We start from the raw sequence: 57,671 nt of genomic DNA, 5'->3' as shown, positions 1-57,671 counted from the left end.
GAAGAAGTGAACCAGGTCAGATCCCTTACCGCCCTGTGCTCCGTAACCCGGTACCAGGATAAATGCGTGTGGCATGATATCACGAAGTACCTTACCCATCTCGGGATAGGTAGCGCCTACAACAGCGCCGACGTTACTGTAGGTTCCGTCCATGGAATCCTGTCCCCATTTTTCTACAAGCTCACCGACTGTCTCGTAGAGAGGCTTGCCATCAGCTATCTTATCCTGAAGCTCACCACTGCTGGGGTTTGAAGTCTTAACAAGTACGAATATTCCCTTGTCAAATTCATTACATACATTTATGAAGGGATTAACTCCATCTGATCCAAGGTAAGGATTAACTGTTGCGAAGTCTGCATCAAAGCCCCTCACCATAGTATCTCCGACCTTAGATGCACCAAGGTGTGCAAGTGCATAGGATTCTGATGTTGATCCTATGTCTCCCCTCTTAACATCCGCTATGACAAGGAGTCCCTTCTTATGACAATAATCAATAGTATTTTTATATGCCACAAGTCCCGGAAGGCCGTACTGCTCGTACATCGCAACCTGGGGCTTAACTGCAGGAACAAGGTCACAGATGTTATCAACTATTTCCTTGTTGAATTCGAAAAAGCTCGCCGCTACAGCATCAGCTGTCTGCCCATATTCTGAAAAGGCTTTATCAAGGATCCTTTTCGGAATGAAATCGGTCTTGGGATCAAGACCTACAACAATAGGTGCCTCTGTCTTTTTGATTCCGTCAATCAGTTGTTTTATCATGGGATTCTCCTTGTATGATTGTTCTTTTTACACTCCACGATAGTATACTTGATTTTCGGAAAAATTACATCATTTTTTCTCGTCAAAAAATACATCAATACTATTTATAAGCTTTGCCTTTGGCATGGTTTTAAGCAGATATTTGGCAGGTCTTAGTGCAGCCACGGAAACAACGCTTTCCTTATCGCTCTTTGATGTGAGGAACATAACAGGAAGATCCTTTAATTTATCGTCCTTCCTTATTTCCACAAGAACCTGCGGTCCATCCATCTGCGGCATCATATAATCAAGAAGCACCAGGTCAACGGAATTAGTCTGTAAAAAGTTCATGGCTATTTTTCCTGAGCTTGCCATATAAACTCTGTACTTCACAGAGAGCCATGTCTTGATCATCCTGAGCATCGTTCCGTCATCATCCACAACCAGTATCTTCTTTTTCTGTTCCTCTCCCATGGCGTTGCTCTTAACAACCATGTCCAGCTGCTCCGCAAGCTGATTCACATCGAGAGGACGAAGGAAGCTCTCGGTAACCTTTATCTTTGAGATAACCTTTGATGCGTATTCGAGCTCATCGGTATTGCCCACTTCATATAAGAAGAAATGATCCGTATCGATTGCTTCATTCAGATATCCAAGAGGATCGATTCCGTTTTTAAGCGGGTCGCTCCTGTCGATATCCCCCAGATACACAACGTACAGCTCGGGTTTATCCTCAACCTCCATGATGTCTTTACTTGTGAATTCACATTTAACAACCTCATATCCTGCATTCTCAAGTCCCCTTGCTATTGCACTGACCATGAAGCTTCTTTGTGATCCTATAAGCAAAACCCGTTTTTCCATAGTCTGCCCCTTTACTTCAAAATGTCTAACAATCCATCCCTGTCAACTGCTGCCAGAAGTTTCTTAATCTCCTTATAGGTACCCTTGAAATCATCCGGCATACGATAATCATCCATCATTGATACCACATCATCAGCACTGTCAAAATAGGAGCCTTCGACAAATTCCCTAAGACTCGTAAGCGCACCTTTAAGTTCCTCCGGTTCGATGAGAGGCTTGTTCATATCCTCCTCGGAATCACCGGATGCCTCCTCAATAAGAGGTGCAAGATATTCCATATATTGCCTGTAATTCTCTAGCAGCTCGGGCGTGCGTCTTTCAATTTCGTCCACGTCACTGTTAAGTCCGCACTTCTCAAGAAAGGCTGCAAAATTGGATAGTTCCGATGCTCCTATAACTCTGGCAGAGCTCTTAAGTCCATGAACGTAGGTGGTATAGTTCTCATAATCTCCGGCCTTCCAGGCATCCTCAATGGACTGGGCGTTTGACTCTATTGAAAGAGCAAAATTGGTTGCTACATTTTTAAGTGCAGCAGGACCTCCGCAGTTCTTTGCACCTTCATCAGGATCTATTCCCGTGAGATTGGACATTATTCCAATGGCCTCGAGATCCTCTGCTCCGATTCCATCGGTTTCAATCACGGAATCAAAGCCATCATCTCCGGGTCGAAGGACTATGTCATCAGGAAGCGCCTTTAAAATGGCATCCTCAAGCTTTGCAGAATCTATAGGCTTTGGAAGATAACCTGCAAAGCCTTCCTTCAAATACATCTCTCTTGCGCCGCTTATAACATTGGCGGTGAGAGCATATACGGGCACGTCCTTGTTAAGGTTCTCATCCATTTCCTTCATGGCGTGAAGTGTCTCAACTCCATCCATCTTAGGCATTCTGTGATCCAGGAAAATGATGTTGTACTTGTTAGCACATACCTTTTCCAGTGCTTCAAGTCCGCTCTCTGCGGTATCAACCTTAACCTGTGTTGCCTTCAAAAGTCCCTGTATTACAGTAAGGTTAGCAACAGTATCATCAACTACCAGCACATTGGCCTCAGGAGCATGGAAGGATTCATGGTATGTCTCCTGTCCAAGAAGTGACTCCTCATAGGTTGATGCGAAATCACCGATGGGATTCCTGCTTATAACCTTTTGCTTTATGGAAAATGAAAACTCGCTGCCCTTTCCATATTCACTGCTGACAAGAAGTCTTGAACCCATAAGTGCCAGGAGCTGCTTGACGATATTCATTCCAAGACCCGTGCCTTCAACGGTACGGTTCCTGTCTTCCTCTATACGCTCGAAGGGTGCAAAGAGTCTGTCCATATCCTCCTTGCGGATTCCAATACCGGTATCCTTAATGTTGAAACGCAAAAGAATAATGTCCTTATCATCAGTCTCCTTATGGTCGATGGTTATGGTGACACTTCCTTCGTTAGTGTACTTAATGGCATTGGTTATGACATTCATCGCACACTGCTTTATACGAATCTCATCACCCATGAGCATGCAGGGGATATCGGTTGAGATATTGGTCTTAAGCTCAAGGTTCTTACCCTTCATACGCATGTGTGCTGTATTTATCAGATCGTTTATCATGGAGCTTAGATCATACTCAACCGGAATGATCTCGGTTTTTCCTGCCTCAATCCTTGAAAAATCAAGAATATCATTAACAAGTCCAAGGAGCATTTTTCCTGAACTGTTAACATTGGATGCGTACTTGATGATCTCGGGATCCTTACTCTCTCTTAAAATCATCTCATTGAAGCCCAGCATGGCATTTATAGGGGTCCTGATCTCATGTGACATACTTGAGAGGAAATTGTTCTTCGCCTCATTAGCGGACTGCTGGAATCTAAGTGCATCAGCAAGTGACTTCTGAGCCTGTATCATCTTTATATAGCCCACCATGTTCTCTGCTGTTTTTGCAAAATTCGAATACATATACTCGATCTCATCATCCGTATGAATATCGAGCTCCCGGAGCTTTTGAAGGTTCTCATCCAGTCCCTTTGCTCCCATGTCATAAAATGCCTGCATAGAATCCGCCAGTCGCATTATTGGCCGGGCTATTCTGTACTGGGCAAACTGATTGGTCAGCACACTAAGTGGTATGACAACAACCAGAATCAGTAGTATAAGCTTCGTATCAAAAATAAGTGTATCGCTGTTCAGCTCTAAAAGAAGATATCCAGTGGATTGTGCAGCCTCTATTTCACTGACCTGCTGCTCCAGTGCGATTATGTTTGTAATCTTCCTCCAGTCAGTATTCTTTTTAATAACCTCAACCTCAATATTCACCTCGTCCTGAAGACTGTTTTTCATATTCGGAATAAGGGTATTGGCAAATATCGCAGCTGCCAGTCCAAGTGCTATTGCCTGCACGAAAATGATAAAGGACACAGTCTGACTGAGCTTACTTTTTCTGTAATCAGCCATTTTTCTTGTGAGCTCATCCACATCATCCCTGTAATAAACTCCGCTAAAAAACAGTGCCTTTGCCTTATTCGGGCACTTGGCATACACAATATAAATAATAGCAACTGCCAAAAAAGCCTCAGGCAGCTCATTTATGAAATAGAAAAAAGAGCGCCCGGGCGCAAACTCCATGAAACCTCTACCTGCGAGGATTCCAAGGCAGCCGCCCCATACACTCCCATAAAACAACATAAAATACAGCATTGCTATCAGGGCGGTTTTTTTCCTTTTGAAAAACTCACTCATAGTAAAGTGGTGAGTTGAAGCAGCCCCGAGAATATAGATTCCTGTCACAAAAGCAAGTTCTTTGTTGACAGAGGTTTTAACCGCAAAAAGGATAAAGCACGAAAGAATTGAAGGCAGGACGCCCTCAAAGGCAGTCAAAACTATCAGGGGTGAAAACTTAAAAAGATAAACAGATGCGAACTGTAATTGATTAAGATCATCCCCGCTATCAATATGCAAATTGTTGATGATTGTAATCCATGTGGTAAGCACAAACATTACAATCAATACCAAGTATCTGATGTAGAACAGTTTATCGCGTTTACGGTTCATGGCAGCATCCTCATATTTACTGCTCTTCGTACATTAGTCCCATTCCTTTACCTTCAGTCTTTGCCTTGCAAAGCGCTGTATCGGCTTTCCTGTAAAGATCGTGATATCCTCTGCCCTGGTCAGGATGTATTACATATCCGGCAGATACTGTAAACTGAATTCTGTCTCTGTGATACGCCACCTCAAAGGTATTGTCACATAACTCGGAAACCCGCTTCTTAAGATTGCCGATCTCAATATTTTCCACAAATATCAGGAACTCATCCTGATCGATGTGACATACTATTCCATCCCTTCCGAAGATATCATCGAGCCTTGCAGATATTCTCCGTAAGACTTCGTCCCCCGCAAAGGATCCGTACTTGTCATTTATTACCTTAAAGTCATCGATGTCCGCCATGATAAGAGCAGACTTGCCATTCTGATGCCTGTAGAGTCTGTTTCTGATAAGCGGCACCGCAGTGTGTCTGTTGTAAAGACCGGTGAGAGAGTCCCTCTCTGCCATCTGTCTCACAAGATCCTTGGATCTCTTGTATTCATCGATATCAAAGGACAGGAAATAAGCGATTATATCCCCATTGTCCTCCATTATCTGATAAATGGTGTGGGTCCATCTGGGTGCCATTTTTATATCAACTATCCTGTGGAATTCAAAATCATCAAAGGTTATTCCACTGTGATAAGCAAGAATAAGTCTATCCTTACTGAAAAAATCGTTTGCTATGCTCTGCTCATCAACAATGACTGACTTTTTGACTATCTCATCAATCATAGCCTGATAAGACTCAGACTTGTGATAGGACTTGTCCAGAATCTTGCGCTTACTGCTAAGGTGAACACGAAGGAGCTTATCCTTACTCAGATTAGCGACAATGAAAAATGAGTGCTTCTGGAACTGGGAATAGGAATTATATTCAAGAAGCGATACAAATCCCCTTGCTGCAAGAGTCATGTATACAGGAGATTCCGACATAAAAAGCTCGTCATCCTCAAAGCCCGTGCGATCCTCTTCCTCTTCTTCCTCCGGAGCATCCTTTTTAAGCTCGATAACACTTCTTCCAAGCCCCAAAGCCTCGTCATCGGCCTCCTCAGCTCTCTGAGCCGGAGTTTCCTTATACTTATTCCTATCCTCATCCAGATAGTCTATGCATTCCAGTTTGGTCATAGGTCTTCCGAAGAAATAGCCCTGAGCCTTCTCACATCCCACGCGCTTAAGGAAATCCCATGCCTCTAAGGTCTCAACGCCCTCTGCAAGAGTCTGAATTCCAATCTCCTCTGCCATGTTGATAACATTTTCCCAAATAGCTGTCTCTCTGGGATTAGATCCAAAATTCTGAAGAAACTTCATGTCAAATTTGAGCACGTCAAACTCATAATCCTTTAGCAGATTAAGGGATGAATATCCGCTTCCGAAATCGTCCATCCAAACCTGGTATCCGCCCCTTCTGAATTTATCTATTGTTCCCCTTAGTACATCCTGGCTGTCATCCAGGGCACTCTCAGTAACCTCAATATGAATGAGGCTCTTGGGAATATTGCACTGATGAACCGCATCATTAACAACGTGGTACATATCTCTCTGATGAAAATCTGTACGTGATAAGTTGATTGAAACAGGGTGAGGTTTTAATCCCTGATCCATGAAATCTCTGATATCCTCGCACACCTGCCTCACCACATAGGCATCAAGCTTGTAGATAAGATGTGCGTCCTCCAGGATTGGTATGAAAACACCGGGCATAAGGAATCCGTGAACCGGATCAACCCAGCGGGCCAGTGCTTCAAAGCCGCAGACTCTGCCTGTAATAACCCTTACAACAGGCTGATAATAAACCTGAATATATCCCTTAAGGACAGCTTCGCTGATATTGTGAATTATATAATGAGCAAGATCAAGTTGAGTCCCCAGCTCATTATCGTAGTATCTGAAGATATGGTCATAATTTTTCTTAATACTGTTGCAGGCAATCCTGGCCCTGTCACAGGCTATACTGATGTCGGTATCCTCCGAGTCAATCTCGTAGATACCTGCATGCAGCTCAATACCCGCATCCGGATTATAGCTGTGGATACGCCTTCCAAGATCATCTATTCTGGCCTCGATACTGTTATAATATGCCAGCGCAACAAAATGGTCATCAGAAAAGCGCGACACCATAAGCTCCGGAAATATCTTCTCAATATGCTTGGCCATATTCTGCAGGAATCGGTCTCCAGCCTCAAAGCCATACCTTGCATTGTAGTTCTTGAAATTTTGCACATCAAAATAGATGATGACGAATTCTTTTTCCTTCTTATTCCGATCATCCATCAGCTTCTGTGCATTTTTTCTGAAAGCATACAGATTTGGCAGACCTGTTAACTGATCAATCTCTTCATTTCTTAGCATAATCCCCTCACAGTAAAGCTTCGAAAACGAAACTATTGCACTACCCTTAATGCATAATATTGATTGCTCTTATTTATTATCACAGGTGCACTGCTAAACACTTCATCCCCGATATAGCACCTGTCCCTTTGTTCATCACATTCGAATGTTCTTTGGTCAGGATCGTTTTTAGTAACTTCCTCGATTGCCTGACTTAATGTCTCATCCGGACTACATAAATAAATCTTCATAGCATCCTCCCATATAGTCTTATTCTACAACGAAAACAATAAGGAATGAGCATTTTTATTGTTTTTTAAGACTATCTACAGTATTACTTTACAAACTTAACAAAATCAATCAAAATAGGAAAGGTTGGCGCGAAAAGCTCTCTTTTTATCAGCGTCTTCAAGAAAAAATTTTAAAATCGGAGTGCACTATTATGAATTTAAAAAGTAAGATAAATGACTATTTTAAACAGCCCTACTTCAAGAAAAAATTCGGCATCATGTTACTCGGTGTTGTTCTCATGGGATTTTTCTTATCCTTCCTCATTGAGGTAAGTCTCGGAACAGATCCCTGCTCCTTTATGAACCTTACTATTTCAGGACGCCTTGGAATTCTGTTTGGCACCTGGCAGGTTATACTCAATTCAGTCCTTTTCATATTTGTAATTCTCCTTGACCGTCATCAGATAGGTCCCGGCACAATTGCAAACATGGTCTTAATCGGATATATTTCAGATTTTTGCAGATGGGTATGGAAAAAGACCATCCCTGATTTTATCTTTCAGGAATGGCCCTACAGAGCTATCGTCTTTATTTTGGCACTTCTTTGTTTTATAGTTGCCGCTTCATTTTACATGAATGCTGACATGGGCGTTGCACCCTATGATGCAATCCCCAATATCATAAGCAACCGCGTTCTTAAATCAGTGCCCTTCAAATTTGTCCGTATCGGATTCGACGGCACGGTTTTACTCATTGGTTTCCTTCTCGGAGGTCGTGTCGAGATCTGCACCATCCTTATGGTCTTCCTTCTCGGCCCTACTATCACCGCTGTCGGCGGATTTCTCAACAGAAGAGTCTTCCGATTCGGAGTTTAAAGTCTTATCAATCAAATCCTCAGAGGTTATAAGTCTTATATCCTCTGGGGTAGGATTTTCGATCTTAGCAATTCTTCTGGCCTGATTGGTTACTATCTCTTCAAACAGGTTTCTGACTTCTCTTGCATTCGCGAAGTTTTCAAGACGAGCAAGCTTTCTCTGACTAATGAGTTCTCTGACGTGTTTCTTTGCATCTTCGTCTAATTCATATTCATATTTTTTAAGATTCATGTTGAAGATTTCTTCAAGCTCATCCACAGAATAATCCGGGAATTCGATGTACTTGTTGAAGCGGGACTTGAGTCCGGGATTGGAGTTAATGAACTTTTCCATGGGATCTGTGTAGCCTGCAACGATTACAACAAGGTCATCTCTGTGATCCTCCATTGCCTTGAGGATCGTGTCGATTGCCTCCTGACCGAAGGCGTCATTTTCCTGAGAAAGGGCGTAAGCCTCATCTATGAAAAGAACACCGCCAAGAGCCTGGTTGATCTTATCCTGGGTCTTAAGAGCTGTCTGACCAACGTAGCCGGCAACAAGTCCTGAACGGTCAACCTCAACGAGCTGTCCCTTAGAAAGGACACCTATCTGCTTGTAGATTCTTGAAATGATGCGGGCAACTGTTGTCTTACCTGTTCCGGGATTACCTGTAAATACAAGGTGAAGTGAAACGGGAACAGACTTCATCCCCTCATCTTTTCTGAGCTTCTGAACCTTTGCAAAATCTGTCAGCTCCTTGACATCATGTTTTATTGATGTAAGCCCTATAAGAGCATTTAAATCCTCCATGGGATCTGTCTCGGGCTCCCCAGGCTTTTCCTCCTGCTTGGGTGCAGGTGCTGAGTTTGCTGTAGCTGTAGGCATTGGAGGTGTAGGCTTGTTGATATTATTGAAAAGTGCCTTAGCCTCATTTAATGCCTCATCTGCACTGTGATAGCCTTTACCAGCATTTACATTTTCGTCTGCCTTATTCTCTATCTGAGGAGTGTCGTTATCCTGACCTAAGCTGATCTTGTTATCCATCTTGGGGCCGGTAATGTCTTTTCCTTCTTTTATCTTCTCAAAGTCCTCATTAACCTGCTTTTTGATCTCGTTTTCCTTCTTCGGATCATCGAATACCGGAGGCTTGCCGTCTCCGCCTGAACCCGGTCCGAAAAAGTCATTAAATACACTATCGATATATTTATTGTAATTACTGTCTGACATTTCTTAAAAACTCCTCTGATTTTCTCTATTATATAAATGCCTCAAGCAGAATCCTGCCTGAGGCTATTCATTACTGATACCACTCTGATACGTCGCAGCGGTTAGCTACACCATATCCTGTCGCATTGGATGTATACTGCCAAGCAAATTTTGATCCGCCATATCCGCAGAATCCTCTGTAATCTGCAACCCATACTGAGAAGGGAAGCTGACTCATATCCACTCTGTTTTGCAGCCAGTTGGTTGATCCATATACACCTGACTGAATTCCTCTTGCATTAAGCTGAGCACATGCAGCTCTTACTGCAGCTGTTCTCTGTTCCCTGTTGAGGTTATCAGATCTTCCGCCGTTGCCGCTACTCTCAGTATCGATAAATACAGGCATTGCGATGTTCATTCCCGCAAGCTCGTTTGCGATCCAGTTACCCTCTTCAGCACCCTCTGCCGCATTTACAGCTGTAGTAAAGAAGTATACTGAGAAAGGAATTCCATGCTGCTGGCAATTGTAAACATTACTTCTGAACTTGATATCCTCCTGGAGACTACCCTGTGAATAACCTCTGTAGCCTACACGGATGATAACACCGTCACAGCTGTTCTTAAGCTGCTGCCAGTTATTAACTGTGTTGTGACTTGAGATATCTACAAGCTTACCGGTTCTGTATGTAAGTGATGTCTGTGTTGTTCCACCGCCATTATCCTTAGGCGCGTTAGGATTCTTAACCTTAACGGTACACTTGGCAACCTTATTTGTAGAACCTGCCTTACAGAAAATGGAGCATTCACCATAACCCTGGATTGTAACAACACCTCTGTTACTTACTGTAGCAACACCGGTATTGGTTGAGCCCCAAAGAACAGGCTCTGCACTGTACTTCTTAGGTTTAATCGTTGATGACAATGTGAAGGTCTTACCTATTGTCTTGTAATTCTTCTTAGCAGCACTTAGCTTGATGCTCTTTACCTTAACGGTCTTGGCAACCGTAAGATGAATCACATACTTAACATTATCCTTCCTGTTGATAACTGTGATATCGCACTTACCGGCCTTAACCGTTGTTACTATACCCTTTGCAGACACCTTAGCGATCTTCTTATTAGATGTCCTGAACTTGAAATTCGCCTTATTCTTGGTGGTGTCAATCTCTTCACCATACCTGTCAACTCCGATGATGAACTTCATACCTGTCATTACACGCAGGTTCTCAGACTGTATCTCTTCAGTCTCTTCTGTTGTTGCTCCCGTAGAAGCAGCTGCTGAAGACGGTGTCGTCTTCTCCTCAGGCTTCTCTATCTCAATCTCCTTGGTATAGATACCTGAATACTTAAGTGCAGCAGCACTTGCATTAATCGCAGGCGCAGCCATAGCTATTACTGCAGCGGAAAATAATCCCGCTATCAATCTCTTTTTAATTCTCATGGAAAATTTACCCCCGAGTTAAAACAAAACTTTATGTCATTATCAAGTATAGCACAACCATACATACCATGCCATAAATAATCCCCAGGTGGGCAATTATTACGAATCGCAGGCCAAAACTTCACACTGCCCTAAGGGGCCCACACCCATTTTGTGCATCACGCCTCAAAGCATTTAATGCCCTCGCTGTGACATAAACACTTCTATGCTGCACAACTCACTTCTGAGCCAGGAATTATACCTTAATGCTCATTTTACGAGTGGATGTGAGCGTCTGTTTTTCTTAAGCTGGTTAGTCACTTTGCCGCATGCCGTGAAAATGTCCGAAGCAGGACGTTCAAAAAACTTCATTGTCATGGTCACACGGTGCGCCAGCGCACCTGCAACAAATAAAACGCGTGTCCCCAAGCTCTCTTCGAGAGTTTGGGAGCACGCATTTTTTTGTTGTGGCCAGCTTGCCTTCAGGCAAGCAGTGACCATGACTTTTATTTATGTATACTACGTCCTGCAAGTTCTTTTCTAAGGCATGCTTATAAAGCAAAGTGACACCAGCTTTAAAAAACAAGCGAACATGAAAGAACTCGTAAAATGAGCTTAAGGTTAATTCAAAGGCTCAGAAGCTCAGACATGTTGCAGTATAGTGCGTATGTCACAGCGAGGGTATTAAATTTCGGCGCAGAATTTTGCACAAAATGGGTGTGGGCCCCTCTGGGCAGCGTGAAGTTTTGTCCACACAAAAAAAATTGCGCCACAGCGTATGCTGTGGCGCGGTAGTCGGTTATCCGAAAATTCCAAGGAATTTCTTTACTTTGATTGATAGTATGTTGGATTCCTGTGAGTAAACTCTGCCAGATCCTTTTCCCTGGTACGATTTAATCTTGTAGTAGTAGGTCTGTTTGTTGCCTACGGTGATATCCCAGTAGTTACCGGAATTTACGGAAGCGATCTCGGTGTACTTGCCGTCCTTGGAAGTGCTGCGGAGGATTACGTAGCCATCTGCAGCGGAGTCCTTAGTCCACTTTACGTTGACACCAAGAAGTGTCTGGCTGACTGAGTTGAGCTGAGGCTTCTTTAACTTTTCTCTTCCAACTGTTACGGTGTCCTCAAGAACTGTTTCCTCAACAACCTGAGTGTCATCGCTGTTGATTCCATAAACTTCAGTTTTAATTACTGTGTCCTGACCGTCGAGGTTCTTCTTAACATCAAATGTAAGGGAGATAAGTGTTCCGCTTACGCTTTTAGCTGAATCATTAACGAATGCATAAGCAATTCCCTTCTGGTCGTCGCTTGTGAAATTCTTATTTACATCTGACTCTGAAAAGCGGATACCCTCGGTGTCCTTTTTAAGTGTAAGAACGCTGCCGTCATAAACAACTGCAACTCTACCATCAGAAACTGATGTCTTATCAAGCTTAACTGTGTATGTAACCTTCTGGCTGTCAGCCTTTCCGCTTACTACAGCAGTTGTATGTAATACGCCGTTATCCTGAGCCTTTACCTTAGCTCCCGGTATTACTGCAAAAAGAACAAGCATTGCAGTCAAAAGAACGGCTGCTCTTCTTAATACCTTAGTCATTGTTGTTTCCTCCTAACTCATCCTCTTTTGCAGAGTCATCTGTTTTATTTCCTGCTGCAGAGTCATCCTCTTTAGAATCGTCAGAAGCGTCATCATCTGCCTTTTCTTCTGTAGGCTCCTGTGCTTTGGGCTCGGCCTCATCCTTGGCTTCTTCCTTGGTTTCGTCCTTCACCTCATCCTGAGCCTCTTCCTTGTTCTCTTCTTTGGTCTCGTCCTTGGACTCTTCCTTGGTTTCGTCCTTAGCTTCCTCCTGCTCAGGCTCTCTACTTTCCTCAGCGGTTTCATCCTTGCGTGTCTGAGGCTCTGAGTAATCGTCGTTTGAATCAGCATCCTCACTGGGCTCATCGCCTGCATTACCGTCTGAAACTGTTGTAGGATCTGTAACTGTTACTTCAATCTTAGCTACAAGGTGCTCACCCTTCTTGTTAGTTGCAAGGGTTGCTACCATAACTGTTGCTTTACCTTCTGAGATAGCCTTTACAACACCGTTCTGGTTAACAAGAACAACGTCCTCATCAGTGCTCATCCACTCAACTGCGTTGTAGCCCTCAGCAAGCCACTTAGGTCCTACAGTAACATTGACCTTAGCGGAATCGCCAACCTCAAGCTCAAGGCTCTCCTTATCAACGCTTATCTCTGTAACGTACTTTGTATCAGCATGTCCTGTGTTGTTGAAGCGGTAAACTGATGCATTGCCTGCATAGTCGAATACTTCTGCGTAGAATACATCATCCGGTACCTCTACTGAAACAACTACATCCTCATCCTTGTTCTGCTGGTTAACAGCATATCTTCCGATGAGTGATTTCTTATCGCTGCTGATAAGAAGTACTGCTGCTGAATATCTGTTGTCATAAAGTGTAAGGTCATAGCCGCCATCCTGATTCTTAACAGCATCAGTGATAACAGGCTCTGTGTTATCGATTGCGATAGGTGTTGTCATGTAAAGTCCCTTACCATCAAGTGTAGAAGGATCCTCTACATTGTCATAGTAGCTGGGAACTGCCTCGATTGTGACATTAACCTCTGTACCATCCTCAAGGGGCTCACCATTTGCATCTGTTCCTGCCCAGTTAAGTTCCTGAGCCTGGATGTAATTCTGCCACTGACCGTTATAAACAAATGAAGCATAGTTCTCATACTCAACGTGCTTGAAGTACTCTTCACCTGTGTTCTTATCTGTGATGCTCATGATTACTCTGCTGGCATTTCTGATAAGTGAGTAATACTGAGAACCGAGTACTGTTCCATTAAGTGAGCTGATCGCATTTCTGTCTGCGATGTACTCATCATCCTGTGCGAACAGGTTAGGAATATAGTAGTCTTCCTCTTCATCTCCCATCGGGAATACTGTAAGGAAGTTAGTTTTTGAAAGTCCTACATAGGTTGCTGCATTCTTAGCATATTCCTTATCGTGAACTGCTCTAAGGAAATCGAAGTTCTCATACATTGAGGAATCCATCCAGCTTCCATAGAATGCAAGGAACGGAACTGAAAGTGATACAACACCGTTTACATAGATGTAACCATCTACATACATACCATTTTCAAATCCGGCGAGATACTCTCTGTCGCTGTCTGAAAGGTTGATTGTTACATTAACCTTTGTAGAATCCTTAACCTGCATTACTCTGAGGTCAAAGTCTGCAACGTCTACCTTTTTCTTGATCTGCTGTCCGAAGAGGTATACGTCCTTTGTATTTACAACGCCGTCCTTATTAAGGTCGAAGTAATCCTCGTGCTCTGAAACAAGTGAAAGCTCCTTGGAGCCATTTACTACCTGAAGAAGAACCTTGCGATCCTTGCTGTTGATCTTACCGTCGCCGTTTAAGTCGTAAACAAGTGTAGTATCGTCGGCTGTAAGTGCAACCTCAGGATTAAGCTTGTGTGATGAGCCTGCGAAATATGTGATTCCGCCGTCCTCATAAAGCTGCTCTGTAAGTACGCTTGCGTCAAGAACATAGTACTGAGGGTTCTCAGACATGTTGTAAACATCAAATGAGAAGCTGTAGTTACCGCTTCTTGAAGGATCGTCGCCAAGAACAACCTTAGCCTTACCATCGTTGCCATTCTTATCACCAACAAGGATGTAAGAAGGTGATGTAACTGCATCATAAACATTTGCAAGACCTGCACCCTGTGATCTGGGTGAAATTTCAGGTGCTGCTGCATCATTATCCTCATGAAGCGGAACTGCTGTGCTCATGATAAGTGACTGTGCAAGAGTACGAACTGAAACATCGTTTTTATCTGCAAGCCCGTTCTCTCTGATGTACTGCTCAACAAGTGCACTCTGACCAGCGATGGAAGGAGCTGACATTGATGTACCGCTCATGTTTCCATATGTGCCCTTGTCTCTTGTTGAATAGATGTTTCCACCGGGAGCTGTGATCTCAGGCTTAAGATCAAGTGATCCAGGTACACCGTATGAAGAGAAATCACTCATTGTGTATCCGTCGGGAGCTTCGTAGTTGGTCTTAACTTTACCAACAACCTTGAGAGTTCCCTCAAATACTGTCTCGGAAACCTGCTCAGCGCTCTGTGCAATAGCCTCTCCTTCAGCAAGTGTGATGGATACCGCAGGGATAACTGCTGTGCTTCCCTGGAGTGTCATGCTGATAGTTCCGGGCGCGTTGTTGTAGATAACTACAGCCTTAGCGCCTGCTGCCTCAGCATTCATCTGCTTCTCACCAAAGGTGATGGCACCTCTCTGAACAAATACTATCTTGTCCTTAACATCAAGACCTTCGTAGTCAGCAGCCTCACCCTTTGCCCTTAAGAATACAAAAGGATAATCTGTTCCGGCCTGATCAGCTGATGTATCAAGAGTCTGGAACCCGGGAGCAAGTGTTTCATTACCTGCTGTGTAGAATACGCTGTTTCCATCAGGAGTGATGAAGTAGTTGCCTGTAAATCCGCTGTTAACGGCACTGGCAACAGTAAATGCGTTGTAGTAGGATCCGGGTGATCCGACTGTATCCTGGTTAACGTCACCGCTAAGGTTTACACCGTAAGCAGAGTTGTCTGCCCAGCGTCCTGCGTTACCTGCTGAGATTGAAACAACTGTGCTTGTTCCTTCAAGCTTCTTGAAGATCTCATTTACATAAGCTTCAGAATCTGAAGAGTAACCTGCAGCTGATGAACCAAGACTTAAGTTAACGACATCAGCCTTAAGGAGGATAGCATCCTCAATAGCTGCCATGTAATCATCACTGTATGCACCACCGTTTGTACCAAATACCTTCATGGTGATGAGCTGTGCATCGGGAGCGATACCTACAACTCCGTTTTCCTGTCTTGAGTAACCTGTTTCAGATGCAGCATCAGGAATATATGAGTTAGCTGTTGCAATACCTGAAACGTGGGTTCCGTGGTCACCCTCGTCATCATTGTCATGTGTGATGTCGAGGTTCTTATCTACATAATTGAAAGCGAAAGGAATCTTTTCATTCTGATATAACTGATCAGCTGTAACGCCTTCGCTTCTCTGTGTTGCGTTAAGGTTAGGTAGAACTGCTTCGATCTCGCCTGCATCAAGAAGATCGTAATCCTCTATTGTTCTGCCTGCTTCATCAGCTGTTTCCTGAAGATGTGTCTCGAATGCTGCGCCATCAAAGGAAGGATGGTCAACATCGATACCTGTATCAATTACGGCTACTCTTGTACCGGCACCTGTGTAGCCTGTAGCCCATGTGGTGTAGCTTCCAACCATATCACCAGAAGTTATGGTCTGGGGATCAGCAGTCTCCTGCGGATCGTACTTCTGAGCTACGTAAACAGCTTCAACGCCGTCAACTTTTTCGATATTCTCAATATCTTTGTATGCAACATCTGCAGATACTGCATTGGTAAGAATTGAAAGATTGTAATTTACATCGAGATCCTCTCCGCCTAAAGCTTCGTCGGAGATCTTCTCAACCTGTACCTCCTGCTGTGCAACAATGCTGTCGGAAAGGTCCATGGCTGCATCATTCTCAGCAAGATCCTCTGTATCGTAACCGGCGTCAAGTACGCTGTCGCCTTCCATAACGATGATAACACGGGTCTGCTCCTCGGGGTCCTTCTCCTCCACAGGAATATCAGGTGTTTCACCCTCGATAGCTGTAGCAGGATCCTCGAGTCCCTCTTCTTCCGGATCTACCTTCTCAAATAAAGGAGCGTCTTCATCTTCTACGTCCTCTACATCCTCTGCCTCGTCTGAAGGCTTCTCGGTTGTTTCCTCATCCTTCTTGTCAGCTGCAGCATCATCTGTAGGAGCTTCTTCAGATGAATCTTTAACGGTCTCATCTGATTTACCGGCTTCTTCCCCATCACCGGCATCCCCTGAACTTACACCATCCAGGGTCACTTCCCCGTCTCCCAAAGAAGCTGCAGATGCTGTGATAGTTGGTGACAATGCCAAGGATGCGGCAAGAATCACAGCCAGCGCCTTTTTGGGGCAAACTTTTCTTTTCATACACATTCCTCCGTTTTTTATATTGGTAAACATTTATAGGTCAGCAATAATCTATAAAAAACCGGATATTGAGCTAAACCTTTAAATGGTTACTAGCACAATAATGCTTATTTTTTGCGCAGAAAAACTGCAATTGCAACGGCCACGAGAGCAATCACTGCTGCAATCGTAATTCCGTAGGCATGGGAGCCGCTATTCTTTCCTCCCGTTTCATCGGATGTGACAGCTACTGATGCCTCAGTTTCAGATTCCTCAGATTCTTCTGATTCTTCAGATGTCTCCGCCTCTTCTGATGTCTCTGCTTCCTCTGATGTCTCTGCAGATTCTGCGGTGTTTGAAGCTTCTGCCTGATCCGTGACTTCTTCGGTAGATGCTTCGTCTGAAGCTTTTTCTGTAGCACCTTCAGCTTCTGTGCTTTCTGCTTCTGCACTTTCCGCTTCTGTGCTATTTGCTTCTGAGCGGCCTGCTTCAGTTGCTTCTACAGCTTTAGCGTCCTCTCCCTCGTCAGTTTTTTTTTCTGAGGTTGGATTTGCAGCCTCCTGTACCTTCACTCTCTCCACATCGGCCAGGTTCTCAATGGCCTTCCTCTGGGCAGAGTTCACCACACAAACGATAGCGTGACCGGATTCATCCTGTCTTCTGACGTCAAGCTTTTCCCCGGATAGCACCTCGTCCTCGATGAGCTTTATTCCGTTTTCGATTGAGATATTATTAGAAAAAATGATATAGATGTGTTCCGTAACTAAATCTGAACTGTCCCCTTCAAGATCAGAAGGAAGTTCGACCTTTTCCCCTTGGAGAGCTCCCGGAACATCAAAGCCCTCTACTTTTTCATATTCAACTGTCCCCATACTTCTCCCGTAGTACCTTTTTGGGTTAAAAAATGTATGTTTATACATTTTTCTGCCACTATGATGTATAAAAGATACTTTTTGTCATTAACGCTTTTAAGTGTTAAAGCGTGCGATGTATCTAGTTTATAGTTTAGGGATTTTCATGTCAATATATAAACGTAGTAAAATTTTTTATAGGAAACTATAAGAACAATTTTTGCAGTAACAATATTAAAATCCTCCGTGAGTGGATACTCTCACGAAGGACTTTTTTAACAATTTTCATAAGCTACTTCAGATTTTCCTAACCCTGAGCTCGGGATGCTCCTTATAGAATTCTTCCTTGTCCTTGTACATGGCAAGGTCGGCATTGCGCATTGCGATTCGTATATCATCTCCGCTTCCGGAATAATGATAGCCGATGGACATCGTTAACTCTGCAGGATATGCGGTCTTTTCACGAAGCCTTCTGACCTTATCCAGGAACACATCCTCTGACAGCTTCGTGCAGATGATGGTGAATTCATCGCCGCCGGCTCTGTAAATCTCATCATCCCCAAATATCTCGGAGATAATGGAGGCCGCGGACCACAGCATCTGATCACCCGCCTCATGACCGTACTTATCATTTATAAACTTAAGTCCGTTCAGGTCAATGAAAATGACACCGTAGGGCCGAAGTCTGAGCTCTGCCTTTGATACAAATTCATCGACACGGATATTCATGGCATTTCTGTTGAACACACCGGTCAGAGTATCGAGATTACTGAGCTCTCTCATCTTTTCCATGAGGTTATTGTTTGCAAGCTCCGCTGCCAGGAAAAATGATGTGTGCTCAAGAAGCTCTTTGATTTCAATGGTTCTGCTGGTATCAAAATTGGTTACATAAAGATAGCCGATTATATTGTTATTCTGGAAAAGCGGAACAAAGCAAATGCTCTTTACGCCTGCTTCCTGTAATGATTTCGCCCATTCAGGATTTCTATCCTCCAGATTTTTCATATCCGCCTCGTCAGTAATAATGAGGCAGTTAGTTTGTTCAATAGTCTTATTCCAGGTTTTAACGACCTCCGGAGGGATTTTTTCTACTCCCTGATCCTGGTCATCGAAGCCATTCTTAGCCTTTCCGGCAATATACTTAAGCCCCTGTGTAAGCTCATCAACGCTTACAACTCTTACACGGTCGGCCTCGCATTTTTCAAACAGCTCCTGTACAACCTCACTTGCTGCCGTGTGGAAGTTTTCTGCAGTTCTGAAAACAGCACAGCTCTTAATTACCGAAGTCGCCGTATCATGACTGATGTTGCCCATTCTCTCAGGATCAGCATTTTCGGTTAACTCATAGGAAAAAATGCAATATCCGATATCATCCCTGTCTGATTCCAGCGGAATATATACCTGTTCCATCCACTTTCCAATGGCCTTAGCCTCAACATATGTATGTATCTGCTTACGCTTTAAGCAAGAGGACGCAACGAAGTGCTCGAACTTTCTCTCCTTTGGAAAAAGCTCAGTATACAGCATTCCGTCATAATAGTTGGGCGGCATGGAATCCTTATAGGCCTTGTTAGCTGCAACAATACGCAGATCGCCTATCTTGTCATCAGGAAGTCTCTCCACGGACAATACGCATGCTATTGTACTTATCGAATTGATCAGTGCTGAAAAATCCATACTTATCACCACCAAAAATGCGATAACAATCCCCTCTGAAATACAGGGCACAGTTATACTCATATCATAAGCTACAATACCATTGTATATGAAATATCGTGAATAAGTACTTAAATAAATATAAACTTTTTGAATATTGCTGATAAAATCGGATCACACATTTTTAATTACAAGCGCAAGACCGGATATAATAAGAAGCACGATCACAAGCTTTTTTACAAGCTTTTCATCAAGAATCGTCGCACTCTTCATCCCTGCAAACACGCCCGCAAGCATAAACGGAATAAGATATACTACAAGCTTAAGTGACTCAAAGGTGATAACTCCGATAGATGCATACATCACTATGCGGAACAGATTCTCAATAATGAAAATCGCGCTGAGATTGGCCTTGAATTCCTCACTTGTGTTGGTGACACGGCTCACGCAGGCTGCCATCAAAACGCCAACTCCGAAGAGTCCGCACATAAGTCCGCCAAGGATTCCCACTAACAAAAGCACAAGCTTTGAATCCTTCATGTGGATCTTGTCATATTCCTTCAGCATCATCTCTATTCCCACAAGTACTACGACAAGGCCGAACAGGATTTTTATGTTGTGGGCATCCACATTCTTAAGAAGGAATGCTCCCGGAATACTTCCAAGAAGTATGAGCAGGATCATCGGCAGAACGATTTTTATATCGAGCTTTTTCCTGTTTTTCCATGTCAGGATACAGTTGGACGGAAAGCCCAGAACCAGCTCAACAGGTGAGATATTTACGTTGTTAACTCCAAAACCAAGGATTGTTGTAAAAACAAGGGTATTGGCAAAGCCGCACAGGCCCTTTATAAAAAATGCTGCAAAAGTAGCTATTATCCACGTTATCATTAGATTTCATTCTTTCTTTGTATCAATTTATAAAAGCGCAACGTGTCTATAATAGAATAATTTTGGGCAAAAGAAAAGCGCCGCGAAATTAAATTTCGCGGCGCTAGTTTTTTTGAATAATACCAGTATCACAAGGAAGTTCAACCTCGACAAGCTCGGCCGAACGGTCTCGCTAACTAGACTCGTAAATACCTCGTCAAGTTATTTAACAAGGTAGTTCGGCTCTCGCACTTCGTGCTCGCCCGAACGGCCTTACTCACTAAGCTCGATAAAACCTCGCTAAGTGACTAAGGTCAAAACTTACCAGCCTTTGCAGCCTCTTCGATAGAAACGGCTGTAGAAACAGTCATACCTACCATCGGGTTGTTACCAGCGCCGATAAGACCCATCATCTCAACGTGTGCAGGAACTGAAGAAGAACCAGCAAACTGAGCATCTGAGTGCATACGACCCATAGTATCTGTCATACCGTAGGAAGCAGGACCTGCTGCCATGTTATCGGGATGAAGTGTACGTCCAGTACCACCACCTGAAGCAACTGAGAAGTACTTCTTACCAGCCTCAGTACGCTCCTTCTTGTAAGTACCAGCAACGGGATGCTGGAATCTTGTAGGATTGGTTGAGTTACCTGTGATAGATACGTCAACGTTCTCCTTCCACATGATAGCAACACCTTCCTGTACATCGTTAGCGCCGTAGCAGTTAACCTTTGCACGAGGTGAATTTGCATCCTTTGAATAGCACTTTCTGAAGACTTCCTCTACCTCACCTGTGAAGTAGTTGTACTTTGTCTCTACATATGTAAAGCCGTTGATACGGGAAATGATCTGTGCAGCGTCTTTTCCAAGACCGTTAAGGATAACGCGAAGAGGCTTTGTACGAACCTTGTTAGCCTTCTCAGCGATACCGATAGCACCCTCAGCAGCAGCGAATGACTCGTGACCTGCAAGGAATGCGAAGCACTCTGTATCCTCTTCAAGAAGCATCTTACCAAGGTTACCATGTCCAAGACCAACCTTACGACGGTCTGCAACAGAACCAGGGATACAGAAAGCCTGAAGACCGATACCGATTGCTGCAGCAGCATCAGCAGCCTTGCGGCAGTTCTTCTTGATTGCGATAGCAGCGCCTACTGTGTAAGCCCACTTAGCATTTTCAAAGCAGATAGGCTGGATGCCCTCGATGAGGCTGTATACATCAATGCCTGCTGCCATTGTGATTTCTTTACATTCTTCGATAGAAGAGATTCCATACTCCTTAAGGCAAGCCAGGATCTGGGGCTCTCTTCTTTCATATGATTCAAATAAAGCCATTATATTTTCCTCCTTACCTTATCACTGTTTTCTAGGATCGATGAATCTGGCTGCATCAGCAACACGGCCATACTGACCCTTAGCCTTCTCGATAGCTGTGTTAGCATCGTCACCAGCCTTGATGAAGTCCATCATCTTTCCGAAGTTAACATACTTATATCCGATGATCTCGTCGTTCTCATCAAGAGCAAGGTCTGTGATATAACCATCTGTAAGCTCAAGATAACGAGGTCCCTTGTCAAGTGTACCATATGTAGTACCAACCATTGAACGTGATCCCTTACCAAGATCCTCAAGGCCAGCACCAATCTGAAGTCCATCCTCTGAGAATGCAGACTGTGTTCTGCCATATACAATCTGAAGGAACAGCTCTCTCATAGCTGTGTTGATAGCGTCACATACAAGGTCTGTATTGAGCGCTTCAAGAACTGTAAGACCGGGAAGAATTTCAGCTGCCATAGCTGCTGAGTGAGTCATACCGGAACATCCGATAGTCTCTACAAGTGCCTCCTGGATGACACCTTCCTTAACGTTAAGGGAAAGCTTACAGCCACCCTGCTGAGGAGCACACCAGCCAATACCATGTGTATAACCGGAAATGTCCTTAATCTCTTTGGACTGAACCCATTTTGCTTCTTCAGGAATGGGAGCAGCACCATGATGTACCCCTTGTGTTACGGGACACATATTTTTTACCTCTGTTGAGTAAATCATAAGTACCTCCTTATTGTTAGTGTATACTATAGCATGATAAATTTTTATCGTTTACTACGCACTACATTTGCATTCTACAAAAAAATGCAGTTTTTATCAAGGATTTATACTTGTTTAGGTTATAAAATAATAATTAATTCCGTTTCCGGAGGGGATTTTTTGATGCTCTGTCGGTACGATGTGCTGTTTCCGATAGCTTTACGTCGGGCTTAGGGGTATAATGATTTCCGATTTATTATAGAAAGAAACAGGTTAAAAATATGAAGATATACATTCTCAGACACGGAACAACTGAATGGAATAACAAGCACCTTATCCAGGGACAGACTGATATCCCGCTGGATGATTTTGGAAAACTCATGGCAAAGGAGACAGGAAAAGGAATAAAAGGAAAGGGAATCACCTTTGATAAAGTATATTCAAGTCCCTTATCAAGATCCTATGAGACTGCAAAAGTAATACTCGAAAACAGCAACAATTCCAAAGCAGCTCAGAACATCATTACCGACGAAAGGCTAAAAGAGCTTCACTTCGGCTTTATGGATGGCGGTAAGGTTGAAGAAATGCAGGCGGATGAAAGCTCGCCCTTTAGATATTTCAAGTCAGCTCCTGATAAATATGAAAATGCCGTTTACGAATGGAAGTATAATAATGAGGGCGCATCAGAATCCCGCACTCAGACTCCCGAGCTTCTTAGTGAGTTATGCTCTCGGGCAAAGAATTTCATGACAGATATAATAGAAGAACTACCGGAGGATTCCTCCGTACTCATAAGCACTCACGGTGCGCTCAGCAAGGCTCTTTTAATGTATATACGCGGTGAGTCGGACCTTGCAAAATTCTGGGGAGACGGCCTTCTTCCAAACTGCGGAATAGCTATAGTCGAGCTTACAATGCATGAAAAAAGCCCTGCCTACACTATCGTAGACAAGGCCGCTACCTTTTATGATGACGAGCTTAAAAAGCAGGCACCAAAGCTTTTATAAATTTATATTCCGTACACTGCAACTCCAATTAGTGCTGATACTATTATCAGCATGATTGGAGTTATTTTCTTTTTTAATACTTTTTCAGAGCCATAGAAAATCACAGCCAGCACTGCTGTAAACATAAATGGGATCATATCTCTCTTTTCAGCAATGGGATATGCACAGTTTTTAATGATCATGTAGCATCCCGTCGCAAGAATTATTCCCATGATACAGGGCTTTAGTCCGCTTAATACAGCCTGAAAATATCTGTTCTGAAGAAGTCTCTTCAAAAGCACCATTATAAGAAGAATTATTATAAATGCAGGAAGTACCACGGCTGCTGTGGCAAGAACCGCTCCGGGAAATCCTGCCTGCTTGCTTCCGACATAGGTCGCAAGATTCACCATTATGGGGCCGGGAGTGCTCTCACTTACTGCTATCATATCCATCACGGCATCTTCGTCCATCCAGCCATAATCCAGAACTACGTCTCTTATAAGTGGTATGGCGCCATAGGCTCCGCCGAATGAAAATAGGCCCACCTTCAAAAATCCTATGAGTAAATCAAGATAAATCATTTCTGCTCACCGCCTTTCCCGGCAGGTGCTCCCTGAACGATGTAGGCAGCAAGTCCTACTGCTCCTGCGATAAGCATCATGCTGATCGATGAAAACTTCCATGAAAAGATATTGATAAGCATCATCACTGTAAAGGAGACGACCATTATCACACAGGGAAGAGCTTTCTTTTTCATTTTTCTGACCATCTTAATCCCCACATCAAGGATAAGGATTCCAACCGCAAGCCTTATTCCCTTAAATGCACTTGCAATCCAGGTGATCTCAAGGAAGTTATCAAGGAATCTGGAAATTGCAAAAATAATCACAAATGAAGGAAGCAACATTCCAAAGGTTGCGGCAATAGCACCCGGCAGGCCACCTTTCCTATAGCCCACAAAGGTAGCGCAGTTAATCGCTATAGGGCCCGGTGTGGATTCCGCAATCACCGTGACATTCATCATCTCTTCGTGAGTGATCCAGTTTTTCTGTTTAACACAGATATTTTCAATTAGGGAAATCATGGCAAGTCCACCACCGAAGGTGAACAGCCCGATTTTTGCAAATGTAATAAATAAAGTAAAAAGCATTATTATGCTGACTCCTCCGGGAAGAAATCCTATCAGTTCCTGAACGCGATCTCTTGGAACCATGCTGGGCTTGGTGTGAACCTCCTCATTTTAAGCTGAAGCCTTACGCCAATCTTCCCTATTCATCACAGAAACATGAGTAATCTCATTCGCTTCATCAGGATATTCTTTTGCAAAATGCATGCCTATCGCTTCTGCCGTCTTGTAGGAGGGCTCGTTAGTGTATTTGCAATACGAATATAGTGACGGATACTCTGTGTTTTTAAAAGCCCAGTCGCGGACTGCTCCGGCAGCTTCCTTGGCGTAGCCCTTGTGCTGGCAGTCCTTGCGGATGTGATAACCGATTTCAGGGAGCATCTCACCCTCTATATTCTGGAGAGTCAGGCCACAGTCGCCGATCATCTCTTCAGTCTCTTTTAAGCATACAGCCCATAGGCCAAAGCCGTTGTCCTTATAACGCTGCATATTGCGTTTGATCCAGTCCCTTACCCTGTCCTCGTCAAAGGTATAGGGGTAATGCTGCATAATATCACGATCTGCCAGAACTGCATAGAGTGCATCAAAATCATCCATATTCATTTCTCGCAAAAATAATCTTTCAGTTTCTAAAATCTTCATATCATATTCTCCTCTTTATGCTATCACCTGAACTATTTTCCACTTTGCATTTTCACTTGAACTATTTATTGAAGCCTCATTTCAAATGCCTTTTTCTGTCAGCCTTCTGAATTCCATTCCAATCCTCCTGGTGATTTCAAGCAGCAGATTTCCATTATCAGACTTTTACCGTATCATGGTCCTTGATACTTCCTGGATTCTGGCAGCTGCGTCCTCCGGAGTGATAGTCCCTTTAGCAAGGTCCTCCAAGGCATCACGAACAACTATATAAAGATCCTCATAAGGTATTATTCTTGATCCGGCAACATTCGACTTTCCGTTTTCAATGATATATTCAAGGTTCTGAATTCCGTCCTCACTAAGCCCCTGGACATTAAGCTCTAAGTCGGTCCTTGATGGCATGTACTCAAGATACTGATTAACCAACAGGTCCTGACCTTCATTAACAAGATAATCCATCCAGCGAAATGCAGCTTCCTTGTTCTTCGACTCAGGATTCATGCAGAGAATCACATCAACAGATGACGTAACCGGTGAAACCTTTCCATTATCATTCCAGTCGATCAGAAAAATATCATGGTCTGCACCTTCACCATTAAAATTCTCATAGGTCTTTTCATCGCTCTGAGTGTACATATTCATGGCCCAGGAACCATTTATAAACATGGGGATACTTCCCTCTCTTTGGAACATATTATTAATGGTATCGTACAGCGGCGTCTTTATAGCCTTGTCCTGAAATACTCCATTGCTGAAGCTGTCCTGCCATATCCTGAGCGACTCTATAATAGGCTCCGTTTCAAAGGATGCCTTACCTTCTATGGCAGCATATAATGCATCAGCGTCACAGTCAGCAGCTATAGACATCCACACATCCTGATTAAGCCATGAATCCTTAGCACCGATTGCAAGTGGATATTGACCGTTTTCACGAAGTATCCCGCAGGTTTCCTGCATTTCTTTGTAGCTCGTTGGCACCTCGCAGCCATATTCCTTTAGCATATTTACATCTGCCCAAAGATAGCCTGCATAGGTCTGTCCCAGCGGAAGCCCGTAGATATCACCATGATCATCGCTTACAGCCTCGATGCATGAACTGAAAAATTTGTCCTGCCAGTCAGATCCCCAGGCCTTCTCACAATACGAAGAAAGCTCTTCCTCAAATGCTCTTGTCGAATCAAAGGTATTACCTGAAGGCACGCCAAAAACATCAGGGCCTTTACCTCCCATCAGTTCTACACGGAGGTGATCCTGATATTCATCGCCTGATCCGACAAATACATATTCAACTTTAATGTCAGGGTTTTCTTTTTCAAAAGAATCTATGATCTTGTAGATTGGACTATCCGGTCCGGTATCGGCCGGATTCCAGGTCTGGAAGGTCACTGTGGTAATTTCATTCTGCGCCTGCCTGCTACACCCCGAAACAATCAGCGGGCACATTGCCATAGCCAAAAGAACAAATACTCCCCTTTTCATAAATATTATTCACGCACTCCTTTTTATCCCTGTTCCGCGAACATTATATTTAAAAGTTTATTGTCCTTTTCATTTTACCAAAACCATACACTCGCTTGAATCCTCAAAACCACATTTTTTATAGAGAGGTCTCCCTGCCTCAGTAGCATCAAGACTGATTTCCGTAGCCCCTTTGTTCCAGGCATCCTCGATGAGCGTGTCCACCATCTTCATCCCAATGCCCTGCTTACGATACTCCTTTGAAGTATACACATTCATAAGGTGAGCCCTCTTACCTGTTGGATGTGAAAATGTCGGCATGATAGTGAAATAGCAGATAGTCGCGCAGCCTATAACCTTCTCCTTGTCCAGCGCAAGAACCGTAGTCTGATTACCCTCAAGGAAGTATTTCCTGCTTTCTTCCACAAAGCTCTCAGCATACTGATAATCAGCATCCAGGGAATTTACTTCCTTTAGCATCTCAAGCCTGCTGCTCATCATGAGATCAATATCTTTTTCATCCGCAATCCTTATTTCCATAACCAGCTCCTCCGCATGTATTCTTTAGGCCAATCCCCAAAGCTCGTAGGGATTGTTCTTTAATTCACTTTTGTCACTGACATTTTTTTAATTTTCCTCACCAAAAATCAACATCTAAACTATTTTCATACACCGATGTATCACAAGCTTAAAAGTGCAAGCACTCCATAGGAGGCCAGTCCCAGGCTTGCTGCGCAGCAGCTTGGCGCATCAATGAATATTTTTAATTTCGTGGCTCTAAGTAGAAAACCAATAAGCTGGAAAGCTACAGGGTTTAGCAGCACACACCACAAAGGCAGAGGTAATGCGCCTTTTATTATGAAGGTCATAACTGCAATAGCCGGGATAATCACAAGCATTGTATATAGCGTAAAAAACGGGACATAAATCTGTCTGAATATAGAATTTATCACTTCTTCAGCGAGTTCCTGATCATTCTTTTTCATAATAACCTGATATATAGTTGGCTGCAGGCACAGGAAAATGTGTATCATAAAGCCGCCCATTGCCCCGCACAAAAATATAATCTTAAGAATCATGGCACTTGTTGAATAATTCCCATCCATCTGCATGAGTGATATAAATCCGCAGGAATACATGGGAACTGCAAACATCGCCAATATCCCTGACAGCACAAATCTAAAATGCGCCATTCTCTCCCATGCACTGTCAATTATTCCCATTTTCCCAAGCTTTTTATTATCCGGTCCCTTGATGTCCAAAAACAGATCAGCTGTTGCACACAGGATTCCTCCGACTATTCCTATAATTCCCAAAACAAATCTTGCTGTATCAGGCACTCCCTGGTCCTCCTTCTATCCCCAACAACTTATCTTTTTGCTTTGCATTCTGAAGGCATATTCCCTTGGCGATGCTCGAATATCAGCTCGTAAAACCTATTCAAGTCTATACTTTGCATTCAGAACATATTCCTTATCTTCGCCGGTATCCGGATATAGTATTTTGTCAAAATTAATACCTCTATGCTCAAGGCAAATATCCATAAAACAGATGAAAATCCCCATATCAATGCAATTATAGAATGAAACCTTATCCGCAGGCATTATTCCTCTTTTGCCGGGCTTCTTGTATCTGTAAACCAATAGCTCGCCATCGTTCTTTACAAGCCATGGTTGAGAATTACATGCACTCGGTGCAAACCTGACAATATCGGTCACACCCGAAATCTGTTCCCCCTCCCATATTTCCTCAATGCTCTTTCTTTTGCTCTTAAACATATCCTTGCGGTACTTAGAGTCATCACTGATCTTTCGGATGGAAAGCATAATAACGAACTCCATATCCTCAAATGGTTCTTCTTTTGTTTTGCCTATTCCGAACCAGAGCGTTCCGATATTTCGAGATACAAGATAAAGATCGAGTTGTTCACCGAGATAGCCTATGTTTTGCAGATAGCCATCTTTCTTTTCGCTGTAAAGCAGAATACAGTATTCTCCGCCTCGCTTGCAGTTAGTCTCCTTTTCAGGAATAATACGAATGGCTGTTTTGATTTCGGGATTCAGGGGAATAAACCCTGAATATGCATCTTGTATATCTTTGAGTTCGTATTCACTGATTGATTCGTTTCCAACATTTCTGAAAACATGAAACGACTTTCTCTTAAATATCATTTCATAAAAGACGTTATTCAACAAAATCACCTCCGTATATCCCAGTTTTGTATTCATTCCTCCAAAACTTCATCAAGTATCCTGACCGCACTTCTGATCATCTCCGGGCAAAGGGTTCGAAAAAGATTCTTCTCCATAATCTTTTCACGCTCATCCGGTTTTGAAAGGTCATACCCCAGCAGTTCTCTGCAAACAACACTGCCGTTCTCACTGATAAACCTGTTCATATACTTCTCAGCCATTGCATAAGCCTTTGCCTTGGTTTCGGCATCGCTGCTTTCCGAATGACCATACAATAATCCCAAAACCATTAGTGCGCCGGACACAGCACCTCACCTTTGCTGTAGTACTTTGCAAAACTCGTTTAGTTTATATTCATTTTCTTCTGAAGGCTTTTCCTTCGGATCTATGAAAATTGCAGTTGCAACAAAGCTGTCAATTCCAATACAATCCTTTAATTTTGAAAAAGCTTTTTTCGCTCCGGCACCGCTCTGACAAGCAAATGCGGCTATGGTTTTACCTTTTAATCCCTCTTTGTTCTCCAAAATGAATGTCCTTAGCGGCGGTGTGAATGTGCCTGCCCATACAGGAAATCCCAAAATAATCTCATCATAAACAGACAAGTCCACATCGTAAGGCTCAAGCTCAGGTTTTTCTGCCATGACCGCACTCTTTCCGCCCCAGAAAAATTTAGAAAAACCACCGGTCTTGTAAGCTTTCCTGGGAACGAGCCTTAATTTATCAGATGAAAGTTCCTTTGCCATTTTATCTGCTATGTACTCTGTGTTACCTTCCAGTGAAAAATAAACAATAATCCTTTGCATTTAATCCTCCTTCAAAACTTCATCTACTTCCAACCAGCCTTTGGCATGATATGCGGAAATAGTAGTTGTATATTCCCCTGTCTTAGGAATTGTTAATTCAAAATCTGCATTCTCACCCTTACCACATTTATCTGCCCGATAAATTGGTGTTTCATCTGTCATCGCAATCATTACATCTGCCTTTCCACCATCGATCTGCCAGGTAACATGCAGTGTTTCTCCTTCATTAAGCATCATGGTCTCCGAGTCAGCTGTATTCATCAAATTAAAGTTCAGATAAAATCTGTTTGGATTCTTCGAACAAACTCTGTCCCCATCAAACCTGACCTGATTATGGATCACATAACAGTATCCGATTATTATCATCAGGACGATAGCTGCAGTTGCTATTAAAGCTGCTTTCTTTTTCATATTTACCTCACAAAGCAGGTCGAACCATTTCAATATCTGTCCACGTTTCACCGCAAATCTCGTATTTTTCGGTAATACCATTTTCGATAAAACCTACAGATTTATAGCAATGGTACGCTTGCTTATTATTATCAAAAACACCAAGGCCTACTTCATCCGCACCATATATTTCATACGCATATTTGAGCCCGATGTTTAGCATCTGTTTTCCATATCCCATGCCTCTTTTTGATGGATCGACGATTACAAATCCAAATCGTACTCTCTTATCATCTTCTCCCGGAATCCTTACAATAAAGAATCCTACAATACCACTATCATCAAAAGCAGTGAAAGGGAAGTAGCTTGTGCTATCCTCTCTTGCAGAAACAACCTCAAGCAATTTATTTTCTGAAACCGGATAGTCTCCCATGATACCTGCTGACCATTTATAAAATTCTTCCGGGCTTCTGGTCCACTTAATTATTTCCTTAGCGTCAGGCGTTCTAAATGGTCTAAGTCTCAACATTTTTATATTCCCCCTCTGTTTTTCTCAAGAATCTTTAGTCCCTCATCCAGATCAAAACCAAGTATTTCCTGGATCTTCTGAAAATCATACTTCTCATGAAGATTATCAAGAGTGGCTGCCAATTCCTTCTTGCCATACTTACGAATGAACAACGCCATCGCTTTCACAGCATTTACATCATTTCCAAGCGAATAAAATCCTGTCTGGCAATCAGCTAAATTATCGCATTCATAGCAGCCATCGAGGCCTTTTTCCTTACAACATGCAGTGTTGGGACATATATGATCAGAGCTGCAGGTTGCGTAGGAGCAGGTGTTATAGGAAGTCCTGCATCCGCCACACCATTCTTTCAGGAAACAATGATTACAGGAAAGGCCACAGTATGCTACAGGATCTACGCCTTTTCTAACTCTCCTGCAAAGTTCGTTCTTAATCCGGCACATTGCTTCGATATGCATGATCCAATGTCTTGAAAAAGGCATCTGAATTAAGCCCTTTACATCTTTTCCACACCAATAATCGATGAGCCAGAAGGCATCTTCATCTTTGCTGACCGAGCCGGTTTCGATTATCCGTTTCCTGTCGTCATCCGAAAACTTCCTCTTCAGGTCTTTGTGTTGTAGCTCTCTCAACAGTATATCTGTGGACTCCATTACAGCCTTGCAATATTCATACAAGACACTCACGTCCAGCTTTGTTGAAAACTCTGCAATCTCCTCGCCTTTCAGTTCATTACCGGTAGTGATGATTGGACTGTTTATCCTATGTAGCCAGTCTTCAGCAAAAAGAATCTGACTGTCCTGACGAATCAGTGTATGCGCCACAATATCCTCAATCCGAAATATGTGCCACATGGAATATGCAAGCGTCTTACTGTGATACCCCTTCGCCCCGGCAAAAGGCATCTGGTAAAATGCTTCTCCAGGATATGTATTCACTATTGATGTTATCTGATCAAAAAGCTCTTCTCTTAGCTCAAGAAGAACTGCAATGCCCTCATCAAAGCTCTCCTTCTTCCCAATGAGAGACTGCATTTTTTTATTTTTATCTGACCATTCCTTATTCATGTCTAACCCTCAACAATGCCTGATTTATACAAACTCAGGATACTGGATTCCATTCTTTTTTCAGAAGTCTATACTCCATATAATAGTTTCAATTATTCTAGTATATAACGTATAACCGACAATCGTTAACTGTTTTTACAATACTCATTCTTTGGCTTCCTAACACCACTCAACAACATCTATCTCACCAAGCCCCAGGTTTCTTCTTATTCTGTCTACGCCCATTTCGGTTGTATGTACTTTTTCTATATTTTCAATCAATATTTTTTCCAAAATTAATTTCCCTTTTCCAATAACAAAAACATTTGCTCCTTTTGTAGCCAGATATCTGTCAACCGGACGGTTACAACGAAAATCATGCAACCTGAGGAACCGTAAGATTATTAAGCCACCGCTCCTTGCGAAGCCAGAAGTGGAATATAATAACCTTCACAAGATCAAGAAGCTTTACTCCAAAGTACATGGTAACAGGTCCCACATTTGTGTATCTTGCAAAAACAAACAGCATCGGCAGCATGACAACAATCGTAATAAATGCATCCGTATACATTCCCATTGCTGTATCGCCTCCGGCTCTTGCTATAGCCTGCTGAGCATTCATGATAACCCATGCAGGCATGAAGAAGGCCAGAAGAATTACCATGCTCTTGCAGATACCTATTGCGCTGGCACTTAATCTGCCAAATACAATCGGAACAATGAATGTCGTTCCGAAGCCCACAAAAGTCATCATAAGGCCCATGACTGCAGCTCCCGATAAGAGCCACTTTTTCTGGATGCGGGCTTCTTCAAGCTTCCCAGTGCCAAGAGTCTTGCCGATGATAACTCCCGTTGCAGAATAAATTCCACCGAAAGCGACGAAGAATAGATTTGCTATCGCAAAGCCTGATGCCATTCCTGATACAACATCTGCTCCGCCTCTACCATTATAGATAGCAGTAGTCACTGTCTCTGAAAGAACCCATACCATCTCGCAGAAAAGAACCAGTGCGCCTTTCTTTGCCATGCGTCCAAAGAGTTTTCCATCAATCCTGAAGAAATCTGTTACCCCAACCATGAAGTCCGGCTTAAGCTTTACATATACTGCAAGGAAGGCTATAAGCTCAACGGTTCTTGCAATTACTGTGGCATAAGCAGCTCCGTTTACACCCATGGCAGGAAGGCCAAAGTGTCCGTAAATGAGCACCCAGTTAAGACATGTATTGATAAGGGTTGCTATAACTGTGATCACAAGGGGAATTTTTACCTTTCCAAGATCACGAAGAGAGCTGGCTATGGCAATAGATATAGTCATCTGGACACCTATAAAAAAACATATCCCTATATAGCTCACGGCTGCGTCAAGAATTGCATCTGCCTGGGTGTTTCCAATCACCATAAGTGACAGTATCTGCCTGGGATATACCCTGCAGACAAGATAGTACGGAATCGCGGCAGCAAGGCCCATGACCAGCTTGAACCTGAAGGCCTGTCCCATGCCCTTTTTATCCTTCGCACCGAAATACTGTGTCATAAAAATACCGCCTGCTGTACAGATCGTATTGACATACACCATAAAAATGAACATGACCTGTCCAGCCACGTTTACTCCTGACATAGCGATATCGCCAAGCCCTGATACCATAAAATTATCAACCAGTGAAACCATGCTCTGTATAAGCTGCTGAAGCATTATCGGTACTGCTATTGACAGAGCTTTTATATAAAATTTTCCTGGGCCAAAAAATCTGTCCCAATGCTTTACTGCTGTAGTCATTTCTATCATTACCTCCTCAAAAAAAGCACATACACTTTTGCTCACATCTAATCTAACACCAAAATAAAAACAGCCCTTCCGTTGCACGGATATAGGTCTGTTTTACACTACTAATGATGCCAGGGGATACCAGGGGACGGGGTTAACGGTCCATTTTTATTTTGGCCCTTCAACCCCGTCCCTATGGTCCATTCAATGTCCTCTATGCTTCTCTTTCTTTTTTTGTTGCTTTAGTTCAAAAAGCCTCAGCTCTTCTGCCTCTTTCAGTTCCCGGCTTTTGGTCTTGCGCTCCAGTTTATTCTGCTCCTGCTGGAGCTTTAATGCCTGCTGGGACTTTGTACCAATACCTTTTTCCAAAACCATTTTCTTTGCGTCACGCTGTAATCTCTTCGGATTCCTTTTCCCTTCCTTAACCACAGTGTCTACAGTAGGGCTGAATTTCAGACGAAAATAGTTCCTGTTTATATATTCCTGTACTTCATAGTCCTTGGGCTCTGTGCCAAAAATCACTTTAGCCACCGATAGCTTCCCATTTTCTGTACGTTCAAAAACACCAACCCAGAAAGGATCATCGAAATACACAGTTAGTTTATTCTTAAGTGTAGCCATTTTTCTATACCTACTTAAGCCTCTGCCCTGTCATGGGGTCAAAGTTCATTCTGGTGGGATCAACATAGTAGGGCTTGCCTGTCGCGGGATCATACTTTATGACTCCTGTGGAATACATATTCTGCACGTATGTTGCTCCCGGATAGCCGCCCTGGAAGAAAGCTGTATCCTCTTTAGAAAGCTTTCTAACCTTCCTGATCGCAACTATGGTAATAACAGCCTCATATACGAAGAATACAAGCAGCAGAATGTCTGACCCTGATGATACGCAGAAATCATAGAATCCATGTAATAAAACAGGAACAATAAGGGCAAGTCTCAAATACCTTCCGCGTAATTTGAGATTGCCCATAACTTCATATCGCTTTGCAAGTCCAAAATAATACCCCATGAAAACTGCATCAATCGCATGTCCAGGTACTGCAAAGATACCTCTCATGATCGCAAGACTAAAGGAGCCTGATGAAAGGTACAGGACATTCTCAAAGGCAGCAAAACCAAGAGATGCAAACACCGCATAAACTATGGCGTCAAAGGTGTAATTAAATGCAGGACTTTTCCATGCTGTTGCCTTTACCACAAAATATTTCCCGAATTCCTCTACGAGCGCTGTCAGTATGAAATTGTCAATTATCAGGTAAAGCAGGCTGTCCGTACCCAGAATCGGAGTAACTATTGCATCTCCCAGCTGTCCAATAATTGCGGCAGCAAATGTAGAGAGTACTCCAAAAATAAAGAGCTTTGCCAATAATCCTATTGGTTCTTTTTCTCTTTTATCAGTTTTATAAATAATTACAAGAAGGATAATTGCCGGAAGGAGCGATAATAAAAACATCATTTTTTCATACCTCATGGTTTGATTTATATGTTAGTCGGGATTTACATCCTCAGTCTATTTTACAATAGATATGACCATTTCGGCATGGTTTTTGTATACGCCAGGGGCCCGGTTTTTATTCCTCTTAAATTGTGTCTCTCTTGGTAAAAATCAGCATTCCCATCACCGAATAGAGAATCAGTCCAATCGTAATGACTACAATAAGATTCATGGAAGGAAAGTCCATTCCCTCATCTCCAAGAACGTTTATCTTGGTTACGATGAGATTTCTTGAAAGAGCATACTTTTCCATAAAGCCTGCAAGTGAAGGTCTCATGGAAACAAGCTTACTTTCAATCATGTTAAGAAGCATTCCATGAAGATTAGCTGATCCAAAAATAGCAAGCATGATAGGAATGATAGTATTTCTGGTAATCTCATAAATAGCCATCATCGCGATTCCAAATACTGTATGAAGGATTACTTCATCAGTAATGAACCTGAAAAGAACCCCCATGCTTTTTATTTCATACATGCCTTCTCCCCTTCCGAGGCTTCCTAGTCTTATTGCCAGAAGTGATCCCAGGAACATGATCAGGGTGTATAAAAATACCACCGGAATCTTTGCCGCAAAAATGTTCTTCTTTTCCCTGCGTGTCGTCAGAAGATTTTTCAAAAAGCCGCTCTTTCTCTCCTGCTCTGTATACACTATCGCAAATATTCCCACCATGATCAGGATATAGCCCGAAGCTGTAAGGCTGGCATAGAGCTGCTCAAAGCTTGTTTCAGCAGTTATATCTTCAGTAGCCACTATGCCAACATGTTCTTCCTCCTGAACAGTCTGCTCATTATCAAACTGAGAAGATGGGTCGGTCTCAAGTCTGGACAGAAGTCCAAATGAAATTACTGTAATTAAAAGCGTTATATAAAAAACTCTTGTTTTAAAAAACCTGTACAGGTTCATTTTTATAAAATTTAGCATGCCTTCTGTCCTTTCATGATTATGTTCAAATAGAATTCCTCGAGAGAATCAGCCTCGTCCATATAGCTGTTCTTTAATTCATCTGCAGTTACCTCTGTTACAAGCTTTCCTTCTGAAATGATTCCGAATACTGTTGCAACCTTCTGAAGCTCACCAAGAAGATGACTAGATATCATGATCGTCATTTTCTTTTCTTCGTTGAGCGCCTTTATAAGCTCTCTCATCTCGATTATTCCCTGAGGATCAAGTCCGTTTATGGGTTCATCAAGTATGAGAAAATCCGGCTTTCCAATAAGCGCCATGCCGATGCCAAGTCTCTGCTTCATTCCAAGAGAAAACTTTCCTGCTTTCTTTTTAGGCTCTCGTGATAATCCTACAAAATCAAGAATGGACCGTATTTCTTCCTCGTCATAGAGTCCCATTGAAATTGCCTTAAGCTTCATATTGTCATAAGCGTTAAGATACCCGTATATTCCGGGGCTTTCAATAAGACATCCGACCTTTCTAAGGTAATGCTCTCCCTCCGCCGTCTCAATCTCACCGGAAGAAGGAGTCGCAAACCCTACCAGCATTTTCATAAGTGTTGTCTTACCTGCTCCATTTGGTCCAATAAGACCGTAAATATCCCCTCTGTTAATGTGAATATTCATATCCTTTACAGCCTCAAAGGAACCATATCGTTTGGTCAGGTTGTTTGTTTCCAAATAACTATTCATTTTGTTCCTTCCTTTCTCTGCTGAAACAGTCATTATTTACAGTATGTAATGTAATACATAAGAAAAGCAGAGCTCCCCTTTTGCACGGATGATGCTCTGCTTTACACTAATATTGTAGAATTCATGAAGTGATTTTTAATTCTTCAAGGCTAACGTGAGGATTTCTATATCTGGCTGAGCTCTTTTCCTTCCTGTGATGAATTGCATTCTGTGGGCAGTTCTGCAGACAGGCTCCGCAGCTTATACAGTTGCTGTCAAATATAGGACTACCTCCTACAATGCTGATATTCTTCATGGGACATAGAGAGACACAGGTTCCGCAGCCCACACAGTCTGCTGAAACACTGATCATGTCCGTAATCCCCACTCCGGTCTCGAACTCGTAATTCTTGAGATGATTCTTAGTCATAAGCTTTTTAAATGGAGAGTCCTCCCTGATAAATCTTTTGTGGTCTGTGATGTCCGCAAGCAGCTCATCTATCTGAGTCTGCTGCTTTTTACTGTCGCCCTTTTGCTTAGCCATGTCTGAAAAGGTTATGCAGTTTTCAGCCATCTTAAGGCGATTGATATAATCAAAGCTTCTGCCATTTTTCGTTCTGATCCCGGAGAGCTGTCCGCATACAGCTCCGGGGAAAAAGCCATAGGTAGCTACGGCAAACAGATATGTTGTCGTAATGGATGTTTTCTCTATGAACTCTACAATAAACGGTGGAACGCAAAGCCCATAAACCGGAAAAACAAGCCCCACTTCTGTATCTTCTGTTTCAAAATTTTCTTCATGGATACATTCCGGTATTGATAGGAGCCTGCCTCCAATACGTTTTGCAACATACAGGCAATTGCCTGTAGAACTAAAGTACAATACTGTCATGATGTGACCTCCTGATTTGAAAAAGTGGACCTGGGGGACGGGGTTCCTGGTCCATTTTTTGGTCCTATAACCCCGTCCCCATAGACCATTTACTTTGATACACCAGCTGTATATCCATTAAACTGTATAGTAACTATAGGCTTTACATAAAAAAACAGACCCGAATTCACTTATTCGGATCTGTTTTACACTGTTTTATATGATATTCTTATCAAGCTCTTCTTCAAAGCTTATAGACCATCTGCCACGCAAGCTCTCTATAATCCTTCATGACAAGCCCTGATACCTCCACTTTCCAGATAATACTCTTCCAGGAAATCCAGCATATACTTATGTCTCTTCTGCGCTATCTCCTTAGCAGCATCAGTGTTCAATTCATCCTTTAAGAGGAGAAGCTTATCATAAAAATGCTGTACGGAATCTGACAACGGTCTTCCAACCTTCCCACCGTACGCGAAGGTTCTGGCGATTCCTATTGCCCCGATAGCATCAAGTCTGTCCGCATCCTGAACAATTTTTCCTTCTGTCGTTGCAGGACTTTTTCCTCTGTTTTGGCTAAATGACACTGAATTTATTATACAGCAAATCTGCTCTATCGTTTCTGAAGGTATTTCGTTCTGTTCCATAAATGACCTGGCATTCATGTTGTTTTCCGTATTGAAAAGCTTGTGGTCATCTGCATCATGTAATAATGCAGAAAGCAGTACTACAAAGCTGTCCGCTTCGGGATATCCTTCGATAATAGCCTTGGCATTATGATATACACGCATCGTATGATCTGCCCCATGGCCATCTGAATTACCCTGAAAAAGCTTATTAACATATTCAATAGCGTCACTGATTATCGTGTCTTTGTTCAATACTCCTCCTTGTTTCTTCCCATGACTATCAGTCTGTATACTTGTACCTTTTCATGATCTGCCCTGAAGTTATGCAGATAACGGTTCCTGTAACTCCAAGAATAAACATCATGAGAGCTGCGCCTGAGCCCTTTCCGGTTCCGAAAAGCATAGTCCAGAACGAGTTGTCTTTATTCATTTCCATAAATGGCTCGCAGATTGTATCAACGAAAAATCCTCCAAGGAAAAGTCCGATGGGAATTGTAAAGAACTGCAGTGTATTTCTGCAGGCATACACTCTTCCCTGAAGCTCTACCGGGATGACATTTCTCATTATTACATTTTGATTGGCAGCCATCAGCGGTACAAATACCCATCCTATGATTTGTCCGATGCACCACAGAACGGGACTTCTTGAAAATGCCAACAGGAAGTTTTCAATTCCCAACGCAAAAAGCATTGTCAGATATATGACTCTGACTCTGTCCTTCGGCTTTGGCAGGATCATTGGTAAGAAGCTTCCTGCTACCATAGCCACGCCTGAACATGCTGTTACAATTCCATACACGCCGTTACCTGCTCTTGGAATTACAAGTGCAGGAAGTACCGCATCAAAAGCGGATGCCGTAAGGTTAACACCTGACATGAACAGAATTACTGTAAGTATCAGTGGTGTTTCCTTAAGGAACTTAAGTCCCTCTTTTGCAAGCTTAAGAACGCTGTCGTTATTGCTCTCACCATCCTGAATCTCGGGAAGTCTGATGTAAAGAAGTAACGCCATAAACGCTATTGCAAAGGTCAGAAGGTCTACAGCTATTACCACATCAAGTCCCGCAAGTACATAAAGTGCCGATGCAATGAGCGGATTACCTATAGAAATGAGGGACCGTGACAATTGCTGGAATCCACTGGTCTTCTGATAATGCTCCTTTGGAACGATCAGTGTGTATGCCACCTCTGAAGCCGGCTGCTGTACAGTATTCATCAGTCCCGAAAAGGCATTGATGACGTACAGATGCCACATAACAAGCGTATCCGTCTTGTATAACACAAATACAATAACCGTTGTTAACGCAGCCAAAAGATCGCATATGAGCATAGTCTTCTTTTTATCGAATTTATCTGTTATCGCTCCAGCGAAAATGCTCATTATGACATAAGGTGCATAGGTACAGATTGTCAGCATAGCTGTGCTAAGTGCTGAACCTGTCTTTTCATACATCCAGAGTGTCAGTGCGAATCCCGTTATGGCACTTCCGAGCTGTGACAGGCTCTGAGTGCTCCAAATTATGTAAAAATCTCTTAATTCCTTTATTCTATTTCTCATTTTACCCTCCATACAAATATGATTTCATTCATTTGCATGGAGCATATACGCTGCAATTGATCATTTTCCCTTCTCCTTGTTTTCCTATTTTCAGTTCTAATACATTATCCGGAAAAAAGCCAACTTCTCACTGAATTTAAGCCTTTTTGCACAGATTTTTCGTATACTTGACACACCCCTTCCAAAGATGTAGTATTGACATTACATCACATAGTTTTTAATACTACATGTAAAGGAGTTAATATGCAGATATCTATCAGAGAACCCGGTAGTGCACTTACTCATTTAGCAGCCATGCTTCTGCCATTTCATCTTCATGTATCAGTTTTTATTATGACGTAATCTCCTCAAGCACAGCTTCGAGCATTACATCCTTCTTTATCTGCTCGGGTGTCCAGGGGATGTACTTATCAACCGGCACGCCTCTCTGAAGAAGTCCCTTGCCATGGTCTATTCTACTGTCCCTGGATGTGGGATACATAAACTGGAAATCATCAAAGCTTACCATGTTGAGGTTAGAGTAATCTGTAATACCGCAGGTGGGGCGTCCCACAACAGTTACTTTTGGTGAAAAGCTCATGGCCTCCACAAAAGCATCTCCTGAAGAACCACAGCCCTCATCGGTCAGAACCCAGACCTTTTCAGGATTGGCCTTACCTATAAGTCCCTTGAACATATCCTCATCTTCATCGACAAAGCCCTTGCCCCTGTTTGCATCAAGATCAGCAAGCATCTTATCTACCATGGGTTTGACATCCTCCGGAACATCATCCCCGAAAAAGCTCTTAAGAAGCTTAAGACGGTCATCACAGTTTCTTTCTGAATAGTTTATCGCAACGGGATATTCAGGCTTAATGTAGTTATCAACAGGCTCTCCTGCAGGAAAGCTATACTCTATAAGAGGTATGAAGCAGCCATCTGCACCGCCGCCGTTACCCCTGACATCAACTATAAGATTTTTACACTTTTCAAGAGATTCCCTGCAATCCTCATAGAGCTTCGCAGTTGCCTGTGCATCCACAAAATCAGCAAATCTGAGGTACAGAGTATCATCCCCGTAGCTCCTGGAATAATACTTTTCTTCCGGCTCAGGCTCTGTATCAAGTACAAGTTCCAGCTCTTCCTTACTGCCATCCTCATGCTCTACAGATATGGTCTTATAGTATTTCAAAAATGCAGGCCACAGTCCTCCCTGTCTCTCCTCGCTTTCATCCATCAGCATGTTCTTTTCACGCTGTGCAACCTCAGAGACAGGCATGGAATCAATAGCTGTGATCTTATCCCCGGGCACAAGTCCTGTACCATTGTTAGCTTTGGTAACGTAGAGCACGTCTCCTTTTCTCATCACGGAAAAGCCCACATATCCACATGCATTGTCAACGAATTTCAAATGTGCCTGAATTTTAAATGTCGACACATAATTCTGAACCAGATGAAGGAACTCCATTCTGTCCATGTCATCGGTTATCTGCTTTTCATATTCCTCAAAATTACCTGCACCAAAATCAGGATATGATGCGGAATCGTTTTTCATAATGCTGACAATTTCTTTAAAAATCTCTGAGTAAGTCATAGAATCCTCCAACAAAACACAATAATCTATATTATATAGGGCTCAATACTTTTTTAAAACATTTTTAATATATATTATGGTCGTTTGATATACTGTAATCATCAATAGTCTTTGGAATCTGAACCTCTATCTTATGCTTACTAAATGTAAGGAGATAAAACATGACGAATTCTTTAGATTTCCCGCATAAATACTCAGTTATAATTAATTGTGATAATTCATACACTTTTGAAGGGGGGATTTTTATGAACAATTTTTTTCGCAAACTTTTTTCAACCACACTAATTTCATGTCTGTCTTTAAGCATGTTCGCATGCGGCTCGCAATCAACGGGGAAGGTTGCTGTCGAAAATGCAGGCACGTTATCATCTGATGATATGCTGCTTATTAACGAGGAAGTTGTTCCGAAGAGCAGTACTCCTGCCGGGGAAGAGGATGACACTCGAAATGTACAGAAATTATCCAATATGGGAATGACTCTTCCTCTTCCTGAGGAATATGTAAATACAAAAGGTTTCATTGAATACCAGGATATAGATCTTAGCGATGAGGGTTTATATTTTGCAACTGCCAGCTATATAGGTATACCCAAAGAGAAATATGATGAAATGGTAAGCGGCGGCATGAGCGCAGAGGATACTGACTATATTCTCACAACTCCTCTCAAGGGAGCACGCATTAATGTCTACGAAAAGAGAATTGACAATCTTCTTGAAAACAGATAAATATTTATAAATTAAAAATCACTTCCTGCAGATGCTCAAAGCAGTGCAGGAAGCGTTTTTTTGCAAATAAGGAGTATTGAAAGGAAATATATATATTTTTGTTTGCCATGTAAGCACTTATGTCACAGGTAACTGATGTCTTGAAAGTTTCTTGGGGAATGGTCCTTCCATGGTAAAAGGAATTCCCAGTTCTTTAAGTACATCGCAGAAAGCATTTATATATTTATCTGTAGACAGCATCTGCATAAAGCAGACAAATATCTTATCGCCCACAGAGGTTACTTCCAGCATCACATGTCCTTCCACAATGGCGGCAAAGGATTCGATATAATCAGCCACTTCACCCCAGTCAAGCTGACCGGTATAGTTCACATAATAGGTTCCGTGCTTGGCTCCTTTTCCTGTGGACGGGTCGTTTTCCTTCATGTATTTTTTCTTGGCTTTAATGCCCTTAATGCCATCAAGCTTTTCATACAGCCCAAGCTTTCCCCGTATCTCTCTGGTACTTACGGTAGGATCTGTCTGTAGTATTATCTGCCCTCTTGTCATTGTTCCAAGCTTTTCCATATCCATCTTGAGCTGTTCTCTTGTGTAATCTATATGGATGTGGCTTAAGACATCGCAATGCGCATTCCCCATACCGATATTGGCAGACAGGTTATGGGCCATTTCTCCGCCTATAGCAGCGACCTTTGCAGGAAGCAGTCCATCCAACGCCTTTGCAACAGCAACCAGGAAAAAGGCTGCTACGCTGGAATCGGTTCCTTTGGCATAGGTCATGATATCCTTTTGATTAAAGGTGAGAAGACGATAATTATCATTTCTTGCAAAGGGATTAAGTAGTGCATTCAGGTAATCAAAAATCAAAACATGAGGGTTCTTGCTGGCATACTCATAAATGGGCTCATCCTTTGGAAGCATATCCAGCGTGGGTTCATCCATCTCGCCATCAAGAAGCGGCTCCCCGGGTTTTCTGATGGACGGAGCGTTGGGCTCTACTCCATACTTATCTGCCACATACTGCCAGAGCGTTGTCATGATCCATGGCTGTAATCCGCGACCTCCGCACATGGTATGTGAGATATTAAAATAAATATCCTTTCCATCGCACTCCAGAAACAACAGATGACCATTTGCCTCCTTGCTTCCAAGTAGCGGAGTTTTATCTCCCATGGGAAGCACGGCGACCTCTTTATCATTTGGTACGCGCACGTAAGAGCCGCTTTCATCGACTTCGACCTTCACGGCAAAATATGGATATCTTTTTATGGCTTTGTTGGCAGCCACTCTCAGGACATCAATATCAACAGGTTCCTTCATTCTTAGCTTTGCCCTTACAACAAAGGCAAATCTAGACTCATCTTTGTATAACGGATATGTATCAAAGCTGTATTTCATTGTCGGCCTCCCTCTCATGAGTCATCGTTTGTTTATGTTACAGCTATAAAAGTCCTCCCTTTTCTCCTGTCTGTATTCTTTTGACTTTTTTGGAAGTAGTCTTTTCAAATGATGCTAAGCTCTTTCATATTCTTTTGTATCCCCCTCAAGAAACATATCTGTGTTTGTCTAATTTTAATTTAGTAGTCGACCTTAAAGCTTCGCTCATCGGGCTCCAATTCGAGCTTATTCTTATCTATTCTGTCTATTTCTATAAATCTTCCACGGCCAATCTGCTGGATGAACATATCAATATCCTCGTCCCGTCCCTGAACCTCGCAGGTAACAGAGCCGTCATATTCATTCCTGACGTAGCCGGTCAGTCTGTACATATTAGCAGCATGCAGGGCCGTGTATCTAAAACCAACTCCCTGAACTCTGCCGTAGAATTTTAATCTGTATCTTTTCATAATCCCAATATACTATGGTAATGTGTGTCGGACAATACCATCATGCTCCAAAGTGCTAACTATTAAATTCCTGCTGTCAGATCAGCCAGCGTGTCTGACGTTTCAACAGGAACCCAGTGACCCTCAACGCATATCTCCGGACTAATCTCTTTTATGTTATCAGCAAGCTTTCTGCAAAGCTCCTCACTTTTATTTCCTGTAAAGAAATCGTCTCCTGCGCAGTCTCCAATGAAAAGCACCTTATCCTCGCATACATAAATAAGTGTGGAATCATCTGTGTGGGGCGCCGGTGTTTCCATAAGCTTTACATGGATGCCGCCAAGATCAAGCTCCATGCTGCCTTTAAATATCATGTCAGATAAAGTTACTACTACAGGGGTGTTCCCTGCATATTCATGTCTTATACTTTCATGGAGTGAGAGGAACTCCCCGGGACCATTCTTCTCTATTTTTTCCTTCCATGCTGCAAGGTATTCATTTGTCTTTTCATTGGAAATACATAGTCCATTTACTGCGTGCATGCCGAAGGTGTGATCCCAATGCCAGTGTGTAAGAACTGTAAGGCTTGGCAATGGCAGATTTTCTTTTTGTAAAAGGGTATAAAACTCCTTCGTGTGATCCTCTGAATGTCCCGCATCAATTGCAAGGCTCCAGTTATCACCCTTTACATAGCCAAGATTCGGTCTGTCTCTTTCTGTTTCAAATGGCATGTACCATATATGCTCGGTCAGTCTCTTTAATTCCATATTAAGTGCTATGCCCCCTTTAAATATTATCTATAGCCTTAGAAAAATCAGCTGTCCAATATATTTACCATTATTATTTCATCGCAGTAGGTTCCATCCTTGAGTTTGAAGGCTCTTGGATTCATGCCATACTCCTTGAAGCCACACTTTTTATACACGTGATGGGCGATGTCGTTATCACTATATACTCCAAGCTCCACCTGTTCGAATCCGTTTCTTTTTGCCTGCTCAAGTGCAAGCTTCATCATGAAGCTGCCAAGCCCCATCCTGGTATAATCCTGAAGTATAGACATCCCAAGATATGCTCTGTGAAGATACTTTATGTGGGGCTTTATCAGCATTACTCCCAGCTCTCCAACAACCTCATCTCCATAAAAGGCTGTTACCATGAAGTCTCTTTCACTTTTTTCTATATCTTCAAGAACGCTTTTTAACCGCTCTCCGTTAAAGGGACCATCTTCCGGCTCTCTTGCCAGAAAGTGCGTCTCCGCTGCGGTTGTCTCCCTTAGTGCTTTTATCTTCGTTGCATCCTCAGGGCCTGAACTTTTAATGATGAGCTCTCGACCGTCCGGTAATGTGAATTTTTGTTCCTCTATTTTCATTTTGTCTCCATCTACTGTTTTATTTGCAAAATAGTCTAAACAAAGATTTTAGTGTCTCGCTTAAGCCGGCTGGCAAAATGTAATCTCTACCTTTGCTCCACCTGTCTCCTTGGAATTTGAAAGCTCTATGCTGCCACCATGCTCCTTGGCCACTCTCTTTGCAAAGAAGAGACCGATACCATAGTGAGAGCCGCCGGTTCTACTGGTATCATCCATGAAGAACTGCTCGGTGCCATGGGCAAGAGCTTCAGGTGTGAAGCCACTTCCGGAATCTTCGACTGTAAAAGTAAGCTCCGTTCCATTCAAAAGCGACATAATGTTTATCACTCCGCCCTCAGGAGTGTGCTCTGCTGCATTTCGTATTACGTTCATAACAGCTCTTACAACCTGATCATAGACGATATTTATTACAGCGGTGTCATCCTCTAAGTTTGTCACAGGCTTTCCATTGTTGTCTGTCACTCCGCTAAGCTCACTTCCTGATTCACCCTTCCAGTTTACTTTTAAATGATAAACCTCTGAAAGCCCCATTGTCTGCTTTTTAATGTCACTAATAAGCTCTGAAACCCGAACCTTAACAGGCGCCTGCTTAACACCCTCCTGAGACTTTGTTACCTCTATCAGTGTCTGCACATAGTTCTGAATCTGAATTGCACTGCCTGAAATATAGTCGGCATAGTTTTTCTGCTCATCTGTAAGCTCAGTCTCAAAAAGAAGCTCCGAGTTACCGCGAACCACTGTAAGCGGAGTCTTAATGTCGTGGGCAAGAGCTGACATCTGCCTGTTCTTTTCCTGCTCGGTCTTCCACTGCTTCTGAAGAGAGGTCTTCAGCGCGTATCGCATATCGTCCATTGAGGCAAGACACTCGTCAATCTCTCTTACTCCTGAATATGTAACCTGAAAATCGAGGTTCTGATCGCCGATCTCTTTTATCGCATCCCTCATGGTTGTCAGCTTGGACCTGATTCTTTTTCCAAAGCCAACCGCAAATATCTGCATGATTATAAGGCACCCAACTATAATAAAAATCGTCAGGAATTTTTCAGGATCAGGCAGATATCTTCGAATAAATCTCGATTTAAATTGCGGTGTTATACTATATTGCAAAACAACATACTCATCGGTTCTAGAAATAACCTTGTAAAAATATTTATCATTTATGGTTCGATTGTTTGCCGCATTCCATGCTGATTTTAATGAATCTTCTGCCAGGTTACCCAAGAGTACTTCCCCATCCTTAGAAAACACCACATAGCTGCAGAAATCCGGAATCAGATCCTCCGTAACCTCATCTGCATTTATTATGTTTATATAGATGTCATCAATCTGTTCTTCAGCGTAGTTTGCAGGATAAATCTCACCGTAGGTTATCAGCACATTAAACAGAAACCATGAAAAAGCCACCCAGAGAAGCAATGCAAATCCCATCAAAAATGTATAGGTTTCAAACATGCTCCCAAGGCTCCTGATTCCCCTCTTATTCTTTTTGTCCTTACTTCTTACTCTTCCCATTTATATCCAATCCCCCAAACTGTTTTGATTGGCATGTAATCGTAGCCTGACAGCTTTGTTCTGATGTTTTTTACATGTGTGATTATCGTGCTGTCGCTACTGTCGCTGTCATATCCAAGCACCTTTTCCAGTATCTGCTCCTTTGAAAAAATCTGGCCACGGTTCTTTGCCAGAAACTCGCAGATATCGTACTCAGCCTTTGTAAGAGTAATCTGCTTTTCATCAAGCATCATCTGTCTGGCCTCAAGCATGAAGCAGATTCTTCCAAGGGAAAGTCTTGCTACATGCTCACGCTTTTCCCTTCTAAGGTGCGCTCCTATCCTGGCCCTAAGCTCCATAACCCCAAAGGGCTTGCAGATATAATCGTCTGCTCCGAGAGCCAGCCCGTTCACAAGACTTGTCTCATCCGTCTTGGCTGTGATAAATAAAATCGGACAATCCACCTGATTCCTGATTTTTGTGCATAGCTCAAATCCATCTATTCCCGGCATCATCACGTCAAGAAGGATCAGGTCATAATTCCCCAGCTTGTCATTTTCTATCTTTGTCGGATCATCTAATTTTGTAACTGTGTGTGCGTCCTTTGTAAGGACATTCCCTATCATGTTTAAAATGGCGATATCGTCGTCAACTGCAAGTATGTTTGCCATATTTTCTTTTCATCCTTTTTTATTTCACTCTGTACTTAACTATATGCTTACGATTTTTGTGTATTTCGGAAGGGCACTACATGCCCTGGCTCAATATGATAGTTGCCTAGTAGTGGTGACTTCTGTATTTCCCTTACCTACTTGATATATCTATTGTATAGGACAATAGTCACGTAGACATATGCCTTAATGAAGCCCTTTCCTACGCGCCATATCTATGGTTAGTAAATAGTCACGTAGACACATACCTCAATAGAGCCCTTACCTACGGGACCTATAGAACTTTTCGAGCAAATGTCGCGGAGTTCCCACCAAATGGTTATTTTGGACTACGTGTTTAATTTCTTTTTCGGACTTACTACAAGTAACTAAACCGCAAAGCCTGTCTCATGACCATCCCATATAGACATACCCTATAGTTATCCCATATAGACATCCCATATAGTTCTCCCATTTAGTTATCACATATAGGCATCCAATATAAATCTTATATAAATCCCATATAGAAGAACTGCCCTTACTCAGGTTTATTCCACTATCCTGCTTCCCTCATAGTTCCTGGCAAAACCAAAATAGCATACAAGACTTACTGCCAGAAAAGCCAGGTAAATCATGCATATCGACAGCCCCAAGCTAGCAAAACCAATAATAAAGTTTGCAGGAAGCTGCGAGCCTGCCACAGTCCCCTCTACAGAATTCCCCAGCGCAATACCAAGGTACGCCTCAGGCATTCTGGCTGTCCATGAAAACGGCACGATCTTCCAGATGTACATTCCGAGATCAGTCAGTAAAAGTGCGCTGATAAGTCCCGAGAAAAATCCTGCACCGATCGTTACTCCTTTTCCTAATAAATAGGCAAGTATGGTATGCCAGATGTATAACGGAATCCCAGCAAGCCATATCAAAAGTGCTGCCACAATATAGACTCCCATCCCGGCACTGCCCTGCCCAAGGACATTCTCAAATCCATATCCAAATAAAACTGCTGATAAGATTAAGGCGACGATGCTAAACAAAACCAGTACTACTACCTTGGAAAAGAGCGCTGCGGTCTTGCTCTTCAAAGTAAGAAGATTCTGAAACGCTCCCGCATTTTGCTCCTGTTCCATTGTACTTGCTGTGATTATTCCAATCAATATGGGAAATGAAACTCCGAGGGTCTCATAAAAAGCCATTATCTTGTCAGCCTCATCAAAGCCACCTCCGGATACGGCGTAATATAAGAGAAACATTACGCTTACGATTATCGGAATAACTATATGTGCTACCAGCACAGAGCTTCTTTTCATCTTATAAAAATCTGCATGAAGGCATCTCATAAACATCTTTACTTCACCTCTCTTTTTTCAAACCAGTTAAGATACAGAAAGCTTAAAGCTACAAACCAGAATATTGAAATAATGATTCCCGGAAGGATCACTCCTGCATCAAGTAAAGGATTACCTGCCTCTGCCCTTAAGCCATTGGGGAGCACATGTAAAAGAGGAGTAACAACTCTCATCGGGATCGCAGATACAAAGAAAAACCATTTTCCTGAGGGCGCTGCTATAATTCCAAAAACTGTGATTCCAAGGCAGATTACAAGCTCTGCTATCATTCCGAACTTTTCACTTAAGAATAAAAACAGCGGAATCTGCCACAGCTCAACGATTGTAAGAACGACTACTGCTGCCGCTGCACCAAGAGCCGGAACACTTGTAGTTAAGAGCTTTCCTCCAAGGAGTGCCCCGATGAACAGGAGCATATTTGAAATAAAAATAAGGCATCCTAAGTAAACAATTTTTCCAAGCATCAGCACTCTCTTATCTGTAGAAAGTGTTTTGAGATTGTAGTATCCAGTCTTCCTCTCCCTGACAACTGAGAGATAACTTACGATTGCCAGCATACCCGGAAGAAGCAGTGTATACCACCAGTTCCAGGCGCTCTCCGAATATGAATTTATCATCCCTACTGTCAGCACAAACGCCATAGCAAGAGCAATAACAGGAAATGCAAAAATGAGCCTGCTGCCCATGGTTCTTCTAGATTTTAAAAATTCTGCCTTTACGATTTTAAACAACTTCTCCACCAACCTTTCCAAATTCTCAATAGTCTTGTTTCACCAGAATTTCTGTAGCTTCCACTAAGCCGCTACTGCTTACGCTGTATGCGCAAGCTTCTGATTTTTCCTCACAACATCCATGAAAAGCTCCTCAAGATTCTCACCCTGCTGCAACTTTCCTTCGTATCCCAAAACTCCGTCTGAGATTATTCCAACATAATCTGCTGTAAGCTGAACCTCAGATAAAATGTGGCTTGACAGGATCACTGTGATTCCCTTCTTCGGGAATGAGCGAATGAGCTCCCTCAGTTCCTCGATTCCTATGGGATCAAGACCGTTTGTGGGCTCGTCCAATATCAGAAGCTTAGGATTTCCAAGAAGTGCCAGTGCAATTCCGAGTCTTTGTTTCATTCCGAGTGAAAACTGGCCTGCCCTCTTTTTTCCTGTATTTTCAAGTGAGACAGTTTTCAGGGCTTCGTCAATTCTGCTTTTATCAACTCCAAGAAGAATTGCTCTGACTTCAAGATTTTCTCTTGCTGTGAGATTTTCATAGATAGGCGGATTCTCTATCAGGGCGCCGATTTCATCAAGCACGCCTCTGTTCCAGGGCTTCCCGTCATAGATGATTTCTCCGCTTGTAGACTTTAAGATGCCTGTGATCATTTTCAATGTGGTGGACTTCCCGGCGCCGTTTGGCCCCAGGAGTCCGTACACACAGGCCTTTGGTATGTTAAGTGAAACTTTATTTACAGCTATCTGCTTTTTGAATTTCTTAGTAAGTTCATTAGTCTGAAGCATCATTTCCATTTTTAATCCCCTTCTTTCTTTTTCCAAGATTTATCCTGAAAATAGAATATGAGGAAAAAATAAAGATTTGATGAAGATACAAAATATTTTTAAAAAATGAACCACCAACCCCGTCCCCTAGGGCCATTCCGAAGCTCGATGGACCACCAACCCCGTCCCCTGGGACCATTTAGCTGCCTATCTGTTCGATAAAAGCGACAGCTTCTGCGATTCCGCCGGATTGCTTAAAGCTTTCCGAAACCTTTTCTGCTCCTTCTTTAAAGCTCTTTTCCTTTATAATTCTTGTGACACTTTTGAAAATGTCGTCCTTTTCAATTGAAGGAAGCCTTAGTCCTGCATCCAGCTCCTCTGCTCTTTTTGCCACAGCATCCTGCTCGGGAGTCTGCGGGAAAAGAATAAGCGGAACGCCAAAATACAGTCCTTCGGATGCAGAGTTCATACCGCAGTGAGTAATGAAGGCATCTGCAATAGACAAAACAGCCATCTGATCGACACTCTCATAAATCTCGATGTTGTCAGGGAGATTGTCAAAGTGATCCGTATTTGTTCCCATTGAGAAGATCACCTGGTAATCAGTTTTTCCAAACACATCAATGCAGTTCCTGTAAAAATCGCGGTTCTGATTAATGGTGCCCATGGAAATATAAACCGTCTTCTCCGCGGTTTTTTTGAACTCGTCCGTGATAGGTCTGATGGAAGGGCCTACAAAATGGTATCTGTCCGAGAAGGTCTCCGAGCAGGGCTGGAAGTACTTCGACGTATAAACAATAGTGTTTGTATCGTTGTCGTTCTGAACAATGTCCAGAAGTCCTTTTATCGGATAGCCCTTATCCTGAAGACGCTTAATCTGCTTATTTACCTTAGGCATCTCAACTATCATTTTCAAGTTTTCTCCAAGACCATGCTTCATATACTTTGCAGAGTATCTGTTGAAGGCGAAGGTCGTTGTGGAGCAGATAAACGGAAGTCCGTGCTTCATGGCAGCAAGCTTTCCCCAATAAGCGACAGAGTCTGCAACTATTACATCAGGCTTAAGCTCCTCAATTTTCTCAGTAACCATCTCATCAAGAGCAAGGGTGGATGATACGAGAAGCTCAACCGCAAAGGCCTTATCCTTTCCGACGCGGTCTGCGTTTTCCTTATCCTCCATATTGAAATCATATCCATCACATGGAAAGAAAATCGCTCCGGCATCTTCAAGCTTTTCCCTGAACATCTCAAAAGAAAAATAATATATCGTATGTCCAGCTTCGGTCAGCGCTTTGACAAGGCCCAATGTAGGATTGGTGTGCCCGTATGCAGGTATGCAAAACCATGCTATTTTCATATCTCTTACCCCTCAAAATCAAACAGTTTTTAAAGTGCCATCACATATATCTGGCAGGGATTAGCCTCGTCCCAGAGAAGCGGAAACACCTCAAATTCCTTAAAGCCAAGTGACAAATAGAAACGATTGGTGTCATCATAATCATCGTATTTTCCCATCTGCACTGTCTTAACCTGCAAAAATTCATAGCCCTGGAACACTGCCTTTTCCTTAAGCCTGGCAAAAAGCCTTCTTCCAATTCCATCTCTGTGATACTCCTTTAAAACGCCCATTACATAGATTTCTGCTGTGCTTTTTCCTGTTTCAGTAAGGGTGATAAAGCCCACCGGCTTGTCACCATCAAAGGCTGCAAAGAAAATCTTGTCTGCGCTTGTAACAATGTATTCCTCTCTGCTCTCTGGAATTCCAAACCAGTCCGTAAGCGCTTCAAGAATAAGCCTTGCAATTTTCTGCTTTTCCTCAGGTTCAGTCACTTCACGAATTTGGAACCTTTCAGCTTTCTCACACTTTTCATTCTCCCAGTGCTTTCCCATGATCGCGAAATTGTTCGCAGCATAATATCCGGCTTTTTCATAGAAGTGCATGTGGTGCTCATCGTTTACTGATAAAAATTCGATATGCTCTGCGCCGTTTTCCTTAACAAGCTTCTCAAGCTCAGCAAGGAACTGTGAGCCGTAGCCCTTTCCCTGATAGCCATCAAAGATCACGATCTCCTCAAGGAAATATGCAAGGATGTCATCGTACTGCTTGTAATAGCCCATGACGAAGCCTGTCATGTTGCCGTTATCATCATACTGAACCAGGCACTTCGCACCATTCGTTGTCATTACCTGATGAATTCTTGTGTAAGCAGTTTCGTAGGTCCAGCAACCCTCCTCCTGGCCGTTATAGTATTCAACATATTTATTTACAACTTCTTCTAGTTCTTTATTTGTAATGTCTGTGTATTTCATATCTAGCCTTTCAAAATTTTAAAGTTCTTTTTTTACAAGAACAATCTGCTCTGTTCGTGTTTCCTCTGTGAAACCATGTCTAAGGAACATCTCTACGGAAGGGTTATCGATCGCGATATCATCAAAAAGAATTTCGATGCCATTTTCCTTTGCTGACTGGCACAGCATATCCAGACCTTCACTGCCGTAGCCCCTACCTCTGTACTTTGCATGGATTATCACATCTGTGACAAATCCCCGGAGAATGTCGTCAAAGCGGTAGGCTATCTCGCCAACCAGCTCTCCCTCCTCATTTTTCAAATATCTGTAAAACCTTCTGTTCTCATGATTAACGATCCAGTGGTCATACCAGCCCTGCCACTTCTTCTTGGGAAACGGAACCGTCCCGCCCCAGGTGTGGTTGTAGGACATGGTCTCCTCGTCCTCCATCATGGTCTTTTTAAACCACAGATCCTCATATTTTGGTGTGTATAAACTCAGCATGAAATCCCCCATTTTATTTATGCCTGATTATCTGTTATCTACTCTATGACTTATATGAACTTTCAACGTTTATACTATCTTCTTCTCCATAAGATAGAATCTGCCTTTTCTCCAGTCCGCATGTCCGCGCTTCTCGTAGCCATTCTTTTCATAGAGCCTCAGTGCGAATGGATTCTCTGAAAAGACGTCAAGCCTCACGGAATCAAATCCCATATCCACCAGCTGACCCTCGATTTTATCAAGAAGCTTTTTACCTATTCCCTTGTTCTGCTGTCCCGGAGCCACGCACAATCTGTGAATTATGCAGGCGTTGTCATACTCCCAGCTGGCATTGTTGTAGGCATCGTCAGACTCTGTACTTATAACGTAGATTGCAGCAAGATTGCTGTCTGTTAGCTTCTCATTATTTGTATCAGCACTACTTTCTTCCGAATCGAGATTGTCATCATCAATTACCACATATAATGTCTGTTTCTTTATATCATACTCAAAATCTTCCTTTGCAGGATAAATCTCATCCCATTGCTCTATCCCCTGTGAGGACATAAGCTCCTTCGCGGAGTCTACCATCCTGCTGATCTCTTCTACATCTTCAAGTCTTCCTAATCTGTAATTCATTTTTTCCTCCAGTAATTATTTCTAGTATTACAATTCAGTCTATATACATTCTATTTCTTTTTGGGTTGACCTTAATGATCATCTTATATTAACCTTTACGTCAATTCTCTATTTTTCTTTTCTACCGGCGTACATAACATGCCTTGGTTTCTGGTGGCTTGCAACCGGTGAACTAATTTGTTCGCGAATAGACGTAACATCAACCGTGAAGTTTTTCCCGCAAATGAACCAATATGGGAAAATCCTCCCTCATAGACTGAACACTCCTTAATATATCAATTCATCCGTGCAACCGGTATTCTAACTTGTTCGCGCATAGACGTAACGGCAACCGAAAAGTTACTCCCGCAGATGAACCAGAATGTAATAATTCTTCCTCCCGACGTAACGCCCGATCCCCACAGCCCTGATTGTTCTTAGATTCTGAGCCAGAGGTGCTTCCCAGCCACCGCGTAAGCGGCTTGCCCTACCTGGGTCTACCTGTCACACCGGAAAAAGAATCCTAAACCCGGCTTCCTTCCCCTCTTCCACCTCAACACATAAGGCATTGCCCTGAATAATCGGATATTCTCTGTCCCAATAATTCATCTTGTAATCTGACAGCACATCACGAAGCGCAGTCAGGAATGCACCGTGGGATACTATCATCACTCTGGCATCCTTGGAAAATGAATACTTATGAAGTGCCTTTCCTGCCCTCTCGCATAAAGCCTCATAGCCTTCAACACCGTACTGCGGATCTTCAAAGTCAACGCCAGAGTTCCAGTCTACACCCTCAAGCTTCCCAAAATCTCTCTCAATAAAAGCAGGGTCCGTTATAATGTCACCGGTAAATCCGATCTTGTCTGCGATGATGCGGGCACTCTCTCCTGCTCTGTCCAGAGGGCTTGAAATCATGGCATCTACCTTAAGTCCGATGCCAGCCATCTTATCCGCAAGGTTATTCATCTGTAAAATGCCGTCAGCATTCATGGGAATATTTGCATGTCCCTGGAGCCTGGTTTCAAGATTCCAGTCTGTCTGCCCATGTCTTACAAGATAAAAAATCATCATCCAATCCTTCTTAAAATATCCTTCTTTGAAAGGCCGTTGCAATTCCTCACATCAACAACAGCCATACATATATAAGTCCGAATAATTATCAATTCGTTACATCAAAATAAGCTCATCTGCTGATATTTTTCCGGAAGCTCATGCATATAGTTAAAGCAGTCATCCGGTTTATAGAGCATATCATTTTCCCTGCACACCTTCCTGAGAAGTGCCATCAGCTCCTTTGAATTCGGGCTTGGCAGCTCATAGGAATTACCGTAGCTCTCAATATATTTCTTTTTCAGTCCGGGAAAATGCCTATCCAAAGCTTCATAGTAATACTCTCTGTCGCCTTCCCTGAGTGTCAGTCCCATTCCGAAATCTATGATTCCCTTAACCCCGGCATCCACGCAGGCATCAAGTATCTGCCCCACGTTATCTCTGGTGTCATTTATAAAGGGAAGAATCGGTGTCAGCCATACTATGGTAGGAATCCCCCGCCTTTGCATCTCCTTAAGGACCTCAATTCGCCTCTTTGTATTACATACATTTGGCTCTAAGATACTGCACAGCTCATCATCAAAGGTCGTCAGCGTTATCTGGACCACACATTTTGCCTTCCTGTTTATTTCTTCAAGAAGATCGATATCCCTAAGGATCCTGTCGGACTTTGTCTGAATAGCAAGACCAAACTCGTAGTCCCTTATTATCGCAAGGCACTTCCTTGTAAGTCCCAGCTCCATCTCGCAGTGCATATAGGGATCAGACATGGAACCTGTTCCGATCATGCACTTCTTTCTCTTGGACTTAAGAGCTGCCTCAAGAAGCTGCGGTGCATTCTGCTTAACCTCGATATCTTCAAAGGGATGCGTAAACTGATAGCACTTACTCCTGCTGTCACAATAGATACAGCCGTGAGTGCAGCCACGATAGATATTCATCCCACAGCCTCCACCGCTTGTGGTCAGTATTCCCTTAGCATCAACAAAGTGCATTTTGCCTCACTTTCCACATTCCTTTTAATTCTTAAAGCCTGTTTTAGTGTCATTTTTATATCAAAAAACAAAACACCCATAGACTTTATTATAGTAAACACAACATGCTGCTGCCAAGAGCAAGCCCACGGATTTTCTCTATATTTGCACTGATTTTATTTAGTTGTTGTCACATACAAATGCTTGTAATATACTGATGTAATGATTTTTGGGAAAAAGCTGTGCTATAGGAATACAGCCGATTGAAATACCCGTTCAAAAAAGAGGATATTATACATATGAATTTATCAAGAATATCATCCATGAGATTGATTCCGCTGAGCTTTCTGGTGGCAATTCTTTTTGGTGCTTTTTTACTGACACTGCCGATCTCATCTGCTGACGGAACCTGGACGAATTTTGTCACAGCACTTTTTACCGCGACTACCTCCGTCTGCGTTACCGGACTGACGGTAGTTGATACCTCCAGCTACTGGAGCACCTTCGGACATGTAGTTATTCTGTTTCTTATACAGATCGGAGGTTTTGGTATCATCACCGTCATCTCCATGATAATGCTCCTGTCCCGGAAGAAGTTCTCCCTCAGTGAAAGGAAAATGCTTCAGGATTCCCTTAACCTCGATACGGATTCAGGAATTCTGAAGGTCCTTGTAAAAATCTTCAAGGGCACCTTTTCCATAGAGCTTCTTGGCGCTGTTATCTATTGCTTTGCCTTTGTTCCGAGGTTTGGACCTGTGGGTGTATGGTATTCATTTTTCAATTCCATATCCGCCTTCTGTAACGCCGGCATAGATATCCTTGGCTCCGACAGCCTTATGAGCTACTCATCAAATCCACTGGTTCTTTTTAACACAATGGCACTCATAATTCTCGGAGGCCTTGGCTATGTAGTGTGGTTTGATCTTGCAAGCATTGTAAAGCGCGGTGTACAAAAACGGTTCCTCCCCTCACAGATTTTTGCAAGATTCAGTGAGCACACAAAGCTTGTATTGTCATTTACATTTATTCTTATAATGGTTGGCTGGATCACCATATTTTTTGCGGAATATAACAATCCTCTGACCCTTAAGGACATGACTCTTTTTGATAAGCTGACCAACAGCCTTTTTGAATCAGTCACCTTCAGAACGGCGGGCTTTGCTTCATTTTCACAGGCAGGACTGTCTAATACCTCCTGTGTTGCAGCCTACATTCTCATGTTTATCGGTGGCTCCCCCATAGGAACTGCCGGCGGTATTAAGACCGTGACCTTTTTCCTTGCTATGATGGGAATAATCACTTATATTAAATCCGAAGATTCCAACATAATCTTCAACAGAAAAGTAAGTGATGAATCCATGAGAAAGGCCTCCGTCATCATGTACGTAAGTATGTTTTCAGTTCTTGTATTTACACTGATGCTGGATGCAACTAATACTGTTAATCTGCAAGATGCATTTTTCGAGGTTATAAGCGCCCTTGCTACTGTCGGTCTCACAAGAGATCTCACCACAACGCTTAATACCGCAGGCCGACTCATCATCATAGTCTGCATGTATCTTGGAAGAATAGGTCCCATCTCCATGGCGATCTTCTTTGCAGGAAGAAGCAAGCCTAAGAATCAGCGCAGATATGTAGAAGGCAAATTCTTTGTGGGTTAATCCACGATAATGGATTTTGAATCAGATAATATTTTATAGGAGTATTAAAATGAGAAAATCAATAGCAGTTCTCGGACTTGGAAAATATGGACTCAGCCTTGCTCAGAGCATGTACGACATGGGCTCCGATGTCCTGATAGCAGATATTGATGAGGATAAGCTGAAGGAATCTTCACACTTCGCCACTTCTGCAATCTGTGCAGACCTCTCAAACGAAGACGAAGTTAAAAACCTCGGTCTTAAGAATCTTGATATTGTAGTTGTGGCAATGAGCCGCAATCTTGCAGCCAGCATCATGTCAGTTGCGGTTGCGAAGGAAGAAGGCGTTCCGCTTATTGTAGCCAAGAGTTCCTCTGACAGAATGACTTCCATTCTTGAAAAAATCGGTGCCGACAAGGTCATCATTCCTGAGGAATACGGTGGAAAACAATCAGCAAGGATCCTCTCCTCCGATACCTTCCTGGATTATTTTCAGGTAGATAACTCTCTGTCCATGGTTGAAATGAATCCCATGGATAAGTGGGTTGGTAAGAACCTCATAGAGCTCAACATCCGTCAGAAATACAACGTCAATGTCGTAGCTATCAAGGAAGGTGGTCACTGGATAACAGCAGATCCCAAGAGAGAGCTGCGTGCTTCCGATCAGCTCCTTATCGTCGCTGAGAGAGACTCCCTGAAACGAATTGATAAATAACAGCCATATTAAAAGCCCTGTCTGCATATCGTAGACAGGGCCTTGTTATTTTAAAACTGCTATCCATTATTTTTCATAACACATCAATCATCAATGTGATCGATGGCCTCAGTCCAGTCTGTCCACTCTTCGTTTCCAAAGCTGATAAAGGCAGGTAGAAGC

General features: G+C 42.7%; 57 protein-coding genes and 1 pseudogene (2 of these 58 cut by a window edge). 5 read left to right on the top strand and 53 right to left on the bottom strand.

All coding sequences use genetic code 11. From position 1 onward, the window contains the following. From pyrF to G601_RS0109400, 5 genes are all read right to left on the bottom strand, one after another. Nucleotides 1-762 carry the 5' portion of an orotidine-5'-phosphate decarboxylase gene (gene pyrF / locus G601_RS0109420; RefSeq protein ID WP_026491978.1) on the bottom strand. It extends 159 nt beyond the left edge of the window, so the window shows 762 of its 921 coding nt (coding positions 1-762); its start codon is at nucleotides 760-762; its stop codon lies beyond the left edge, outside the window. A gap of 69 nt (nucleotides 763-831) precedes the next feature. Beyond that, the gene (locus tag G601_RS0109415; protein WP_026491977.1) at nucleotides 832-1,605 is read right to left on the bottom strand and encodes a response regulator; all 774 of its coding nucleotides are present in this window, start codon (nucleotides 1,603-1,605) and stop codon (nucleotides 832-834) included. Nucleotides 1,606-1,616: 11 nt separating this feature from the next. Further along, complete coding sequence (locus tag G601_RS24975; protein WP_051205712.1) at nucleotides 1,617-4,637, bottom strand: ATP-binding protein; 3,021 nt, start codon at nucleotides 4,635-4,637, stop codon at nucleotides 1,617-1,619. Between the two features lie 16 nt (nucleotides 4,638-4,653). Then, the gene (locus tag G601_RS24970; protein WP_051205711.1) at nucleotides 4,654-7,026 is read right to left on the bottom strand and encodes an EAL domain-containing protein; all 2,373 of its coding nucleotides are present in this window, start codon (nucleotides 7,024-7,026) and stop codon (nucleotides 4,654-4,656) included. Nucleotides 7,027-7,058: 32 nt separating this feature from the next. After that, nucleotides 7,059-7,256 (bottom strand): hypothetical protein, encoded by a 198-nt coding sequence (locus G601_RS0109400; RefSeq protein WP_026665185.1) that lies wholly within the window; start codon nucleotides 7,254-7,256, stop codon nucleotides 7,059-7,061. 191 nt (nucleotides 7,257-7,447) lie between these two features. Between G601_RS0109400 and G601_RS27430 the strand changes: the two genes are divergently transcribed. Beyond that, nucleotides 7,448-8,110, top strand: coding sequence for a YczE/YyaS/YitT family protein (locus tag G601_RS27430; RefSeq protein WP_442852395.1), 663 nt, complete (start codon nucleotides 7,448-7,450; stop codon nucleotides 8,108-8,110). A 24-nt stretch (nucleotides 8,111-8,134) separates the two neighbouring features. Here G601_RS27430 and G601_RS27425 read toward each other — a convergent pair. The 9 genes and pseudogenes from G601_RS27425 to G601_RS0109350 all read right to left on the bottom strand — a co-directional run. Next, nucleotides 8,135-8,797 (bottom strand): annotated as a pseudogene (locus G601_RS27425) (AAA family ATPase); the annotation flags it as partial. A 589-nt stretch (nucleotides 8,798-9,386) separates the two neighbouring features. Continuing rightward, entirely contained in the window at nucleotides 9,387-10,736 is a 1,350-nt protein-coding gene (locus G601_RS24965; protein ID WP_026491974.1) for a GH25 family lysozyme, read from the bottom strand. 778 nt (nucleotides 10,737-11,514) lie between these two features. After that, nucleotides 11,515-12,312, bottom strand: a complete 798-nt coding sequence (locus tag G601_RS0109380; protein WP_026665184.1) for a hypothetical protein — start codon at nucleotides 12,310-12,312, stop codon at nucleotides 11,515-11,517. Next, nucleotides 12,305-16,768: a S8 family serine peptidase gene (locus G601_RS27150; RefSeq protein WP_026665183.1), complete on the bottom strand. Its 4,464-nt coding sequence runs from the start codon at nucleotides 16,766-16,768 to the stop codon at nucleotides 12,305-12,307. The genes G601_RS0109380 and G601_RS27150 overlap by 8 nt, the downstream gene beginning before the upstream one ends. 107 nt (nucleotides 16,769-16,875) lie before the next feature. Continuing rightward, on the bottom strand, nucleotides 16,876-17,619 hold the full coding sequence (locus tag G601_RS24960) for a hypothetical protein (protein WP_026665182.1): 744 nt from the start codon (nucleotides 17,617-17,619) through the stop codon (nucleotides 16,876-16,878). A 276-nt stretch (nucleotides 17,620-17,895) separates the two neighbouring features. Continuing rightward, nucleotides 17,896-19,275 carry a sensor domain-containing diguanylate cyclase gene (locus G601_RS0109365; protein ID WP_026665181.1) on the bottom strand — a complete coding sequence of 460 codons (1,380 nt, stop codon included), beginning with the start codon at nucleotides 19,273-19,275 and terminating at the stop codon, nucleotides 17,896-17,898. A gap of 153 nt (nucleotides 19,276-19,428) precedes the next feature. Next, on the bottom strand, nucleotides 19,429-20,145 hold the full coding sequence (locus tag G601_RS0109360; protein WP_026665180.1) for a sulfite exporter TauE/SafE family protein: 717 nt from the start codon (nucleotides 20,143-20,145) through the stop codon (nucleotides 19,429-19,431). A gap of 293 nt (nucleotides 20,146-20,438) precedes the next feature. Next, the gene (locus tag G601_RS0109355) at nucleotides 20,439-21,458 is read right to left on the bottom strand and encodes a GGGtGRT protein (RefSeq protein ID WP_026491969.1); all 1,020 of its coding nucleotides are present in this window, start codon (nucleotides 21,456-21,458) and stop codon (nucleotides 20,439-20,441) included. A gap of 21 nt (nucleotides 21,459-21,479) precedes the next feature. Beyond that, nucleotides 21,480-22,172: an iron-sulfur cluster assembly scaffold protein gene (locus G601_RS0109350; protein ID WP_022763478.1), complete on the bottom strand. Its 693-nt coding sequence runs from the start codon at nucleotides 22,170-22,172 to the stop codon at nucleotides 21,480-21,482. A 260-nt stretch (nucleotides 22,173-22,432) separates the two neighbouring features. On the opposite strand from G601_RS0109350, the gene G601_RS24955 reads away from it, so the two are divergent. Continuing rightward, a complete protein-coding gene (locus G601_RS24955) occupies nucleotides 22,433-23,158 on the top strand; it encodes a histidine phosphatase family protein (RefSeq protein ID WP_051205709.1) in 726 nt (241 codons plus the stop codon). 2 nt (nucleotides 23,159-23,160) lie between these two features. On the opposite strand, the gene G601_RS0109340 is transcribed toward G601_RS24955, so the two are convergent. The 22 genes from G601_RS0109340 to G601_RS0109235 all read right to left on the bottom strand — a co-directional run bounded on the left by G601_RS0109340 (nucleotide 23,161) and on the right by G601_RS0109235 (nucleotide 40,837). Continuing rightward, the gene (locus G601_RS0109340) at nucleotides 23,161-23,721 is read right to left on the bottom strand and encodes a chromate transporter (RefSeq protein ID WP_026665179.1); all 561 of its coding nucleotides are present in this window, start codon (nucleotides 23,719-23,721) and stop codon (nucleotides 23,161-23,163) included. Then, nucleotides 23,718-24,353, bottom strand: a complete 636-nt coding sequence (locus G601_RS0109335) for a chromate transporter (RefSeq protein ID WP_242834402.1) — start codon at nucleotides 24,351-24,353, stop codon at nucleotides 23,718-23,720. The genes G601_RS0109340 and G601_RS0109335 overlap by 4 nt, the downstream gene beginning before the upstream one ends. Nucleotides 24,354-24,380: 27 nt before the next feature. Further along, complete coding sequence (locus tag G601_RS0109330) at nucleotides 24,381-24,908, bottom strand: GNAT family N-acetyltransferase (protein WP_026665177.1); 528 nt, start codon at nucleotides 24,906-24,908, stop codon at nucleotides 24,381-24,383. Between the two features lie 165 nt (nucleotides 24,909-25,073). Next, nucleotides 25,074-26,387: an ABC transporter substrate-binding protein gene (locus tag G601_RS0109325; protein ID WP_026665176.1), complete on the bottom strand. Its 1,314-nt coding sequence runs from the start codon at nucleotides 26,385-26,387 to the stop codon at nucleotides 25,074-25,076. A gap of 69 nt (nucleotides 26,388-26,456) precedes the next feature. After that, a complete protein-coding gene (locus G601_RS0109320; RefSeq protein WP_026665175.1) occupies nucleotides 26,457-26,906 on the bottom strand; it encodes a GNAT family N-acetyltransferase in 450 nt (149 codons plus the stop codon). 140 nt (nucleotides 26,907-27,046) lie between these two features. Next, nucleotides 27,047-27,706 (bottom strand): DUF6796 family protein, encoded by a 660-nt coding sequence (locus G601_RS0109315; RefSeq protein WP_026665174.1) that lies wholly within the window; start codon nucleotides 27,704-27,706, stop codon nucleotides 27,047-27,049. 96 nt (nucleotides 27,707-27,802) lie between these two features. Beyond that, the gene (locus G601_RS0109310; RefSeq protein ID WP_242834401.1) at nucleotides 27,803-28,537 is read right to left on the bottom strand and encodes a nitroreductase family protein; all 735 of its coding nucleotides are present in this window, start codon (nucleotides 28,535-28,537) and stop codon (nucleotides 27,803-27,805) included. Nucleotides 28,538-28,590: 53 nt separating this feature from the next. Beyond that, nucleotides 28,591-28,863 carry a C-GCAxxG-C-C family protein gene (locus G601_RS22695; protein WP_155834497.1) on the bottom strand — a complete coding sequence of 91 codons (273 nt, stop codon included), beginning with the start codon at nucleotides 28,861-28,863 and terminating at the stop codon, nucleotides 28,591-28,593. A 6-nt stretch (nucleotides 28,864-28,869) separates the two neighbouring features. After that, on the bottom strand, nucleotides 28,870-29,361 hold the full coding sequence (locus G601_RS0109300) for a flavodoxin family protein (protein ID WP_026665172.1): 492 nt from the start codon (nucleotides 29,359-29,361) through the stop codon (nucleotides 28,870-28,872). Beyond that, a complete protein-coding gene (locus G601_RS0109295) occupies nucleotides 29,362-29,772 on the bottom strand; it encodes a hypothetical protein (RefSeq protein ID WP_026665171.1) in 411 nt (136 codons plus the stop codon). It abuts the gene before it with no gap. A gap of 7 nt (nucleotides 29,773-29,779) precedes the next feature. After that, complete coding sequence (locus tag G601_RS0109290; RefSeq protein WP_026665170.1) at nucleotides 29,780-30,280, bottom strand: GNAT family N-acetyltransferase; 501 nt, start codon at nucleotides 30,278-30,280, stop codon at nucleotides 29,780-29,782. 2 nt (nucleotides 30,281-30,282) lie between these two features. Beyond that, nucleotides 30,283-31,347, bottom strand: coding sequence for a DUF3795 domain-containing protein (locus G601_RS27220; RefSeq protein WP_081673468.1), 1,065 nt, complete (start codon nucleotides 31,345-31,347; stop codon nucleotides 30,283-30,285). Between the two features lie 159 nt (nucleotides 31,348-31,506). Continuing rightward, nucleotides 31,507-31,620, bottom strand: a complete 114-nt coding sequence (locus tag G601_RS26105) for a DUF3781 domain-containing protein (RefSeq protein WP_242830059.1) — start codon at nucleotides 31,618-31,620, stop codon at nucleotides 31,507-31,509. An 82-nt stretch (nucleotides 31,621-31,702) separates the two neighbouring features. Beyond that, the gene (locus tag G601_RS0109275) at nucleotides 31,703-33,103 is read right to left on the bottom strand and encodes an MATE family efflux transporter (protein WP_026665169.1); all 1,401 of its coding nucleotides are present in this window, start codon (nucleotides 33,101-33,103) and stop codon (nucleotides 31,703-31,705) included. Nucleotides 33,104-33,295: 192 nt separating this feature from the next. Then, nucleotides 33,296-33,712, bottom strand: a complete 417-nt coding sequence (locus G601_RS0109270) for a YjdF family protein (RefSeq protein WP_026665168.1) — start codon at nucleotides 33,710-33,712, stop codon at nucleotides 33,296-33,298. 10 nt (nucleotides 33,713-33,722) lie between these two features. Then, the gene (locus G601_RS22680) at nucleotides 33,723-34,565 is read right to left on the bottom strand and encodes a PrsW family intramembrane metalloprotease (protein WP_081673466.1); all 843 of its coding nucleotides are present in this window, start codon (nucleotides 34,563-34,565) and stop codon (nucleotides 33,723-33,725) included. 109 nt (nucleotides 34,566-34,674) lie between these two features. Beyond that, nucleotides 34,675-35,493: an ABC transporter permease gene (locus G601_RS0109260; protein ID WP_207638038.1), complete on the bottom strand. Its 819-nt coding sequence runs from the start codon at nucleotides 35,491-35,493 to the stop codon at nucleotides 34,675-34,677. Nucleotides 35,494-35,504: 11 nt separating this feature from the next. Beyond that, the gene (locus G601_RS22675; RefSeq protein ID WP_051200922.1) at nucleotides 35,505-36,227 is read right to left on the bottom strand and encodes an ATP-binding cassette domain-containing protein; all 723 of its coding nucleotides are present in this window, start codon (nucleotides 36,225-36,227) and stop codon (nucleotides 35,505-35,507) included. Nucleotides 36,228-36,348: 121 nt separating this feature from the next. Next, a complete protein-coding gene (locus G601_RS0109250) occupies nucleotides 36,349-37,098 on the bottom strand; it encodes an EFR1 family ferrodoxin (protein ID WP_026665166.1) in 750 nt (249 codons plus the stop codon). 257 nt (nucleotides 37,099-37,355) lie between these two features. Further along, nucleotides 37,356-37,958 (bottom strand): HD domain-containing protein, encoded by a 603-nt coding sequence (locus tag G601_RS22670; protein WP_035790575.1) that lies wholly within the window; start codon nucleotides 37,956-37,958, stop codon nucleotides 37,356-37,358. Between the two features lie 28 nt (nucleotides 37,959-37,986). Next, entirely contained in the window at nucleotides 37,987-39,264 is a 1,278-nt protein-coding gene (locus G601_RS22665) for an MFS transporter (protein WP_242834400.1), read from the bottom strand. 331 nt (nucleotides 39,265-39,595) lie between these two features. Continuing rightward, nucleotides 39,596-40,837 carry a S41 family peptidase gene (locus G601_RS0109235; protein WP_026665165.1) on the bottom strand — a complete coding sequence of 414 codons (1,242 nt, stop codon included), beginning with the start codon at nucleotides 40,835-40,837 and terminating at the stop codon, nucleotides 39,596-39,598. Between the two features lie 245 nt (nucleotides 40,838-41,082). Between G601_RS0109235 and G601_RS0109230 the strand changes: the two genes are divergently transcribed. Continuing rightward, a complete protein-coding gene (locus tag G601_RS0109230; protein ID WP_026665164.1) occupies nucleotides 41,083-41,562 on the top strand; it encodes a hypothetical protein in 480 nt (159 codons plus the stop codon). Nucleotides 41,563-41,679: 117 nt separating this feature from the next. Here G601_RS0109230 and G601_RS0109225 read toward each other — a convergent pair whose 3' ends face one another. The 16 genes from G601_RS0109225 to G601_RS0109150 form a co-directional block, all read right to left on the bottom strand. Beyond that, entirely contained in the window at nucleotides 41,680-42,960 is a 1,281-nt protein-coding gene (locus tag G601_RS0109225; RefSeq protein WP_026665163.1) for a hypothetical protein, read from the bottom strand. Nucleotides 42,961-43,139: 179 nt separating this feature from the next. Further along, nucleotides 43,140-43,409 carry an acylphosphatase gene (locus G601_RS0109220; RefSeq protein WP_035786228.1) on the bottom strand — a complete coding sequence of 90 codons (270 nt, stop codon included), beginning with the start codon at nucleotides 43,407-43,409 and terminating at the stop codon, nucleotides 43,140-43,142. A gap of 62 nt (nucleotides 43,410-43,471) precedes the next feature. Continuing rightward, on the bottom strand, nucleotides 43,472-44,155 hold the full coding sequence (locus G601_RS0109215; protein ID WP_026665162.1) for an MBL fold metallo-hydrolase: 684 nt from the start codon (nucleotides 44,153-44,155) through the stop codon (nucleotides 43,472-43,474). A 47-nt stretch (nucleotides 44,156-44,202) separates the two neighbouring features. Beyond that, nucleotides 44,203-44,757, bottom strand: a complete 555-nt coding sequence (locus tag G601_RS0109210; protein ID WP_026665161.1) for a GNAT family N-acetyltransferase — start codon at nucleotides 44,755-44,757, stop codon at nucleotides 44,203-44,205. A gap of 60 nt (nucleotides 44,758-44,817) precedes the next feature. After that, complete coding sequence (locus tag G601_RS0109205; RefSeq protein ID WP_026665160.1) at nucleotides 44,818-46,269, bottom strand: sensor histidine kinase; 1,452 nt, start codon at nucleotides 46,267-46,269, stop codon at nucleotides 44,818-44,820. After that, nucleotides 46,257-46,919 carry a response regulator transcription factor gene (locus G601_RS0109200; protein ID WP_026491948.1) on the bottom strand — a complete coding sequence of 221 codons (663 nt, stop codon included), beginning with the start codon at nucleotides 46,917-46,919 and terminating at the stop codon, nucleotides 46,257-46,259. Before G601_RS0109200 ends, G601_RS0109205 begins: the two co-directional genes overlap by 13 nt. 527 nt (nucleotides 46,920-47,446) lie before the next feature. Then, a complete protein-coding gene (locus tag G601_RS0109195) occupies nucleotides 47,447-48,244 on the bottom strand; it encodes a lantibiotic immunity ABC transporter MutG family permease subunit (protein WP_026665159.1) in 798 nt (265 codons plus the stop codon). A 2-nt stretch (nucleotides 48,245-48,246) separates the two neighbouring features. Next, nucleotides 48,247-48,987: a lantibiotic immunity ABC transporter MutE/EpiE family permease subunit gene (locus G601_RS0109190; RefSeq protein ID WP_255346195.1), complete on the bottom strand. Its 741-nt coding sequence runs from the start codon at nucleotides 48,985-48,987 to the stop codon at nucleotides 48,247-48,249. A 69-nt stretch (nucleotides 48,988-49,056) separates the two neighbouring features. Next, complete coding sequence (locus G601_RS0109185) at nucleotides 49,057-49,767, bottom strand: lantibiotic protection ABC transporter ATP-binding protein (RefSeq protein WP_026491945.1); 711 nt, start codon at nucleotides 49,765-49,767, stop codon at nucleotides 49,057-49,059. Then, nucleotides 49,745-49,936, bottom strand: a complete 192-nt coding sequence (locus tag G601_RS0109180) for a hypothetical protein (protein ID WP_026665157.1) — start codon at nucleotides 49,934-49,936, stop codon at nucleotides 49,745-49,747. The genes G601_RS0109185 and G601_RS0109180 overlap by 23 nt, the downstream gene beginning before the upstream one ends. Continuing rightward, complete coding sequence (locus G601_RS0109175) at nucleotides 49,937-51,094, bottom strand: macrolide family glycosyltransferase (RefSeq protein ID WP_026665156.1); 1,158 nt, start codon at nucleotides 51,092-51,094, stop codon at nucleotides 49,937-49,939. Between the two features lie 29 nt (nucleotides 51,095-51,123). Then, a complete protein-coding gene (locus tag G601_RS27215; RefSeq protein WP_330368826.1) occupies nucleotides 51,124-52,047 on the bottom strand; it encodes a GNAT family N-acetyltransferase in 924 nt (307 codons plus the stop codon). 18 nt (nucleotides 52,048-52,065) lie between these two features. Next, entirely contained in the window at nucleotides 52,066-52,530 is a 465-nt protein-coding gene (locus G601_RS0109165) for a GNAT family N-acetyltransferase (protein WP_026491941.1), read from the bottom strand. Between the two features lie 69 nt (nucleotides 52,531-52,599). Continuing rightward, on the bottom strand, nucleotides 52,600-53,148 hold the full coding sequence (locus tag G601_RS0109160; protein ID WP_026665154.1) for a GNAT family N-acetyltransferase: 549 nt from the start codon (nucleotides 53,146-53,148) through the stop codon (nucleotides 52,600-52,602). A gap of 483 nt (nucleotides 53,149-53,631) precedes the next feature. Beyond that, nucleotides 53,632-54,201 carry a histidine phosphatase family protein gene (locus G601_RS24945; protein ID WP_051205705.1) on the bottom strand — a complete coding sequence of 190 codons (570 nt, stop codon included), beginning with the start codon at nucleotides 54,199-54,201 and terminating at the stop codon, nucleotides 53,632-53,634. Nucleotides 54,202-54,302: 101 nt separating this feature from the next. Further along, nucleotides 54,303-55,175, bottom strand: coding sequence for an SPL family radical SAM protein (locus G601_RS0109150; RefSeq protein WP_026665153.1), 873 nt, complete (start codon nucleotides 55,173-55,175; stop codon nucleotides 54,303-54,305). A 278-nt stretch (nucleotides 55,176-55,453) separates the two neighbouring features. Between G601_RS0109150 and G601_RS0109145 the strand changes: the two genes are divergently transcribed. Both G601_RS0109145 and G601_RS0109140 read left to right on the top strand, forming a co-directional pair. After that, the gene (locus tag G601_RS0109145; protein ID WP_026665152.1) at nucleotides 55,454-56,815 is read left to right on the top strand and encodes a TrkH family potassium uptake protein; all 1,362 of its coding nucleotides are present in this window, start codon (nucleotides 55,454-55,456) and stop codon (nucleotides 56,813-56,815) included. A 49-nt stretch (nucleotides 56,816-56,864) separates the two neighbouring features. Next, nucleotides 56,865-57,509, top strand: a complete 645-nt coding sequence (locus G601_RS0109140) for a potassium channel family protein (RefSeq protein WP_026665151.1) — start codon at nucleotides 56,865-56,867, stop codon at nucleotides 57,507-57,509. Between the two features lie 83 nt (nucleotides 57,510-57,592). Here G601_RS0109140 and G601_RS27090 read toward each other — a convergent pair whose 3' ends face one another. Continuing rightward, nucleotides 57,593-57,671 carry the 3' portion of a hypothetical protein gene (locus tag G601_RS27090; protein ID WP_255346194.1) on the bottom strand. Its footprint extends 50 nt past the window's final position, so 79 of the gene's 129 nt are visible here — the last part of the coding sequence; its start codon lies off the right edge, out of view; its stop codon occupies nucleotides 57,593-57,595.

It is taken from the genome of Butyrivibrio sp. FC2001, from assembly GCF_000424125.1.
GTDB lineage: Bacteria > Bacillota > Clostridia > Lachnospirales > Lachnospiraceae > Butyrivibrio.
Note: the sequence above shows the minus strand (reverse complement) of the source record. Positions and strands in the feature narration are given on the sequence as shown.

Bases quoted from the DNA above. Each gene is read 5' to 3' on its own strand.
- G601_RS0109140 (WP_026665151.1), top strand. From the start codon at position 56,865: ATGAGAAAATCAATAGCAGTTCTCGGACTTGGAAAATATGGACTCAGC.
- G601_RS0109350 (WP_022763478.1), bottom strand. From the start codon at position 22,172: ATGATTTACTCAACAGAGGTAAAAAATATGTGTCCCGTAACACAAGGG.
- G601_RS24945 (WP_051205705.1), bottom strand. From the start codon at position 54,201: ATGATGATTTTTTATCTTGTAAGACATGGGCAGACAGACTGGAATCTT.
- G601_RS0109145 (WP_026665152.1), top strand. From the start codon at position 55,454: ATGAATTTATCAAGAATATCATCCATGAGATTGATTCCGCTGAGCTTT.
- G601_RS0109360 (WP_026665180.1), bottom strand. From the start codon at position 20,145: ATGATAACGTGGATAATAGCTACTTTTGCAGCATTTTTTATAAAGGGC.
- G601_RS0109365 (WP_026665181.1), bottom strand. From the start codon at position 19,275: ATGGATTTTTCAGCACTGATCAATTCGATAAGTACAATAGCATGCGTA.
- G601_RS0109165 (WP_026491941.1), bottom strand. From the start codon at position 52,530: ATGCTGAGTTTATACACACCAAAATATGAGGATCTGTGGTTTAAAAAG.
- G601_RS24965 (WP_026491974.1), bottom strand. From the start codon at position 10,736: ATGAGAATTAAAAAGAGATTGATAGCGGGATTATTTTCCGCTGCAGTA.
- G601_RS0109325 (WP_026665176.1), bottom strand. From the start codon at position 26,387: ATGAAAAGGGGAGTATTTGTTCTTTTGGCTATGGCAATGTGCCCGCTG.
- G601_RS0109260 (WP_207638038.1), bottom strand. From the start codon at position 35,493: ATGAACCTGTACAGGTTTTTTAAAACAAGAGTTTTTTATATAACGCTT.
- G601_RS0109340 (WP_026665179.1), bottom strand. From the start codon at position 23,721: ATGATTTATCTTGATTTACTCATAGGATTTTTGAAGGTGGGCCTATTT.
- G601_RS0109175 (WP_026665156.1), bottom strand. From the start codon at position 51,094: ATGAAAATAGCATGGTTTTGCATACCTGCATACGGGCACACCAATCCT.
- G601_RS22680 (WP_081673466.1), bottom strand. From the start codon at position 34,565: ATGAGGTATGAAAAAATGATGTTTTTATTATCGCTCCTTCCGGCAATT.
- G601_RS0109220 (WP_035786228.1), bottom strand. From the start codon at position 43,409: ATGAAAAGATACAGATTAAAATTCTACGGCAGAGTTCAGGGAGTTGGT.
- G601_RS0109250 (WP_026665166.1), bottom strand. From the start codon at position 37,098: ATGACAGTATTGTACTTTAGTTCTACAGGCAATTGCCTGTATGTTGCA.
- G601_RS22675 (WP_051200922.1), bottom strand. From the start codon at position 36,227: ATGAATAGTTATTTGGAAACAAACAACCTGACCAAACGATATGGTTCC.
- G601_RS0109355 (WP_026491969.1), bottom strand. From the start codon at position 21,458: ATGGCTTTATTTGAATCATATGAAAGAAGAGAGCCCCAGATCCTGGCT.
- G601_RS0109180 (WP_026665157.1), bottom strand. From the start codon at position 49,936: ATGGTCCCAGGGGACGGGGTTGGTGGTCCATCGAGCTTCGGAATGGCC.
- G601_RS24960 (WP_026665182.1), bottom strand. From the start codon at position 17,619: ATGGGGACAGTTGAATATGAAAAAGTAGAGGGCTTTGATGTTCCGGGA.
- G601_RS0109215 (WP_026665162.1), bottom strand. From the start codon at position 44,155: ATGGAATTAAAGAGACTGACCGAGCATATATGGTACATGCCATTTGAA.
- G601_RS27430 (WP_442852395.1), top strand. From the start codon at position 7,448: ATGAATTTAAAAAGTAAGATAAATGACTATTTTAAACAGCCCTACTTC.
- G601_RS0109200 (WP_026491948.1), bottom strand. From the start codon at position 46,919: ATGGCAAACATACTTGCAGTTGACGACGATATCGCCATTTTAAACATG.
- G601_RS0109160 (WP_026665154.1), bottom strand. From the start codon at position 53,148: ATGAATTACAGATTAGGAAGACTTGAAGATGTAGAAGAGATCAGCAGG.
- G601_RS0109230 (WP_026665164.1), top strand. From the start codon at position 41,083: ATGAACAATTTTTTTCGCAAACTTTTTTCAACCACACTAATTTCATGT.
- G601_RS24970 (WP_051205711.1), bottom strand. From the start codon at position 7,026: ATGCTAAGAAATGAAGAGATTGATCAGTTAACAGGTCTGCCAAATCTG.
- G601_RS0109275 (WP_026665169.1), bottom strand. From the start codon at position 33,103: ATGACTACAGCAGTAAAGCATTGGGACAGATTTTTTGGCCCAGGAAAA.
- G601_RS0109335 (WP_242834402.1), bottom strand. From the start codon at position 24,353: ATGGTTCCAAGAGATCGCGTTCAGGAACTGATAGGATTTCTTCCCGGA.
- G601_RS0109270 (WP_026665168.1), bottom strand. From the start codon at position 33,712: ATGGCTACACTTAAGAATAAACTAACTGTGTATTTCGATGATCCTTTC.
- G601_RS0109380 (WP_026665184.1), bottom strand. From the start codon at position 12,312: ATGACTAAGGTATTAAGAAGAGCAGCCGTTCTTTTGACTGCAATGCTT.
- G601_RS0109195 (WP_026665159.1), bottom strand. From the start codon at position 48,244: ATGTTTATGAGATGCCTTCATGCAGATTTTTATAAGATGAAAAGAAGC.
- G601_RS0109415 (WP_026491977.1), bottom strand. From the start codon at position 1,605: ATGGAAAAACGGGTTTTGCTTATAGGATCACAAAGAAGCTTCATGGTC.
- G601_RS27220 (WP_081673468.1), bottom strand. From the start codon at position 31,347: ATGAATAAGGAATGGTCAGATAAAAATAAAAAAATGCAGTCTCTCATT.
- G601_RS0109235 (WP_026665165.1), bottom strand. From the start codon at position 40,837: ATGACTTACTCAGAGATTTTTAAAGAAATTGTCAGCATTATGAAAAAC.
- G601_RS0109205 (WP_026665160.1), bottom strand. From the start codon at position 46,269: ATGGGAAGAGTAAGAAGTAAGGACAAAAAGAATAAGAGGGGAATCAGG.
- G601_RS0109225 (WP_026665163.1), bottom strand. From the start codon at position 42,960: ATGAAATACAGCTTTGATACATATCCGTTATACAAAGATGAGTCTAGA.
- G601_RS0109300 (WP_026665172.1), bottom strand. From the start codon at position 29,361: ATGCAAAGGATTATTGTTTATTTTTCACTGGAAGGTAACACAGAGTAC.
- G601_RS0109185 (WP_026491945.1), bottom strand. From the start codon at position 49,767: ATGGAAATGATGCTTCAGACTAATGAACTTACTAAGAAATTCAAAAAG.
- G601_RS0109400 (WP_026665185.1), bottom strand. From the start codon at position 7,256: ATGAAGATTTATTTATGTAGTCCGGATGAGACATTAAGTCAGGCAATC.
- G601_RS0109210 (WP_026665161.1), bottom strand. From the start codon at position 44,757: ATGAAAATAGAGGAACAAAAATTCACATTACCGGACGGTCGAGAGCTC.
- G601_RS0109295 (WP_026665171.1), bottom strand. From the start codon at position 29,772: ATGAAAAAGAAAGCAGCTTTAATAGCAACTGCAGCTATCGTCCTGATG.
- G601_RS27215 (WP_330368826.1), bottom strand. From the start codon at position 52,047: ATGAAATACACAGACATTACAAATAAAGAACTAGAAGAAGTTGTAAAT.
- G601_RS22665 (WP_242834400.1), bottom strand. From the start codon at position 39,264: ATGAGAAATAGAATAAAGGAATTAAGAGATTTTTACATAATTTGGAGC.
- G601_RS24955 (WP_051205709.1), top strand. From the start codon at position 22,433: ATGAAGATATACATTCTCAGACACGGAACAACTGAATGGAATAACAAG.
- G601_RS0109310 (WP_242834401.1), bottom strand. From the start codon at position 28,537: ATGATATTTAAGAGAAAGTCGTTTCATGTTTTCAGAAATGTTGGAAAC.
- G601_RS0109320 (WP_026665175.1), bottom strand. From the start codon at position 26,906: ATGGAAATAAGGATTGCGGATGAAAAAGATATTGATCTCATGATGAGC.
- G601_RS24975 (WP_051205712.1), bottom strand. From the start codon at position 4,637: ATGAACCGTAAACGCGATAAACTGTTCTACATCAGATACTTGGTATTG.
- G601_RS27150 (WP_026665183.1), bottom strand. From the start codon at position 16,768: ATGAAAAGAAAAGTTTGCCCCAAAAAGGCGCTGGCTGTGATTCTTGCC.
- G601_RS0109150 (WP_026665153.1), bottom strand. From the start codon at position 55,175: ATGCACTTTGTTGATGCTAAGGGAATACTGACCACAAGCGGTGGAGGC.
- G601_RS0109330 (WP_026665177.1), bottom strand. From the start codon at position 24,908: ATGAAGATTTTAGAAACTGAAAGATTATTTTTGCGAGAAATGAATATG.
- G601_RS0109290 (WP_026665170.1), bottom strand. From the start codon at position 30,280: ATGTTGAGACTTAGACCATTTAGAACGCCTGACGCTAAGGAAATAATT.